Origin of the sequence: Lentzea sp. (assembly GCF_035525475.1) — a bacterium.
GTDB lineage: Bacteria > Actinomycetota > Actinomycetes > Mycobacteriales > Pseudonocardiaceae > Lentzea.
Genome location: NZ_DATLEC010000133.1, coordinates 1 through 56,726 on the forward strand (window position 1 = coordinate 1; position 56,726 = coordinate 56,726).

Annotated in this window: 56 protein-coding genes and 2 pseudogenes; 24 read left to right on the forward strand and 34 right to left on the reverse strand. The window is 70.3% G+C overall.

What is annotated here, in order from left to right; all coding sequences use genetic code 11:
• Positions 1-982 (reverse strand): CHAP domain-containing protein (locus VM306_RS22125; protein WP_325518094.1); only part of this gene is annotated, 982 nt, incomplete at its 3' end.
• Positions 983-1,443: 461 nt separating this feature from the next.
• The gene (locus VM306_RS22130) at positions 1,444-2,055 is read right to left on the reverse strand and encodes an NAD(P)-dependent oxidoreductase (RefSeq protein WP_325518096.1); all 612 of its coding nucleotides are present in this window, start codon (positions 2,053-2,055) and stop codon (positions 1,444-1,446) included.
• A gap of 106 nt (positions 2,056-2,161) precedes the next feature.
• On the opposite strand from VM306_RS22130, the gene VM306_RS22135 reads away from it, so the two are divergent.
• The 3 genes from VM306_RS22135 to VM306_RS22145 all read left to right on the forward strand — a co-directional run bounded on the left by VM306_RS22135 (position 2,162) and on the right by VM306_RS22145 (position 4,890).
• Positions 2,162-2,449, forward strand: coding sequence for a putative quinol monooxygenase (locus VM306_RS22135; RefSeq protein WP_325518099.1), 288 nt, complete (start codon positions 2,162-2,164; stop codon positions 2,447-2,449).
• A 62-nt stretch (positions 2,450-2,511) separates the two neighbouring features.
• Positions 2,512-3,120 carry a helix-turn-helix domain-containing protein gene (locus VM306_RS22140; RefSeq protein WP_325518102.1) on the forward strand — a complete coding sequence of 203 codons (609 nt, stop codon included), beginning with the start codon at positions 2,512-2,514 and terminating at the stop codon, positions 3,118-3,120.
• A gap of 189 nt (positions 3,121-3,309) precedes the next feature.
• On the forward strand, positions 3,310-4,890 hold the full coding sequence (locus VM306_RS22145; protein ID WP_325518106.1) for a translation factor GTPase family protein: 1,581 nt from the start codon (positions 3,310-3,312) through the stop codon (positions 4,888-4,890).
• Position 4,891: 1 nt separating this feature from the next.
• On the opposite strand, the gene VM306_RS22150 is transcribed toward VM306_RS22145, so the two are convergent.
• On the reverse strand, positions 4,892-5,362 hold the full coding sequence (locus VM306_RS22150; protein ID WP_325518110.1) for a YdeI/OmpD-associated family protein: 471 nt from the start codon (positions 5,360-5,362) through the stop codon (positions 4,892-4,894).
• Between the two features lie 141 nt (positions 5,363-5,503).
• Positions 5,504-5,707 (reverse strand): cold-shock protein, encoded by a 204-nt coding sequence (locus VM306_RS22155; RefSeq protein WP_319971049.1) that lies wholly within the window; start codon positions 5,705-5,707, stop codon positions 5,504-5,506.
• Between the two features lie 476 nt (positions 5,708-6,183).
• On the opposite strand from VM306_RS22155, the gene VM306_RS22160 reads away from it, so the two are divergent.
• A complete protein-coding gene (locus VM306_RS22160; protein WP_325518116.1) occupies positions 6,184-7,635 on the forward strand; it encodes an amidase in 1,452 nt (483 codons plus the stop codon).
• Here the strand turns inward: VM306_RS22160 and VM306_RS22165 are convergent.
• Positions 7,632-8,456, reverse strand: a complete 825-nt coding sequence (locus tag VM306_RS22165) for a metalloregulator ArsR/SmtB family transcription factor (protein ID WP_325518118.1) — start codon at positions 8,454-8,456, stop codon at positions 7,632-7,634. The two genes, VM306_RS22160 and VM306_RS22165, sit on opposite strands and share 4 nt — an antisense overlap.
• Before the next feature lie 99 nt (positions 8,457-8,555).
• Here VM306_RS22165 and VM306_RS22170 point away from each other — a divergent pair, with 99 nt between their 5' ends.
• The gene (locus VM306_RS22170) at positions 8,556-9,875 is read left to right on the forward strand and encodes an FAD-dependent oxidoreductase (protein ID WP_325518120.1); all 1,320 of its coding nucleotides are present in this window, start codon (positions 8,556-8,558) and stop codon (positions 9,873-9,875) included.
• The gene (locus VM306_RS22175; RefSeq protein ID WP_325518122.1) at positions 9,865-11,052 is read left to right on the forward strand and encodes an MFS transporter; all 1,188 of its coding nucleotides are present in this window, start codon (positions 9,865-9,867) and stop codon (positions 11,050-11,052) included. The genes VM306_RS22170 and VM306_RS22175 overlap by 11 nt, the downstream gene beginning before the upstream one ends.
• On the opposite strand, the gene VM306_RS22180 is transcribed toward VM306_RS22175, so the two are convergent.
• Entirely contained in the window at positions 11,049-11,450 is a 402-nt protein-coding gene (locus VM306_RS22180) for an arsenate reductase ArsC (protein WP_325518125.1), read from the reverse strand. The two genes, VM306_RS22175 and VM306_RS22180, sit on opposite strands and share 4 nt — an antisense overlap.
• Positions 11,451-11,537: 87 nt before the next feature.
• On the opposite strand from VM306_RS22180, the gene VM306_RS22185 reads away from it, so the two are divergent.
• Genes VM306_RS22185 through VM306_RS22195 form a run of 3 tightly spaced genes read left to right on the forward strand, consistent with a single transcriptional unit; the run spans position 11,538 to position 13,914 of the window.
• Positions 11,538-11,867: a metalloregulator ArsR/SmtB family transcription factor gene (locus VM306_RS22185; RefSeq protein WP_325518127.1), complete on the forward strand. Its 330-nt coding sequence runs from the start codon at positions 11,538-11,540 to the stop codon at positions 11,865-11,867.
• 24 nt (positions 11,868-11,891) lie between these two features.
• Positions 11,892-12,965 (forward strand): ACR3 family arsenite efflux transporter, encoded by a 1,074-nt coding sequence (gene arsB / locus VM306_RS22190; RefSeq protein ID WP_414672433.1) that lies wholly within the window; start codon positions 11,892-11,894, stop codon positions 12,963-12,965.
• The gene (locus VM306_RS22195) at positions 12,952-13,914 is read left to right on the forward strand and encodes an ArsO family NAD(P)H-dependent flavin-containing monooxygenase (RefSeq protein ID WP_325518129.1); all 963 of its coding nucleotides are present in this window, start codon (positions 12,952-12,954) and stop codon (positions 13,912-13,914) included. The genes arsB and VM306_RS22195 overlap by 14 nt, the downstream gene beginning before the upstream one ends.
• Here VM306_RS22195 and VM306_RS22200 read toward each other — a convergent pair.
• Both VM306_RS22200 and VM306_RS22205 read right to left on the reverse strand, forming a co-directional pair.
• Positions 13,904-14,254, reverse strand: a complete 351-nt coding sequence (locus VM306_RS22200) for a metalloregulator ArsR/SmtB family transcription factor (protein ID WP_325518131.1) — start codon at positions 14,252-14,254, stop codon at positions 13,904-13,906. The two genes, VM306_RS22195 and VM306_RS22200, sit on opposite strands and share 11 nt — an antisense overlap.
• Before the next feature lie 58 nt (positions 14,255-14,312).
• On the reverse strand, positions 14,313-15,209 hold the full coding sequence (locus tag VM306_RS22205; protein WP_325518133.1) for a virginiamycin B lyase family protein: 897 nt from the start codon (positions 15,207-15,209) through the stop codon (positions 14,313-14,315).
• 225 nt (positions 15,210-15,434) lie between these two features.
• Between VM306_RS22205 and VM306_RS22210 the strand changes: the two genes are divergently transcribed.
• The 4 genes from VM306_RS22210 to VM306_RS22225 are packed head-to-tail and all read left to right on the forward strand — an operon-like array spanning position 15,435 to position 18,938.
• Positions 15,435-16,568: an acyltransferase family protein gene (locus tag VM306_RS22210; protein WP_325518135.1), complete on the forward strand. Its 1,134-nt coding sequence runs from the start codon at positions 15,435-15,437 to the stop codon at positions 16,566-16,568.
• A gap of 53 nt (positions 16,569-16,621) precedes the next feature.
• Positions 16,622-17,968 carry a sensor histidine kinase gene (locus VM306_RS22215; protein ID WP_325518137.1) on the forward strand — a complete coding sequence of 449 codons (1,347 nt, stop codon included), beginning with the start codon at positions 16,622-16,624 and terminating at the stop codon, positions 17,966-17,968.
• Entirely contained in the window at positions 17,965-18,594 is a 630-nt protein-coding gene (locus tag VM306_RS22220) for a response regulator transcription factor (protein ID WP_325518139.1), read from the forward strand. The genes VM306_RS22215 and VM306_RS22220 overlap by 4 nt, the downstream gene beginning before the upstream one ends.
• A complete protein-coding gene (locus tag VM306_RS22225; protein WP_325518141.1) occupies positions 18,591-18,938 on the forward strand; it encodes a hypothetical protein in 348 nt (115 codons plus the stop codon). Before VM306_RS22220 ends, VM306_RS22225 begins: the two co-directional genes overlap by 4 nt.
• 10 nt (positions 18,939-18,948) lie before the next feature.
• Here VM306_RS22225 and VM306_RS22230 read toward each other — a convergent pair whose 3' ends face one another.
• On the reverse strand, positions 18,949-19,959 hold the full coding sequence (locus tag VM306_RS22230) for an aldo/keto reductase (protein WP_325518211.1): 1,011 nt from the start codon (positions 19,957-19,959) through the stop codon (positions 18,949-18,951).
• Positions 19,960-20,066: 107 nt separating this feature from the next.
• Between VM306_RS22230 and VM306_RS22235 the strand changes: the two genes are divergently transcribed.
• On the forward strand, positions 20,067-21,071 hold the full coding sequence (locus VM306_RS22235) for an AraC family transcriptional regulator (protein ID WP_325518144.1): 1,005 nt from the start codon (positions 20,067-20,069) through the stop codon (positions 21,069-21,071).
• On the opposite strand, the gene VM306_RS22240 is transcribed toward VM306_RS22235, so the two are convergent.
• From VM306_RS22240 to VM306_RS22285, 10 genes are all read right to left on the reverse strand, one after another.
• A complete protein-coding gene (locus tag VM306_RS22240) occupies positions 20,967-21,584 on the reverse strand; it encodes a DUF1345 domain-containing protein (RefSeq protein ID WP_325518146.1) in 618 nt (205 codons plus the stop codon). The two genes, VM306_RS22235 and VM306_RS22240, sit on opposite strands and share 105 nt — an antisense overlap.
• Positions 21,585-21,652: 68 nt before the next feature.
• On the reverse strand, positions 21,653-22,456 hold the full coding sequence (locus VM306_RS22245; RefSeq protein ID WP_325518148.1) for an alpha/beta hydrolase: 804 nt from the start codon (positions 22,454-22,456) through the stop codon (positions 21,653-21,655).
• Positions 22,457-22,465: 9 nt separating this feature from the next.
• Positions 22,466-23,299, reverse strand: a complete 834-nt coding sequence (locus VM306_RS22250) for an alpha/beta hydrolase (RefSeq protein ID WP_325518150.1) — start codon at positions 23,297-23,299, stop codon at positions 22,466-22,468.
• Positions 23,300-23,377: 78 nt separating this feature from the next.
• Positions 23,378-26,128, reverse strand: coding sequence for a helix-turn-helix transcriptional regulator (locus VM306_RS22255; RefSeq protein WP_325518152.1), 2,751 nt, complete (start codon positions 26,126-26,128; stop codon positions 23,378-23,380).
• Between the two features lie 396 nt (positions 26,129-26,524).
• Positions 26,525-27,763 (reverse strand): cellulose-binding protein, encoded by a 1,239-nt coding sequence (locus tag VM306_RS22260; RefSeq protein ID WP_325518154.1) that lies wholly within the window; start codon positions 27,761-27,763, stop codon positions 26,525-26,527.
• 282 nt (positions 27,764-28,045) lie between these two features.
• Entirely contained in the window at positions 28,046-28,279 is a 234-nt protein-coding gene (locus tag VM306_RS22265) for a hypothetical protein (protein ID WP_325518156.1), read from the reverse strand.
• Positions 28,280-28,428: 149 nt separating this feature from the next.
• Complete coding sequence (locus VM306_RS22270; protein WP_325518158.1) at positions 28,429-29,532, reverse strand: pectate lyase; 1,104 nt, start codon at positions 29,530-29,532, stop codon at positions 28,429-28,431.
• 39 nt (positions 29,533-29,571) lie between these two features.
• Entirely contained in the window at positions 29,572-30,792 is a 1,221-nt protein-coding gene (locus VM306_RS22275) for a right-handed parallel beta-helix repeat-containing protein (protein ID WP_325518160.1), read from the reverse strand.
• Positions 30,793-30,870: 78 nt separating this feature from the next.
• The gene (locus VM306_RS22280) at positions 30,871-32,490 is read right to left on the reverse strand and encodes a cellulose-binding domain-containing protein (RefSeq protein ID WP_325518162.1); all 1,620 of its coding nucleotides are present in this window, start codon (positions 32,488-32,490) and stop codon (positions 30,871-30,873) included.
• Between the two features lie 340 nt (positions 32,491-32,830).
• Positions 32,831-34,270: an FAD-dependent monooxygenase gene (locus VM306_RS22285; protein ID WP_325518164.1), complete on the reverse strand. Its 1,440-nt coding sequence runs from the start codon at positions 34,268-34,270 to the stop codon at positions 32,831-32,833.
• A 115-nt stretch (positions 34,271-34,385) separates the two neighbouring features.
• Here VM306_RS22285 and VM306_RS22290 point away from each other — a divergent pair, with 115 nt between their 5' ends.
• Entirely contained in the window at positions 34,386-35,351 is a 966-nt protein-coding gene (locus tag VM306_RS22290) for an Lrp/AsnC family transcriptional regulator (RefSeq protein WP_325518166.1), read from the forward strand.
• A gap of 181 nt (positions 35,352-35,532) precedes the next feature.
• Positions 35,533-35,709, forward strand: coding sequence for a hypothetical protein (locus VM306_RS22295; protein ID WP_325518168.1), 177 nt, complete (start codon positions 35,533-35,535; stop codon positions 35,707-35,709).
• A 170-nt stretch (positions 35,710-35,879) separates the two neighbouring features.
• Here VM306_RS22295 and pdxY read toward each other — a convergent pair whose 3' ends face one another.
• Positions 35,880-36,731, reverse strand: a complete 852-nt coding sequence (gene pdxY, locus VM306_RS22300; RefSeq protein ID WP_325518170.1) for a pyridoxal kinase PdxY — start codon at positions 36,729-36,731, stop codon at positions 35,880-35,882.
• Between the two features lie 607 nt (positions 36,732-37,338).
• Between pdxY and VM306_RS22305 the strand changes: the two genes are divergently transcribed.
• Complete coding sequence (locus VM306_RS22305) at positions 37,339-37,548, forward strand: DUF664 domain-containing protein (protein ID WP_325518172.1); 210 nt, start codon at positions 37,339-37,341, stop codon at positions 37,546-37,548.
• A 124-nt stretch (positions 37,549-37,672) separates the two neighbouring features.
• A complete protein-coding gene (locus tag VM306_RS22310) occupies positions 37,673-38,170 on the forward strand; it encodes a hypothetical protein (RefSeq protein ID WP_325518174.1) in 498 nt (165 codons plus the stop codon).
• Between the two features lie 518 nt (positions 38,171-38,688).
• Here the strand turns inward: VM306_RS22310 and VM306_RS22315 are convergent.
• Positions 38,689-39,074, reverse strand: a pseudogene (locus tag VM306_RS22315) (ATP-binding cassette domain-containing protein); the annotation flags it as partial.
• Positions 39,075-39,334: 260 nt separating this feature from the next.
• Between VM306_RS22315 and VM306_RS22320 the strand changes: the two are divergent.
• The 3 genes from VM306_RS22320 to VM306_RS22330 all read left to right on the forward strand — a co-directional run bounded on the left by VM306_RS22320 (position 39,335) and on the right by VM306_RS22330 (position 41,052).
• Positions 39,335-39,553 carry a hypothetical protein gene (locus tag VM306_RS22320; protein ID WP_325518175.1) on the forward strand — a complete coding sequence of 73 codons (219 nt, stop codon included), beginning with the start codon at positions 39,335-39,337 and terminating at the stop codon, positions 39,551-39,553.
• A 115-nt stretch (positions 39,554-39,668) separates the two neighbouring features.
• Positions 39,669-40,256 carry a CoA transferase gene (locus tag VM306_RS22325; RefSeq protein ID WP_325518213.1) on the forward strand — a complete coding sequence of 196 codons (588 nt, stop codon included), beginning with the start codon at positions 39,669-39,671 and terminating at the stop codon, positions 40,254-40,256.
• Positions 40,243-41,052: an enoyl-CoA hydratase/isomerase family protein gene (locus VM306_RS22330; RefSeq protein ID WP_325518177.1), complete on the forward strand. Its 810-nt coding sequence runs from the start codon at positions 40,243-40,245 to the stop codon at positions 41,050-41,052. Before VM306_RS22325 ends, VM306_RS22330 begins: the two co-directional genes overlap by 14 nt.
• 97 nt (positions 41,053-41,149) lie before the next feature.
• Here VM306_RS22330 and VM306_RS22335 read toward each other — a convergent pair whose 3' ends face one another.
• The 3 genes from VM306_RS22335 to VM306_RS22345 all read right to left on the reverse strand — a co-directional run bounded on the left by VM306_RS22335 (position 41,150) and on the right by VM306_RS22345 (position 44,628).
• On the reverse strand, positions 41,150-42,157 hold the full coding sequence (locus tag VM306_RS22335) for a LacI family DNA-binding transcriptional regulator (RefSeq protein WP_325518179.1): 1,008 nt from the start codon (positions 42,155-42,157) through the stop codon (positions 41,150-41,152).
• 71 nt (positions 42,158-42,228) lie between these two features.
• Entirely contained in the window at positions 42,229-43,668 is a 1,440-nt protein-coding gene (locus tag VM306_RS22340) for a carboxylesterase/lipase family protein (RefSeq protein ID WP_325518181.1), read from the reverse strand.
• 54 nt (positions 43,669-43,722) lie between these two features.
• Entirely contained in the window at positions 43,723-44,628 is a 906-nt protein-coding gene (locus VM306_RS22345) for an MBL fold metallo-hydrolase (protein ID WP_325518183.1), read from the reverse strand.
• A gap of 138 nt (positions 44,629-44,766) precedes the next feature.
• Here VM306_RS22345 and VM306_RS22350 point away from each other — a divergent pair.
• Positions 44,767-45,102 (forward strand): annotated as a pseudogene (locus tag VM306_RS22350) (helix-turn-helix domain-containing protein); the annotation flags it as partial.
• Positions 45,103-45,198: 96 nt separating this feature from the next.
• Here the strand turns inward: VM306_RS22350 and VM306_RS22355 are convergent.
• The gene (locus VM306_RS22355) at positions 45,199-45,645 is read right to left on the reverse strand and encodes a DUF2000 domain-containing protein (protein ID WP_325518186.1); all 447 of its coding nucleotides are present in this window, start codon (positions 45,643-45,645) and stop codon (positions 45,199-45,201) included.
• Positions 45,646-45,666: 21 nt separating this feature from the next.
• Positions 45,667-46,023 carry a hypothetical protein gene (locus VM306_RS22360; RefSeq protein WP_325518188.1) on the reverse strand — a complete coding sequence of 119 codons (357 nt, stop codon included), beginning with the start codon at positions 46,021-46,023 and terminating at the stop codon, positions 45,667-45,669.
• A 236-nt stretch (positions 46,024-46,259) separates the two neighbouring features.
• Between VM306_RS22360 and VM306_RS22365 the strand changes: the two genes are divergently transcribed.
• Positions 46,260-46,745 (forward strand): Lrp/AsnC family transcriptional regulator, encoded by a 486-nt coding sequence (locus VM306_RS22365; protein ID WP_325518190.1) that lies wholly within the window; start codon positions 46,260-46,262, stop codon positions 46,743-46,745.
• A 99-nt stretch (positions 46,746-46,844) separates the two neighbouring features.
• Here VM306_RS22365 and VM306_RS22370 read toward each other — a convergent pair whose 3' ends face one another.
• The 3 genes from VM306_RS22370 to VM306_RS22380 are packed head-to-tail and all read right to left on the reverse strand — an operon-like array spanning position 46,845 to position 50,264.
• Complete coding sequence (locus tag VM306_RS22370) at positions 46,845-48,041, reverse strand: FAD-dependent monooxygenase (protein WP_325518192.1); 1,197 nt, start codon at positions 48,039-48,041, stop codon at positions 46,845-46,847.
• A 5-nt stretch (positions 48,042-48,046) separates the two neighbouring features.
• Positions 48,047-49,264, reverse strand: a complete 1,218-nt coding sequence (locus VM306_RS22375; RefSeq protein ID WP_325518194.1) for an FAD-dependent monooxygenase — start codon at positions 49,262-49,264, stop codon at positions 48,047-48,049.
• A gap of 40 nt (positions 49,265-49,304) precedes the next feature.
• Positions 49,305-50,264: a zinc-binding alcohol dehydrogenase family protein gene (locus tag VM306_RS22380; RefSeq protein ID WP_325518196.1), complete on the reverse strand. Its 960-nt coding sequence runs from the start codon at positions 50,262-50,264 to the stop codon at positions 49,305-49,307.
• 65 nt (positions 50,265-50,329) lie between these two features.
• Between VM306_RS22380 and VM306_RS22385 the strand changes: the two genes are divergently transcribed.
• Entirely contained in the window at positions 50,330-50,968 is a 639-nt protein-coding gene (locus VM306_RS22385) for a TetR/AcrR family transcriptional regulator C-terminal domain-containing protein (protein WP_325518198.1), read from the forward strand.
• Position 50,969: 1 nt separating this feature from the next.
• Here VM306_RS22385 and VM306_RS22390 read toward each other — a convergent pair whose 3' ends face one another.
• From VM306_RS22390 to VM306_RS22410, 5 genes are all read right to left on the reverse strand, one after another.
• Positions 50,970-52,385: an MFS transporter gene (locus VM306_RS22390; protein ID WP_325518200.1), complete on the reverse strand. Its 1,416-nt coding sequence runs from the start codon at positions 52,383-52,385 to the stop codon at positions 50,970-50,972.
• Positions 52,386-52,915: 530 nt separating this feature from the next.
• Positions 52,916-54,307, reverse strand: a complete 1,392-nt coding sequence (locus VM306_RS22395; protein ID WP_325518202.1) for a DHA2 family efflux MFS transporter permease subunit — start codon at positions 54,305-54,307, stop codon at positions 52,916-52,918.
• 52 nt (positions 54,308-54,359) lie between these two features.
• Positions 54,360-54,737: a hypothetical protein gene (locus VM306_RS22400; protein ID WP_325518204.1), complete on the reverse strand. Its 378-nt coding sequence runs from the start codon at positions 54,735-54,737 to the stop codon at positions 54,360-54,362.
• An 843-nt stretch (positions 54,738-55,580) separates the two neighbouring features.
• Complete coding sequence (locus tag VM306_RS22405; protein ID WP_325518206.1) at positions 55,581-56,279, reverse strand: TetR/AcrR family transcriptional regulator C-terminal domain-containing protein; 699 nt, start codon at positions 56,277-56,279, stop codon at positions 55,581-55,583.
• Positions 56,280-56,493: 214 nt separating this feature from the next.
• On the reverse strand, positions 56,494-56,726 hold a 233-nt coding region (locus tag VM306_RS22410), incomplete at its 5' end, for a hypothetical protein (RefSeq protein ID WP_325518208.1).

Genomic DNA, 56,726 nt, shown 5'->3' on the forward strand with positions numbered 1-56,726 from the left:
TCGCCACGCCACCGGGTTGCGGGACGCTGAGTATCAGGTCGTCGCCGCCGTTGCCGTCGACGTCACCGAAGCTGAACTTTGTGGCGTTGTAGTCGAACTGGTTTCCGCTCCACCACAACTGAGGGATGCCGAAGCCGTTTCCGTTGGAGAGTGCCACGTAGACGGCGATGCCTCCGGTGCCGGCGTTGGCCGCGAAGATGTAGTCGGCGTTGCCGTCGCCGTTGACGTCGCCGACGAAGGGTGTGATGCCAGCCCATCCCACGGTGGGGTCTCGCCACCACTGTGCCGGCAACTGCCAGAAGCCCTGCCAGGTCGATACGAGCATGGTGGCGCCGCTGCCCCCGGTCGGCTCGTTGGTGACGAGGACGAGGTCGGAGGCGCCGTTGTGGTCCACGTCGCTGAGATGGCGGGCGCCGGAGCCCGGGTTGGAGTTCGGCTGGTCCTTGAAGTGGATGAAGTTGGTCGGCCACTTCGCGTCGCCGGTGGTGATGGTGCGCCAGCGGAACGGGCCTGTCGAGTAGACGTCTTCGGATACCGTGATGGAGTTGCCGTTGATCGCCTCCACGTAGGCGACGTGGCCATCCGGGCCTGTGCCGCCGGCGTTGGAGTCCCATTGGGCGATCGCACCGGCCGTCGGTGTTTGGTTGACCAGGACACCGTGTTGGGATGCGTTCCATGCCCAGTGCGAGGCATTGCCCAGCTGGTAGTTCGGCGTGGCCGCGCCGTTGATCGTCATCATGTAGGCGGCGTAGTTGGTGCAGTTGTGTCCTGCGTAGGCGCCCCAGTGGCTGGACTGGAAGTGCTGCTCGAAACCGTGCGCCGTGTAGCCGGCGTTGATGCACGTGGCGTAGGAATTGCCTGCGCACAACACGGTCACGCTGGCAGAGGCCGTGCTCATGCTCGCGAGGATGAACGTGAGTGACGTGATCAAGACGGTGCCGAACGCCAAGACTCGTCGCCGCCGTCGGATGGTGGGTTTCAAGTCGTCACCTCTTCAGGTTGCCTTGGTATGGATGGTCAGCCGCTGACTGGAGTGGCCCGGGCCCGGCGGGCTCGTTCCGCGAGATAAGCAGCCGAAACAGGTACCGCTCGTCAGCCGCACGCGTTGTGGTTCGTGTTGCCGCCGGGTTCTGTTTCGGCCCTCCCCTCAACTGACCTGTTTTTGTCCAGTCAGAAGGGTGGTCGGCGGCTCGGTTGAGATGCCGGCCACTGGGGGATGTTGGCGCACGCCGCTGAGCGCGGCGCCAGACATGCCACGGCCCGCATTCCACCGGCGCTTAGCGCGTCAGATCGTCGAGTTGGTTCCCACTCAGCCCAAGCTCTGATCGCGCAGTCAGCGGCATGACCGGATGCCTGTGTCGTGCTGACGCCGTGGCAGCGGTGGTCAGCGGCGGTGGTCAGCGGCCGGGGTACGCGCGCACCACCGCACCGAAGCCCATCCCTTCACGAAGTGATGGCCACGGCTCGGCGCAGGTAGGTGTTGTCGCGGAGTTCGGCGAGCATGAACTCCGCGATGTCGGCACGGGAAACCCTGGCAGTGAAGGAAAGCCGGAGATCGGTTCCGGTGCGGTAGTCGCCGGTGCGCGGCCCGTTGGTGAGAACTGGTGCGCGCACGACGGTCCAGTCGGAGTCGCTGCCGCGCAGGAGTGCCTCCATCCGTTCCTTGTCGCGCAGGACGGCTCGTTCGAGAAGCCAGGACACGGCGACGTACGCGGTGCGGTGACGGCTGTCCGCGACGCCGTAGTTGCTCAAGAGGATGAGACGGCGAGGACCGCGGCGGGCCGTGTGGGCCAGTACCGCGCGGATGCCCTCGGTGCAGACATCGGGACCTCGCCGTCGCCGGCCCAGGGTGCTGACGATCGCGTCGGCGCCTCGCAATGCCTCCGCGACCGCCGCGGGATCGCGCACGTCACCGCCGACGACGCGAAGCCGCGGCCGCGAACCGATCCGCGACGGGTCACGGGTGAGCGCGGTGACCTCGTGGCCGAGGCGCAGCGCGTGCTCGACGACGACGCGGCCTGTACGTCCAGTCGCGCCGAAAATGGTCAAGCGCAAGGGAGATCTCCTCGGGTATAGCTGATCGACTTATCCGGGACACGCGTGCCGTTTAGTTGCTACAGTGCTCCGGTAGCACCGACCCGTCAACCCTGGAGGCCCAGTCGTGCCCATCGTCGCCGGAACCGCCTACGTCGACCCAGACCACCGCGACACGCTCCTGGCGGGCCTCGCCCCGTCCCTGCGCCGGGTTCGAACCACGCCGGGCTGCCTGGACTACGTGGTGGCGGCCGACCCGATCGAGCCGGACCGCGTCAACATCTACGAGCGGTGGGAGTCCCAGGCGCACCTCGACGCCCACCTGGCCGGAGTCGCCCAGGCGCCGATGCCGCACGTGCGCAGCGTGCAGGTCGTGCGGTACGAGATCGGCGGTTCCAGCCGACTGCAGGGCTGAGCGGTGCGGCGTCACCGCGAGGCAGTCATCGGCCTGGCACGACACGGCTTACGATCGCCGGGATGTCACCGTCGAAACGAACCCCGGACACCACGCACGTCGACGCGGCCACGGAACCGGACAGGCCCCAGCGCGCCGACGGCCGGCGCAACCACGCGCGAGTGCTGGAAGAGGCATTCGCCGCGTTCGCGGCGCACGGTGCCGCGGTCCCGATCCGCGAGATCGCCCGCCGGGCCGGCGTCAGCACCGGCACCGTCACCCGGCACTTCCCCACCAAGGAAGCACTTTTCCGGGCGGTAGCGCTGCACCGCATCGAACACCTCGTCCGCCGCGCCGAGGACATCACCGCGCACGAGGAACCGGCAACAGCGTTCTTCACCTTCTTCGCGCTGCTGGTCCGTCAAGGCGCTGCTGATCATGCCGTCGGCGACGCCCTCACCGGCGCCGGCTTCGACCTCCAGGCCGCGGCATCCACGGCCATCCACGACTTCGACGCGGCCATGACCGGCCTGCTCGCCGCGGCACAGCAGGCCGGAGCGGTCCGCGATGACGTCGACACGGCCGACGTCAAAGCGCTCATCACCGGCTGCATCGCCCGCGACGACGACGGCGCCGCGCAGCAGCGCATGGTGGAGATCGTCTGCGACGGGCTTCGGCCTCGCCGAGCTTGACCGCCCGGAACAGCATCGCCTACCGACAACGCGATCAGCGGTAGGAGAGGACAGGACAATCTCGGTTGCGCTGCGACCGACAGCCTGATCGACTGCTCGTGACCAGTCGTCCGGACAAGGAGAGGCACATGCGCGTGGCGTCCGTGTTCACCCAGAAGGTATTCGTTGCCTATCTAGAGGACATGACGCTTGTCGCGCACCTTGAACTTGGGGATCCTGGCTCACGTCGACGCTGGTAAGACCAGCCTCACCGAGCGGTTGCTGCACACCGCCGGTGTCATCGGCGCACTCGGCAGCGTGGACGCGGGGAACACGCAGACCGACTCGCTCGCGCTCGAACGGCAGCGCGGCATCACGATCAAGTCCGCCGTCGCGTCGTTCGTCGTCGGTGACGTCGCGGTCAACCTGATCGACACACCGGGCCACCCGGACTTCATCGCCGAGGTGGAGCGGGTGCTCGACGTGCTCGACTGCGCCGTGCTGGTGGTGTCCGCGGTGGAGGGCGTGCAGGCGCAGACCCGCGTGCTCATGCGCACGTTGCGGCGCCTGGAGATCCCGACTGTCGTGTTCGTGAACAAGATGGACCGTCGTGGCGCTGACGGGGAGCGCGTGGCGCGTGACGTGGTCGAGAAGCTGGCGAGCGAGGCGCCGATCTGCTTCGGGTCCGCGATCACCGGTGACGGGGTCGACGAACTGGTCGCCGGTGTCCTGTCGTTGTCGCCGGTGGCAGACGTGGTCGACGGTCCGTTGTCCGGCACGGTCTTCAAGATCGAACGTGGCAGGGCGGGGGAGAAGATCGCGTTCGTGCGGCTGTTCTCCGGGACCGTGCGGGTGCGCGATCGGGTGAAGATCGGTGACCGCGAAGGGAAGGTCACCTCGATCGCGGTGTTCGGGGGTGGCTCGGCACCACGTCGCGCCACCGCGCGGGCAGGGCAGATCGCGAAGCTCTGGGGCCTCGACGTCCGCATCGGCGACACGATCGGCGTCGCTCACCACGACCGTGCCCGCCACTTCGCGCCACCGACGCTGGAAACCGTGGTGGAATCACATGATCGGGTGGCTCTGCATTCCGCGTTGCGGCAGCTTGCCGAGCAGGACCCGTTGATCGATCTGCGGCTCGACGGCGACGACATCGTGGTCTCTTTGTACGGCGAGGTGCAGAAGGAGGTCATCGAGGCGACGCTCGCGCTGGAGTACGGCGTCGCTGTCACGTTCCGCGAAACGAGAACGATCCGCGTGGAACGTCCCCGGGGCGTGGGTGAGGCGGTGCGGTTCCTCGGTGAGACCCCGTACGCGGCCACCATCGGGTTCCGGGTGGAACCGGGACCGGAGGAGTTCCGGCTGGAGGTGGAGCTGGGCTCGCTGCCGCTCGCCTTCTTCCGGGCCACCGAGGACGCCGTGCGCGACACGGTGCGCGCTGATCGGATTCACGACTGCACTGTCACGATGACGCACTCCGGGTACTTCTCACCGGTGAGTGCGGCGGGTGACTTCCGCGGTCTCGCGCCGATCGTGCTGCGGGAAGCGCTGCGCCGAGCTGGAACCGTGACGTGCGAACCGGTGCACCGCTTCCGGCTGGAGATCCCGGCGGACGCGCTCACCGCGGTGCTCGCCGCGCTGGGCAAGGTCGGCGCCGTTCCGCTGGAGACGACCGCGACCGTCCTCCACGGGCACGTTCCGGCGGCGCGGGTGCACGATCTGCAACGACGCCTGCCCTCATTGACCCGAGGGGAAGGGGTGCTGGAAAGCGAGTTCGACCACTACGCCTGAGTCATGTCTTGGGGCGTTGCTTGACTCCGGCGGCGAGGAGGTCGACCACTTCCGCGATCCTGGCCGCGCGCAGCTCCGGGCGGCGTGTGGTGCCGTCGATCCAGCGCAGGTAGGCGCGGCGGTAGAACTGGGCGAGGGAGTCGAAGAACGCGCCGGCCGCCGGCGTGGCGTCGAGCGCGGCCGCCATGTCCTCGGCGAGGTCCGCGCGTTGCGGGCCTTCCGGGGACAGCACGACCTCGACGCGGTCGCCGGGCGCCAGGCTGGTGTCGCGCAGCCAGGCAGGGGTGAGAACGATCCGGGGGTCGGCGTCGGAAGTCTCGATGACACCGCGAACGCGGACCTGGTCGATCATGCCGGTGATGTGGTGCCGGTCCTTGACGCCCCAGACCTGGTCGGGGTCGAACGGGACGGGCACGACCACGCGGCCGCGTCCGTCCGTGCGGGCCGTGCCGGTGAAACGGCGTGCCGTCATGGACAGCGATCGTAACGGGCGCTGAGCAGCAAGAGGGGTTCGCTCCCGCGACGCGCAACAAAGCCCGGCCGGATGGATCATCCGGCCGGGCTCTGGTGTGTTCCGCGCGTGCCGCTGAAGGCTCAGCGACGCCGATCAGAACTACGCGGGGACGATGTTCTCCGCCTGCGGGCCCTTCTGGCCCTGCGTGATGTCGAAGGACACCTTCTGGCCTTCCTGGAGCTCGCGGTAGCCCTGGGCGGCGATGTTCGAGTAGTGGGCGAAGACGTCGGCGCCGCCACCGTCCTGCTCAATGAAGCCGAAGCCCTTTTCGGCGTTGAACCACTTGACGGTTCCGGTGGCCATGGTGCACTCCAAGCATGATGTGGCGCCCGCACTGTGCGGGGCCGGGTAGTGATCCGTCATGATTCCAAGGCGCTGAACAGCACGGCGCCCGCGACCTGTGGTCACGGGCGAACGGGGAACCTCGAAGCCATGACGGATGACACTACCGTACACCAACGGATCTTGGCCCGCATCATGGGCCCCCCTCGTCGGCGTCCGTGGGCATCGAGGAGGACTCCGGCAACCCGCCCGCGAGCGAGAGAACATGCCCATCGGCAGACATCGGCGGCCGGTGAACAAGAATGAGACATCCGTCCTGTTGTGGCACGCGGAATTTCGTGGCTGATATGAGCGAAATTCACCCCTGATCAACGCTGTGACCTGCGTTGACTCGTCCGATAAAGCGGAACTCGTCGGTGAGGATGACCTATCGGGTCTTCCTGGTTGCGCGAACCGGAATTTCGTGGCTTCTGCAGCAGGTCAATAGCGTTGAATTCATGGAATGGAGCTATCACTCGGCTGAAGAACTCGTTGCCGCCCTGCGTGTCGGCGCGGTGACATCGGTGGACCTGACCGACGAGGCGATCGCCCGCATCGAGCGGGGCGACGAGGTGGTCAACGCGGTCTGCGTGCCGGACTTCGACCGTGCGCGGGCCGCCGCACGCCGTGCCGACCGGGCGCGGGCCCGGGGTGAGGACCGGCCGCTGCTCGGCGTCCCGGTGACGGTCAAGGAGTCGTACGACATCGCCGGGCTGCCCACGACCTGGGGCATGCCGGCGCACAGGAACCACGTGCCGGCCGAGGACGCGGTGCAGGTGTCGCGGCTCAAGGCCGCGGGCGCGGTGGTGCTCGGCAAGACCAACGTGCCGCTGGGGTTGCAGGACATCCAGACCTTCAACGAGATCTACGGCACCACCACCAACCCGTGGGACCGCGGTCGCACGGCGGGCGGGTCCTCCGGCGGGTCTGCGGCGGCGCTGGCGTCCGGGTTCGGCGCGTTGTCCATCGGGTCCGACATCGCCGGCTCGCTGCGCACCCCCGCGCACTTCTGCGGCGTCTACGCGCACAAGCCGACGCTCGGGCTGGCGGCCAGCCGCGGCATGGTCCCGCCGGGCGAGCCGGCGTTGCCGTCCGAGTTCGACCTCGCCGTCGTCGGGCCGATGGCGCGCACCGCCCGCGACCTCGCGCTCCTGCTCGACGTCATGGCCGGACCGGACCCGCTGACGCTCGGCGTGGCGCACCGCGTGGCACTGCCGCCCGCCCGGCACGAGCGGCTCCGCGACTTCCGGGTCCTGGTCCTCGACGAGCATCCGCTCATCGCGACCGGGGCCGCCGTGCGGGCGGGCGTGCACCGGGTGGCCGCCGCGCTCGCCGACGGCGGCGCCCGCGTCGAACGGCGCAGTGCGCTGCTGCCCGATCTGACCGAGGCCGCGACGCTCTACATGCAGTTGCTGATCTCGGGCTCCGTCGCGCGCTTCCCCGTCGAGATGGACGAGCAGTTGCGGAACCGCGTCGCCGGACTGAGTGCGGACGACCGCAGTCTTGACTCCGTGCGGCTGCGCGCCATGCTGTTCAGCCACCGCGACTGGATCGAGGCGCACCACCGCCGCGAGGTCCACCGCCACGGCTGGCGGCGGCTGTTCGCCGAGTTCGACGCCGTGGTGTGCCCGATCACGCCGACGCCCGCGTTCCCGCACGACCACAGCCCCGACCCGATGGAACGGCGCATCGACGTCGACGGCGTCGAGTACCCGTACTTCGACCAGCTGGTCTGGGCCGGCCTGGCCACCATGCCCGGTCTGCCCGCCACCGCCGTACCCGCCGGCCGGTCTCCCGAGGGGCTGCCGGTCGGGGTGCAGCTCATCGGTCCGATGTTCGAGGACCGCACACCGCTGCGGCTGGCCGAACTGCTCGAGCAGACGATCGGCGGGTTCCAGGCGCCGGTCTAGGCGGCCCGGCGTTCGAGGAAGACGGTGTCGCGCCACACGCCGTGGTGTCGCGCGATGCGTTCGCGGACGCCGAGGGTGCGGAAGCCCGCCGCGTGGTGCAGGGCGAGGCTCGCGCGGTTCTCGGGGAAGATCGAGGTCTGCAACGTCCACAGGCCCGCGGCGTCGGCGGCCGTGACCAGCTTGTGCAGCAGAGCTTTGCCGACCCCTCGGCCGCGGAGGTCGGCTCCGACGTAGACGGAGTGCTCGGCCACGCCCGCGTAGCAGTCCCTTGTGGACACCGGGGTGGCCGCCGCCCAGCCCGCCACCACGCCGCCGGTCTCGGCGACCCAGCGGTGCTCGCGCAACCACTTGGCGTCGAGCGCTCTGCGTTGGGGCACCTCGGTTTCGAACGTCGCGTCGCCGGTGGCGATGCCTTCGGCGTAGATGCGGCGCACGGCGGTCCAGTCGTCGTCACGCATCGCGCGGACGGTCACGTCGGCCGGGAGGTTCTCCTGGCGGCACGGGCGGGGCGCGAGCACGCCCATGACGATGTCGGCCGCATGGGGCAGACCTGTGCAGCACGACGGGTTCACGGTGACGTGGGTGGCGGTGCCCTCCTTGTGCATCCGAAGGAAGCCGACCTCGGCCAGCTTGCGCACGTGGTGCGAGCAGGTGGACTGGCTGATGCCGACCAGGTCGGTCAGCTCGCCCACGGTCATCGAGCGGCCCGCGGTCGCCACGGCGTGCAGCAGCCGCACTCGGGTCGGCTCTGCCAGGCACGCGAACCAGTCCGCGTAGGTCGCGGCGTCCTCGGCGGGCAGCACGGCCGCTGTCGTCGTCATGCGGTGAAGTATCGACGCAGATCGATGGTTGCGTCAATCGATCCCGGTCGATACAGTCCGACGGGTTGATTCGAAATCCGTCGATACAAGGGGTGTGCCGTGAGTGAGTTCCCAGTCGTCGTGGTGGGTGCCGGGCCCGCGGGGTTGTCCGCGGCGGCGCACCTGGTCGAACGGGGCGAGCACGTGCTCGTGCTGGAAGCGGGTGACCGCGCCGGTTCCGCTGTGTCGCAGTGGAACCACGTCCGGCTGTTCTCGCGGTGGAGCGAGCTCGTCGACCCGGCCGCCGGACGCCTGCTCGGTCAGGCCGGCTGGGCGCGTCCAGCCGGTGACGCCTATCCGACCGGCGGGGAGTGGGCGGAGTTGTACCTGCGACCGCTGGCGGAGGTGCTGGGCGACCGGGTCCGCTTCGGTTCGCGCGTGGTGGGAGTGGCACGGCGCGGCCGGGACCGCGTCGTGGACGCGGGCCGCGAAGACGAGCCGCTGACCGTCCACGTGCGGACCACGAACGGGGAAGAGCGGATCACGGCGCGTGCGGTGATCGACGCTTCCGGCACGTGGGGCTCACCGAACCCGCTGGGTGGAGACGGGCTTCCCGCGGCGGGCGAGCGAGCGGCGGCCGAGAGGATCACCTACCGCGTGCCCGACCTCGCGGCCGAACGGGCTCGCTACGCGGGCAAGCGGATCGCGGTCGCCGGCAGTGGCCACTCCGCCCTCACCGCGCTGGTGGCGCTGGCCGAGCTCGCCGAGCGGGAGCCCGGCACGAAGATCGTGTGGCTGTTGCGGCGCGGCGCGGTCGGCAACGCGTTCGGCGGGGGCGAAGCCGACCAGCTCCCGGCGCGCGGCGCGTTGGGCCTGCGGGCGAGGAAGGCCGCCGAAGCCGGTCACGTCGAGACCGCCACCGGGTTCCGCACGGCGGCGGTCGAGCGCGCGGCGGACGGCAGCCTGACGCTGGAGTCGTTCGACGGCGACCGGGTCGAGCGCATCGACGAGGTCGTGGTGCTGACCGGGTTCCGGCCGGACCTGTCGTGGTTGTCGGAGGTCCGGCTCGACCTGGACCCTGTGCTGCAGGCCCCCTCGAAGCTCGCTCCGCTGATCGACCCGAACGTGCACTCGTGCGGCACCGTCTACCCCCATGGTGAAAACGAGCTGCGGCACCCCGAGCCGGGTGTTTATCTGGTCGGCATGAAGAGCTACGGCCGTGCGCCGACGTTCCTGTCGCTGACGGGCTACGAGCAGGCGCGGTCCATCGTGGCCGCGCTCGCCGGTGACCACGAGGCGGCCGGGCGCGTCGAGCTCGTGCTGCCCGAGACCGGGGTGTGCGGTGGCGCCGGCGTGTTCGACGCTCCCGAGGAGCAGAAGAACACCGGCGGCTGTTGCGGCGCACCGGAGACGATCGGCCTCGCGCCCAGTGCCCGCTGACACGACGGCGCGGCCCGGCATCGACGCCGGGCCGCGCCGCGTGCTGATCGTCCTGTGCGCCACCGAGATCATCAGCTGGGGAGTGCTCTACTACGCCTTCCCGGTGCTGCTGCCGACCATCAGCGCGCGGACCGGGTGGTCGCTCGCGGCGATCACGGCCGGGTTCTCCGCGAGCCAGGTCGTCGCGGGCCTGGTGGGCATCCCGGTCGGAAGGCTGCTCGACCGCCACGGACCGCGCGCCATCATGACCACCGGCTCGATCGTCGCCGTGCTCGCGCTCGTCGCGTTGGCGACGGCGGAGGAGCTGGTGTGGTTCACGGCGGCGTGGTTGCTGGCCGGCGTGGCGATGGCCGGGATCTTCTACGCACCCGCGTTCGCGGCGCTGACCCGCTGGTACGGGGCGCGCCGGGTGTCCGCGCTGACCGCGCTGACGCTGGTCGCCGGGCTGGCCAGCACCGTGTTCGCGCCGTTGACCGCCGTGCTGAACGAGCACGTGGACTGGCGCGGCACCTACCTGATGCTCGCCGGATTCCTTGCTGTCACGACGATTCCGCTGCACCTGTGGGGTCTGCGGTTGCCGTGGCCGGCGATCGAGCACGAGACCGCGCACGCTCCGTCGGCGGTGGCGCGCAGCAGGCCGTTCCTGGTGCTCGTGGCCGCGATGAGCCTGGCCGCGCTCAGCGTGTACGCCGTCGTGATCAACCTCGTCCCGCTGCTGACCGAACGCGGCATGACGACCTCGGCCGCCGCGATCGCACTCGGGCTGGGCGGCGTCGGCCAGGTGATGGGCCGGCTCGGCTACGCCAAGCTGGTTGCGCGGACATCGGTGCGCACCCGCACCCTGCTGATCCTCCTGGTGAGCGCGGTGGTGACCGCCCTGCTGGGCGTGGTGCCCGGCCCGGCACCGCTGCTGATCGCGGGCTCCGTGCTCGCCGGCGTCACGCGGGGGATCTTCACGCTGGTGCAGGCGACCGCGATCACCGACCGGTGGGGAGCGGTCCACTACGGACAGCTCAACGGCCTGCTCACCGCACCGGTCATGCTCACGGCCGCGATCGCGCCGTGGGCGGGCAGCGCGCTGGCGGCGTGGCTGGGCGGCTATCCGGCGGTGTTCGTGGTGCTGGGGGCGATCGGGGTGCTGGCGGCCGCGCTGTCGACCGCCGGCGTGCCGCGCTAGCCGAGCAGCTCCGCGACCAGACCTCGCACCCGGCGGTCGATGTCGTCGCGGATCGGGCGCACGGCGTCGATGCCCTGGCCCGCGGGGTCGTCGAGCTGCCAGTCGAGGTAGCGCTTGCCGGGGAAGACCGGGCAGGTGTCGCCGCAGCCCATCGTGATCACCACGTCGGAGGCCTCGACGTCCTCGGTCGTGAGCTTCGACGGGACCTCGGCGGTGATGTCGAGCCCCCACTCCGCCAGCGCGGCGGCGGCCGCGGGGTTGACCTTCTCCGCGGGCTCGGACCCGGCCGAACGCACGGCGATCCGGCCCATGCCGTAGTGCTGCAGCAGCGCCGCGGCCATCTGGGAGCGGCCGGCGTTGTGCACGCAGACGAACAGCACCTCGGGCGTCTTGGGCACGGCGGTTCTCCTTGGATCGAAGTTCGTCGACGCGGATCACACCCCGTGTATCGACTTTTGTCAATCCAAGCCGCTAGGGTCGTCGTCATGACGAGCGCGGACCAGGCACTGCTCGACCCGACGACGGCCGCCCGCCTGTTCAAGGCGCTCGGCGACCCGATCCGCGTCGAACTCGTCGGTCTCGTGCGCCGGACCGAGGGCCAGGAGGCGTGCTTCTGCGACCTGGCCGACCAGTTCGACATGCCGCAGTCCTCGCTCAGCCACCACCTCAAGATCCTCGTCAACGCCGGAGTGCTCAGCCGCCAACGGCGCGGCACCTGGAGCTGGTACCGCATCGACAACGCCGCCATCGACGTGCTCGCCGCGGTGCTGGCGCCGGGAGGACCGTTGCGCGACGCCGGCACCTGTTGCGACTGACCTGACCTCGTTCAAGGGAACCTGTTGAGAACCAACGAAAACGCGGCACCTGACGTGCTGCACCGACTGTCCTTCCTGGACAGGTTCTTGCCGGTGTGGATCGGCGTGGCCATGGTCGCCGGTCTGGTGCTCGGCCGGTTCGTCCCTGGCCTGCAAGGCGTGCTGGACGCGGTGAAGATCGGCGAGGTGTCGCTGCCGATCGCGCTCGGCCTGCTGCTGATGATGTACCCGGTGCTGGCGAAGGTGCGCTACGACAGACTCGGCACCGTCACCCGCGACCGCCGCACCATGCTGCTCTCACTGGTGCTGAACTGGGTCCTCGGCCCGGCGCTGATGTTCGCCCTGGCGTGGATCTTCCTGGCGGACCTGCCCGAGTACCGCACCGGTCTGATCATCGTCGGCCTCGCCCGCTGCATCGCCATGGTGATCATCTGGAACGACCTCGCCTGCGGCGACCGCGAGGCCGCCGCGGTGCTCGTCGCGCTGAACTCGGTGTTCCAGGTCGTCATGTTCGGTGTGCTCGGCTGGTTCTACCTCGACCTTCTGCCCGGTTGGCTCGGCCTCGGCACCGCGTCGGTGGACTTCTCGGCGTGGGAGATCGCGAAGTCCGTGCTGATCTTCCTCGGCATCCCGCTGCTGGCCGGGTACCTGAGCCGCAAGCTGGGGGAGCGGTCGCGCGGCCGCGACTGGTACGAGTCGGAGTTCCTGCCGCGCGTCGGCCCGATCGCGTTGTACGGCCTGCTGTTCACGATCGTCATCCTGTTCGCGCTGCAGGGCGGGACCATCACGAACCGTCCGCTCGACGTCGTCAGGATCGCGCTGCCGCTGCTGGTGTACTTCGCGATCATGTGGGCCGGTTCCTACGCGCTGGGCAAGGCGTCCGGGCTTTCCTACGAGCGGACGACGACGCTGGCGTTCACCGCGGCGGGCAACAACTTCGAGCTCGCCATCGCCGTCGCGATCGGCGTGTTCGGCGTGACCTCAGGGCAGGCCCTGGCCGGCGTCGTCGGCCCGCTGATCGAGGTGCCGGTGCTCGTCGCGCTCGTCTACGTCAGCCTCAGGCTCCGGCGTCGTTGGGTGGCTCGTGCTCAGCTCTGACGTCGTGGTGATCGGCGGTGGTCAGTCAGGACTGGCCGCCGCCTTCTACCTGCGCCGCGCGGGCATGGACCACGTGGTGCTCGACGCGCGGCCCGTGCCGGGCGGGGCGTGGCCGCACACGTGGGACTCGCTGCGCCTGTTCTCCGTCGCCCGCCACAGCTCGCTGCCCGGCTGGCCCATGCCGTCCTTTCCGGACGGATACCCGACCGCGCGGCACGTCGTCGACTACCTCACCGCCTACGAGAAGCGCTACGACATCCCCGTCCACCGGCCCGTCCAGGTCACCTCGGTGACCCGCGACGGTGACCGCCTGCTGGTGCGCACCGACTCCGGAACGTGGTCGGCTCGGCACGTCATCAGCGCGACGGGTACGTGGTGGCGGCCCTTCCGGCCGTTGATGGACCTGCCCGGCCGTCAGCTGCACACCGTCGACTACCGCGAGCCGCTCGAGTTCGCCGGGCGCAAGGTCGTGGTGGTTGGCGGCGGCAACTCCGGCGCCCAGATCGCCGCCGACCTCGCCCCGCACACCGAACTGACCTGGATGACCCGCCGCCCGCCGCGCTACATGCCCGACGAGATCGACGGCAAAGCACTGTTCGACATCGCCACCCGCCGTGGCAGCGTGGCCGAGCTCGGCGACATCGTGGCGGTGCCGCCCGTCCGAGAAGCCCGCGACACCGGACTTCTCGTGGCCACCCCGATGGACGCTGAAGCCTTGTCCGGCGCGGAGATCGTGGTGTGGTGCACCGGGTTCCGGCCCGCCCTGAGCCACCTGGCTCCGTTGCGGCTGCGCGGCACCGAAGGCCGCGTCGCCGTCGAGGGCACGACCGCCGCGGGGGAGCGGCGTCTGCACCTGCTCGGCTACGGCGGCTGGACCGGCCCGGCGTCCGCGACCCTCATCGGGGTCGGGCCGACCGCGAAGGCGACGGTCGCGAAGATCAGGCCATGACCGGGCGGCGGCTCACACCGTTCAGAGCCGCGGCCATCCGGTCGGTCGTCTCCGGGCGCAGCCAGTAGTAGACCCACGTGCCGCGGCGCTCGCAGTCGACCAGACCCGCCTGGCGCAACAGCTTGAGGTGGTGCGAGATCGTGGGCTGGGACAGCTCGAAAGCCGGTGTCAGCTCGCAGACGCAGACCCCGGCGCCGGGTCCCGAGGCGATCATCGACAGCAGCCGCAGGCGCACCGGGTCACCGAGCGCCTTGAACATCGCCGACAGCTCGGCCACCTGCTCCGCGGCCAGCGGGTCCTCCGGCAGCGGTGCGCAGCAGCCCGCCTCTTGCTTCGACATCTTTCAATGTTGAACGCGCTCCGGGATTCGCGCAACATCCGCGACCCGGGAGCGCGGGTCACGGTGCCAGGCGGGCGATCGACCCGATTTCCAGGGCGACCCACACAGCGCCGTCGGGGCCGAGGGTGATGCCGTGGGGTTCCGAGTCCGGGCGCGGCAGGGCGCAGGTCTCGACCTCTCCCTCCTGGCTGATCCGGCCGATGCGGCCGGAGCCCCACTCGGTGAACCAGCAGGACCCGTCCCGGTCCGCGGTGATGGCGTGTGGCCGTGCGGTCCGGTCGGGCAACGGGAACTCGGTGATCCGGCCGTCCGCGGTGACGCGCCCGATCTGGCCCGCGGCGATCTCCGCGAACCACAGCGCGCCGTCACCGCCGCGGGTGATGCCGACCGGTCCCGCGCCGGCGGTGGGCAGCGGGTGCGTGGTGATGTCCCCCTCGACGGTGATCCGGCCGATGGCGTTCGCCTGGTTCATCGTGAACCACAACGCGCCGTCCGGGCCGTCGGTGATCATCGAGGGGAAGCTCCCCTTCGCGGGGAGGTCGAACTCCGTGACCGTTCCGTCGACGGTGAGGCGGCCGACCTTGCCGGCGTTCATCTCGGTGAACCAGAGCGCCCCGTCCGGTCCCGCCGTGATGCCGAACGGCCCCGCCTCGGGCGTGGGGACGTCGAAACCCGTGACCGCGCCGTCGGTCGTGATGCGGCCGATCCGATGCCCCAGCGACTCGGTGAACCACAACGCGCCGTCCGGGCCGGTCGTCAGGAGCGACGGCCGGCCGGAGGACGGGTCGAGCCGGTACGAGACGTGCTCGCCGTCCGGCGCCATCCGTCCGATCAGGCCGTGGTGCACCTGCGTGAACCACACCGCGCCATCGGGCCCCGCGGTGATCCCGTACGGCCCCGAGCCCGGCTCGCCGGCCGGGTACTCCGTGATCGGCACAGCCAGGTTTCCCGCCACGACCCCACTCCTCGACCAGCTACGGTGAATGATCTTGGTTCAAGCGTACGTCCTGTCCCGCATCCTCCGATCGGAGGATGGAGGGGGTCTACCGCGTCCGCGGTGATCCCCGACCGCGTGGTCGATCCGGCGCGTCTTCGCAAGCGGCAGGCTTTCGATCATGACCATCATCGAGGTACACGGCCTCGTCAAGCGCTACGGCGACCACACCGCGGTGAACGCCCTGTGACAACACAACTCGGCGTCGTCAGCACTTCCCGCCCGGCGCGCATCTTCCACATCGACAACCTCCGCGTCTTCCTGACCTTCCTGGTGGTCGCGCACCACTCCGCGGCCCCCTACGGCAATCTCCCGCTCTGGCCCAACTGGCGACAGCCTGCTTCGGCGTCCGCGGCGTTGCCGTTGGACCTGCTGATCCTGGTCGACCAGACGTTCTTCATGGGGCTCTTCTTCCTGCTGTCCGGATTCTTCGCACCCGCCGGGGTGGATCGGAGAGGGCCGGGCAAGTTCGCGGTCGAGCGCCTCAAACGGGTCGGGATTCCTTTCCTCGCGTTCGTCGTGCTGCTACGGCCGCTCTTCGTCTTGCCGACCTACCTCGACCTGCCGTCGGCGACCCGGCCGTCTTTCGCGGTCTACTACTTCACCTCCTGGTTGATCGGGCCCGCCTGGTTCCTCGAAGTGCTGTTGATCTTCTGTCTCGCGTATGCGTTGTTACGGCACCTGCGCACGACCGCGGAGCCCGTGCGGTCACGACCGTTGCGGCGGCGGGATCTGCTCGCTTTCGTGCTCGTCCTCGCGGCGGCCACCTACGCGTGGCGGATTTTCGTCCCGTTCGGCAGCTATGAACCGGTGCTCGCGCTGCCCAGCCCGGCCTACATGCCCCAGTACGTGCTGTTCTTCGCCGCCGGTGTCGCGGCCTACCGTCGGCGCTGGCTCATGTCGCTCCCGCGGAGATCGGGCTGGTTCGGTGTGCTTCTCGTGGTGGTGTCGTCCGTGCCGATGGCACTGGGCGGCTACCGCGGTCTCGCGGCTTCCGGCGACCTGACCGTTGTCAGCCCTGTCCACCTGGCTCTCGCGCTGTGGGAGTCGCTGTTCGCGGTCGGCGTCATCCTCGTCCTGCTCCGCGTGTTCGAACGCTTCGTCGCCGGTTCGTCGCCACTCAGCCGCTACCTCGCCGACAATGCCTTCGCCGTCTACCTCGTGCACGCGCCGGTCATCGTCGGAGTCGTGGCGGTGTTGCACCCACTGGACGCGGCTCCCGTGCCGAAGTTCCTGCTGACCCTGGTGCTCGCCGCGGCCGGGAGCTGGGCGATCTCGGGCGCTCTGCGCCGTATACGCGCCGTGCGGGCAGTGGTGTAGTGCGACCTCGGGTTACGGCCGGCATCACGTGCGATCATGGCTGGACAGCGCACGTGGTGCTGGTGTGGGCGATCGTGGCCGGGGGTCCGGCCGCGAGGTACTTCCGCTGGGAGCGGGTCGTGGGTGTCGAGGCCGAGTTGCGCGAGGAGTTCGACCGCTGGGAGCGCAAGGAGACCGCGGTCCTGAAGGTGTTCCCGTACCCGCTGCTGGCGATCAGCGTCGTGTTGACCCTGCTGCAGTCGCTCTGGAACGCGCCGGTGCACCTGCCAGGAGTGCTGGGGCTCTCCGCTCTGCTCACCGCGTGGGTCATGTGGTTCCACACGTTCCACCGGGAGTGGCACGGCAATGCCCCGCTGATGGCTCTGTACTACGCGGGGCTCGTGGCGTTGACCGGCTGCCTGGTGCTGCTCACGCCCTGGTTCGGCTTCTTCGCCTTCGTCGGGTACGTGCACGCCTTCCAGTACCTGAAGGGCCGGTGGCGCTACGTCGGCGTGGTCGCCACGTCCGCGGTCTCGGCGGTCTCCTACGTGGGAGGGGCGGCCAACATCACGGTCGATGACTGGTGGAAGTGGCCCGCTGTCACCGCGTTCACCACGGTGATGGCCACGGCGGCCTTCTACGCCGACGTGATGTCCGACCGGCGCAACCACCGGCAGAAGCGGGCGCTGGTCGAGCTGCACAAGGCCAACACCGAGCTGGAGACCGCGCTGGCGGAGAACGCGAACCTGCACACCCAGCTGCTGGTGCAGGCCCGCGAGGCCGGCGTGCTCGACGAGCGGCACCGGATGGCGCGGGAGATCCACGACACCCTCGCCCAGGGCTTGGCCGGCATCCTCACCCAGCTCCAGGCCGCCGAGCAGGCGTCGGACGAACCGGCGGTGTCGCGCCGGCACGTGGCGAACGCGATGAGCCTGGCCCGCGAGAGCCTCACCGAGGCCCGCCGCACGGTGCACGCGGTGGGACCGTCCGCATTGGCGGAAGCACGCCTCCCTGACGCGATCGGCGACGTGGCCAGGCGCTGGTCGGAGGTGAACCGCGTCGAGGCGGTGCTGACCACGACCGGCGACGCCCGGCCGATGCACACCGACGTCGAGGTGGCACTGCTGCGCACCGCGCAGGAGGCCCTCGCCAACGTCGCCAAGCACGCACGAGCCCGCCGGGTCGCCCTGACCCTGTCGTACATGGAGGACCTGGTGACACTCGACGTCCTGGACGACGGAGCAGGTTTCCTGCCGGACGCGAAGCGCGCCGGCGGTTCCGCGGACGGGGGCTTCGGGCTCGCCGGCATGCGGCAGCGGGCACAGCTCCTCGCGGGACGCCTGGACGTCGAGTCCGAGCCGGGAGGCGGCACCGCGATCACGGTGACGGTGCCCGCGATCCCCGCCGGGAGCGAGAGTTGATCTCACTGCTGATCATCGACGACCACCCGGTGGTGCGGGACGGCCTGCGCGGCATGTTCGGCGCCGACCCGCGCTTCGAGGTGGTCGGCGAAGCCGGTGACGGCGCCGAAGCGGTCGCGGCGGGGGACCGCCTGCGCCCCGACGTGATCCTCATGGACCTGCGGATGCCCGGGACCGACGGGGTGGCCGCCATCAGGGAGCTGGCGAAGCGCGGCGTGCCGTCACGGGTCCTGGTGCTCACCACCTACGACACGGACAGCCACGTGCTGCCCGCCATCGAAGCCGGCGCCACCGGCTACCTCCTCAAGGAGGCGCCTCGCGACGAGCTGGTCCGCGCGGTCGAGGCCGCGGCACGCGGGCAGGCGGTGCTCTCACCCGCCGTCGCCACCAGGCTCCTGGGCCAGGTGCGCAAACCGGTCCCGGCACCCCTGTCCCGGCGCGAACAGGAGGTGCTGGAACTGATCGCCCAGGGCTCGACGAACCGCGAGGCGGCGAAGCGGCTGTTCATCAGCGAGACGACGGTCAAGACGCACCTGCTGCACGTGTACGCGAAGCTGGGCGTCAACGACCGGGCAGCCGCCGTGGCCGCCGCGTTCTCCCGCGGCTACCTGACGCCAAGCGAATGATCGCGCTGGCCGTGCTCAACGGCATCATCGCCCTGGTGTCCACCGGGTTCGCGATCGTGGCGGCGGTCCGGCCGTCGTCCCTGAGCCACGAGACGACACCGACCGCGGGCGAGCGCTTCTACGCGTGGATGTACGCGATCAGGGGAGTGCCGCTGGGACTTCTCGTCTGCGTGGTGCCGTTCGTCGCGACCGGCCTGGTCAGCGCACTGGTGCTGATCACCGCCGCGGTCGTGCAGATCGGGGACGCCGCCATCGGCGCCCATCGGCGCGAGGTCCGCATGACCGTGGCTCCTGCCCTCGCCGGGGTCATCCACGTGATCACCGCGATCGCGGTGATCAACTGACGAGCATTTCTCACACCTGGGCGAATCGGCTCTTCGCGACCCGGTCGGGCTCCGACCACATCCGGTGGGGATATCCCAGCTGCGGCGCGCTCACCTCGTCCAGCTGGTCGAGCTGACGCGGTGAGAGGTCCAGCTCGGCGGCCGCGAGGTTGGACGTGAGCTGGTCCACGCTCCTCGGCCCGATGATGGGAATGATCCCCTTCGACATCGACCACCTGATCGCCACCCGCTCCGGAGTCGTGCCGAGATCCCTGGCGATGCTCTCGGCGGTGTCCAGGACACCGGTCTTGGCGGGGTCGTCCTCCGTGTGGAGGAACTGGCTGATCGAGCTCTGCGCACGACCTGTGGCGCCCTGCCGGTACTTGCCCGTCAGAAGACCACCGCCGAGAGGCGAGAACCCGAGGACGCCCAGTCCGAAGGCCTCTGCCATCGGCAGCAACTCCCGTTCGGCGGCGCGCTGGACGAGGCTGTACTCGACCTGGATCGCCACGGGAGGGGCCCAGCCCCGCTGCTGCGCCAGGGTGACTCCCGTTGCCACACGCCATGCGGGGAAACTGGAGAGGCCGGCGTAAAGAATCTTGCCGGCGCGCGTCAGGTCGTCGAAGGCCCGCAGTATTTCTTCGATCGGTGTGGATTCGTCGGCCACGTGGGCCCAGAACACGTCCACCCGGTCGGTGCCCAGCCGGCGCAAGCTCTGCTCCAGGGACTGGACCATCGCTTTTCTGCTGTTCCCCGTCATCTGGAGGCCGCTGCTCGCGGAAGTCCCCATGGTGTACTTCGTCGCCAGGACCACGTCCTCGCGATCCGAGGAGATGATGTCCGAGAGGAACTCCTCGGCGTCTCCCGACTGGTAGTTGGAAGCGGTGTCGATGAAGTTCCCTCCCGCTTCCCTGTACGTGTCGTACATCGCCTGAGCCTCGGGCGCCTCCGCTCCGTGCCCCCAGCCCGTGCCGAAATTGCCTGTCCCCAGCGACAGTTCTGATACTCGCAGTCCCGATCGTCCGAGGAATCGGTATCGCATGCGGTTTTTCACTCCCAGCGTCCATCCGGCACGAGGAGGCTCCTCGCACCGGGCAGCTCCCGCCGCCAGACATGATCGTTCCCCTCGCCGGGCGTACAGTCCATAACGTGGAGTCCAGCGATGTTTACCGATCGTCCAGCTTCGAGGTCGCTCTCGACGCACGGGACCCCTTCCGGGACGCCCTGGCGCTGGCGCGGCCCCGGACCGTCGTTCCCGTCCCGCTCCGCGCTACGGCGCCGTGGAGAGCCCATTTCTCCCCTTTCCCGCACGTCAAGCTCGGCGTGGTGGTGGAAGGCGAGTGCTGGCTGAGCGTCGACGGACTGGAACCTCTCTTCCTGAGCACGGGCGATTTCTACCTCCTCGGAAACCCACCCCCCTATGTCCTCGGAAGCTCGGTCGGAGGGGCCGGCCCCGAGATCTCTCAGGGCTCCGTCACGTACACGTGCAGCGTCGACTTCGAGTTCCAGGATTCCGATGCGTCGATCCTGTTCTCGTCGCTCCCTCCGGCCATGGTCGTCAAAGCAGACGATGCCGGCGGAAAACTGCTCTGGAACATCGCGACCCTTCTCGTCCACGAGTTCGAGGCGACCAAGGTGGGCCGGTCTCTCGTCCTCGAACATCTGGCCCAGATCCTCCTGGTGCACATGCTGAGGTCGCACGCCGGTTCATCCCACCAGCCCCTGGGATGGCTCGCGTCGGTCATCGACGACGGAATCGGGGCAGCGCTACGAGCTGTACACGCCGAACCGCACCGTCGCTGGACGCTCGAAGAACTCGCCAGAACCGCGATGATGTCGAGGTCGGCTTTCTCCGCGCACTTCAGGAGCAGGGTCGGAAGACCTCCGCTGGACTACCTCATCGAGTGGCGAATGCAGCTGGCGCGCGCCGCATTGCGCACGGAGGACTCCCTCACGGCCATAGCGGCAGCTATCGGATATCAGTCCGAAAGCGCTTTCAGCACCGCTTTCCGGCGCGTTGTCGGGATGTCACCACGGGAGTTCCGCGTCTCAGCCGCTGATCACGCCGATGGCGATGCCGAGCATCGTGGTGTTGTAGATGAACGAGAGCACGCCGTGCGCGAGGATCCGCAGCCGCATGCCGGAGGTGCGTGACTCGACGTCGGAGACCGCGAACGTGGTGCCGACGGTGAACGAGAAGTACGCGAAGTCGATGAAAGTCGGGTGCTCGGAGCCGGGGAACACCAGCAGCTTCTCGGGCAGGGCGGCGTAGTACGCCTGCGCGTAGCGGTCGGCGTAGCCGAAGTGCAGGATCGCCCACGCCAGCAGCACGGCGGGCACACCGGCGATCTTGCTGTTCAGCGCCGCCTGGGTGCCTTCCTCGGTGACCGCGATGGTCAGACCGGACGTGATCCCGGTGAAGCTGGTGAACAGGGTGAACAAGGTGCCGCTGCGGCGGCCCAGCGTGCTCTTGACCCACGCGCCCTGGTCGTCGCCCGCCCGCTTGCCGCGACTGAGGCGGATGACGCGGATCGCGAGGTAGACGACGGCGATGATGTCCCACAACGCGATCCACCTGATGTCATCCGACAGGAAGATGGGGACGCCGAGCAGGACGAGCGTGCTCTCGATGATCCGGGACAGCACGACTGACGGGCTGAAGCGCATGACTTTCCTTAGTGGGAACGGCAAGGGGGTGGCCCCGTGACTTCCGGATCACGGGGCCGGGGGAGACGTCAGCGCGCGGCGCGGAGGACGAGGTCGACGACCGCGTCCGGACGTGAGACCGCCACGGCGTGCGAGGCTTTCTCGACTGTCACGGTGGCGCGTGAGCCGGCCCGGTCGGCCATGAACCTCTGCGCCCGCACGGGAATGTTCTTGTCGGCGCCCGCCAGCAGGAACCACGAGGGGATGCTCGCCCAGGCGGGGGCGCCGGACGCCTCGTTCAGGGCGGCGTCACGGATGGGGCGCTGGGTGCTGGCCATGAGGGCGGCCTGACGCGCCGGGACGTCCGCCGCGAACTGCTGCCGGAAGAGCGGGGGCTTGATGTACAGGTCCTGCGAGCCGTCGGGCAGCGGGACCGGTGCCAGCGTCTCGCCCAGCGTGCTGCCGGGGTACTTCGCGGCGAGCTGCGCCGCGGCCTCGCCCTCGGCGGGGGCGAAGGCGGCGACGTACACCAGCGCCTTCACCTTCGGGGAACGCGACTTGACGTTGGTGATGACGGCACCGCCGTAGGAGTGGCCGACGAGCACCACGGGTCCGTCGATGGCGGCGAGACGCGTGTCGAGGGCCTCGGCGTCGGAGGCGACCCCACGCAAGGGGTTGGCGACGGCGACGGCGGTGAAGCCCCGTCGCTGCAGCCGCTCGATGACGGGGTTCCAGCTCGCACCGTCCGCGAAGGCGCCGTGGACGAGGACGATCGTGGGCTTCTGCCCGGCTGCCGGGTGGGGGGCCGCGTTCGACGTGCCGAGCAGGGCGAACCCGGCCACGGCGACGAGCACGGCCAGTAGAGCGGTGACGCGGTGCGTGAGCTTGTGCATGTCCGGTTCTCAGTCTGTGAGGAAGGCGAGCAGGGCGGCGTTGACCTCGGCCGCGTGGGTGAGCAGCAGGCCGTGCGGTGCACCGTCGATCTCGACGTAGCGGGCGTCGGGCAGGCGGCGGCGGAACTCGCGGGCCGTGGCGTCGATCGGCAGGATGCGGTCGGCGGTGCCGTGCAGGATCAGCGACGGCACGTCGATGCTCTTCACGTCGTCCCGGAAGTCCGTCAGCCACGCCGGGACGCACGCGTACGCCGCCACGGGCGCCGAGGCGATGGCGGTGACCCAGTTCGCCCGGAGCGCGGCATCGCTGAGACGGGACCCGAGCGTCTCGTCGGTGTTGAAGAAGTCGACGAAGAAGTTCTCGTACCAGGCGTAGCGGTCGGCCTCGGCCTGCTCGGCGATGCCGTCGAACACCGACTGCGGCACGCCCGCGGGGTTGTCCTCCGTCTGCAGCAGGAACGGCTGGAGCGCGCCGAGGAAGGCCGCCTTCGCCACCCGCTCCGAGCCGTAGGTGCCGAGGTAGCGGGCGACCTCGCCCGAACCCATCGAGAAGCCGACGAGGACGACGTCACGCAGGTCGAGCCGGGTCAGGACCGCGTTCAGGTCGGCGGCGAAGGTGTCGTAGTCGTAGCCCGTCATGGTCTTGCTCGACCGGCCGAAGCCCCGGCGGTCGTAGGTGATGACGCGGTAGCCGGCCTTGACGAGCGCGTCGGTCTGCTTCTCCCACGACTGCCCGTCCAGCGGGTAGCCGTGGATCAGGACGACCGGCTGGCCGGAGCCGTGGTCCTCGTAGTACAGCTCGATGCCGGTCGAGCCCTCGGTGCCGACGGTGATGGTTCCCATGGTGCCTTCCCGCCCCTCCGCCGTGTGCGGATCGGGGATGGCACGAACCTAGGGAGCGAGCAGGGCCCGCCGCGTCCGTCAGACAACGTCTTCGGCGTACGTCATCGTGCCGCGCAACACCGCGGCGAGCTCGCCGCGGGACGTCACGCCCAGCTTGGGGAACATACGCTGGAGGTGGGTGCTCACCGTCCTGGGGGAGACGTACAGCCGCTCGCCGATCTCCCGGTTGGTCAGCCCCTGCGCGGCGAGCTGGGCGACGTGCAGCTCGGTCGAGGTGAGCCGGTCGACGGCGGCCGGGTCCTGGTGGGGGGAGGACGTGCCCGCGGCGCGGAGCTCCTGGCGTGCCCGCTCCGCCCAGGCCGACGCGCCGAGCGCGTCGAAGATCTCGCGCGCGGCCTGGAGGACGGCGCGGGACTCCGCGGGCCGCCGGTGCCGCCGCAGCCACGCGCCCAGGGCGAGGTGCACCCGCGCCCGTTCGAACGGCCAGTCGACGGGAACGGCGTCGAGTGCCGCCCGGTAGAGCTGCTCGGCGTCGTCCGGAGGACTCAGCAGCGCGCGGGCGAGGCGCAGTCCGCAGAGCAGGGCGGGTGACGGGGTCAGCTCCGCCAGCGGGGCCAGCTCCCGCAGGACCTCCCGCGCCGCGTCGGCGGACTCGCTGCGCACCGCCGCCTCGACCAGTTCGGCGACCCCGTAGAAGCGCAGCCACGGGTGGAAAGCGGGGTCGGCCGGTTCGAACACGCGGCGCAGGTGCCCGAAGGCGTCGCCGTAGCGCCCCTGGCAGAGGGCCGCCTGCCCGCGGGCCATCTGCACGATGGCCAGCGCCGGGCGCGCGCCACCGGGAAGGGCGGTGCGCTCCGCCTCCGCTGCCCACGCCTCGGCCAGCGGGTCGCCGCAGACGGCGGCGACCTGTGCGCGAATGGCGTGCACCATCGCGTGCACGAGGGACTGGCCGGTCTCGCGGGCCAGCTCCGCGGCCTCCTCGGCGGCGAGGTGGGCGGCGCGCACGTCACCGAGCCGTGCGGCACTGCCCGCCTGCACGCACAGGGCCCTGGCCAGCATCGACAGACGGCCCTGTGCCCGCAGGGCGTCCAGCGACCTCGTCGCCAGGCGGCTCGCCAGGGCGGGAGCACCCACCGTCACCGCGGCGGCACCCAGGAGCTGGTCTCCCTCGGCGTCCTCGGACGACCGCTCCAGCTGACCGGTCAGGGCCTCGAGGACGGCGCGCCCGCGGTCGACCGGCGCGCAGTACGCCCGCAGGGCCACCAGGTCGGCGTTGTCCGCGTCCACGGGCATCCGGTCGGCGGCGGCGGCCACCCGCCGGCGGGCGGCAGGCCCCGGCTCTCCCCAGAAGCAGTGCAGGACCGCGCCCCACAGCATGCGCAGTCCCAGCACGGGCTCACCACCGGCGGCGATCTCGACGGCCAGCTCTGCCAGTTCGGCGGTCGCGGTGCCCTGGCCCTGCGCCGCCCCCTCGGCCAGCGCGATGCCGACCCAGGCCGCACGGCCACGATCCCTGGCCGAGAGGTCCAGCGACCGTGCCTGGTCCAGCAGGTGCGCCGCGGCGTCGCACTGGCCCGACTCCAGGGCGAGCTCGGCCGCGCGCAGCAGCCGGTCCGCACGGGCGGAGGGGTCCGCGGTCAGCTCCGCCGCTCGCCGCAGCGCGGCCGCGGCCACCGCGACACCGCCGCGCCGCAAGGCCCTGCCGGCGGTGAGGTCCAGGTCCCGCGCCGCGTGCTCGTCGGGACCTGCGGTGGCGGCGGCGCGGTGCCACGCCTGACGATCGGGCTGCCCCTCCAGCTGGGAGGCGAGAGCGGCGTGCGCGGCCTGTCGTTCCGCGGCGGTCGCCGCGTGGTGCAACGCCGAGCGGACGAGCGGGTGCCGGAAGACCATCCCCCAGGACTCCAGCAGGCCGGCGCCGACCGCCGGCCCGAGAGCGCCGACGCCGACCGCCGTCCCGAGCATCCTGGCGGCGGCGGCGAGGCACTCGTCCATCGTGCCGTCGCCGTTGAGGGCCGCGAGGAGGAGGACCGCCCGCGTGTCGGCCGGAAGTCGGGAGACCCGTGCCGTGAAGGTCCGCTCCAGCCGCTCGGTCAACGGCAGCGGACCCGGCGTGAGCGCGTACGCACCACCGACCGACCGCAGCGCCACCGGCAACTCGGTCAACGCCAGCGGGTTCCCCGCCGCCTCCACCAGCAGCCGCCGCCTGACCTGCTGCCCCAGGCCGGGGGCCACCGCGTCCAGCAGCTCACCCGACACCTCGTCCGCCAACGGGTCCAGGTGCAGCACGGACAGCCCGGCGCCACCGAGCCGGTCGTCGAGGGAGCGGGTGACGGCGACCAGCGCGAGGGGGTCGGACTCGATCCGCCGCGCGACGAACCCGAGCACGTCGAGGCTGGCCCGGTCGATCCAGTGGGCGTCCTCGACGACCACCAGCAGCGGTGCCCTCACCGCCGCGTCCGACAACAGGGTCAGCGCGGCCAGTCCGACGAGGTAGAGGTCGGGCACGGACTCGTCGGCGAGTCCGACGGCCGCGCGCAGCGCAGCACGCTGCGGTCCGGGCAGGTCGTCGATGCCGTCCCGCAACTGGTGGACCAGCTGGTGCAGACCGGCGCAGGGCACGTTCTCCTCCGACTCGACCCCCACCGCCGTGATCACCCGTGTCCCGCGGTCGGCTGCCCGCGCCGCCGCCTCGGAGACCAGCGCCGACTTGCCGATCCCGGGGGCGCCGAGGACGACCACCGCGCCACCCGAGCCGGAGGCGGCCTGCTCGACCAGTGCGGCCAGTGCGCGGCGCTCTCTCTCGCGACCCAGCAGCGCCCGTCGTTGCATGCCGCGCTCTCTCCTCCGTGGTGACCCTTCGCTGCCTCGCGGCCACGCCGAACCGGCCGGAGGACGCGTGGGCTCCAGAACTTGCGGACGTATTTGAGCACCAGCCCGAACATTCCACGGCCTTGTTGCTCGAGGAGGTGGTGCGCTTCACATCCAGGGCACGCATACGCCTCACACGCGTCGCTGAACGCATCGCTGCCTCCTGCGTCCTTCCTGCTCCGCCTGAGACAGGCCCGCTGCCACTGACCAGGGAATTGTCGCTTTCCTGTGCGTTTGTGGTGTGACGGCGGGAGACCGTGGGCGGCACGGCGGATGAACCAAGGTCTGGTCGAGGGCCGCAGGATTGCCGCTGACCGTGAGGCCCGGTGTGCGGGCACACCGGGCCTGTCGGTTCCGTCAGGAGAGGACCGGGGTCTGCCAGTCCCGCCACTCGGAGAGGTTGCCGGCCTTCTTGCTCGAGATCCGGAAGACGCCGGCCGCGCTGCCGGTCCTCAGCAGGAACTTCTGGATGTGCTGCTGCAGGGGAGTGCGCCACTCCGGCCTGGTGGCGCAGTGGGTGCCGTTCTGGACATCGGACCAGTAGGTGATGTTGCCTCTGGCGCCGAGTGCCTGGTAGACCTCTGCCGCGCCCAGGGCCGCCACGCTTCCCGACCTCGTCGCCAGCCAGTCGATGTGAGGGTTGTCCATGATGAACAGGCCGCGCGGTGCGATCATCGCCGCGACCTGGTGGGTGTCCACCGGCAACGTGGCCGGGTTGCCGGTGAAAGCGCTGAACGCGTCCCCCAGCCAGGGCTGTTCACCGTAGGCGCTGCTCAACGGTTGTGCCCCGCTCTCCCTGGCGATCGAGCGGAAGGCGGGAGCACCGCCACTGCCCGATTCGACGGGCATGGTCAGCGCGATGCGCTGGTCGAACGCACCGGTGACGAACGCGCCCTTGCCGTAGCGCGAGCACCCGGTGACGCCGACTGCGTCCGCCTTGAGGATGTTGCCCCCGGACTGTTCGATGACGTCGATCATCCGGCTGACACCCCACGCCCACGCGAGCAGCAGACCGGTGCTGCTCGTGGAACCATAGATGCTGTAGAAGGCGCCCTGTTTGTTGTTCCGCGGAGTGCCCTCTCGCCCCACCGCCAGCGGGTCGTAGCTGATGACCGCGGCACCGGAGGCCTTGATCGTGGCTGTGTCCGCCCCGAAACCGCCCAGGACGACCACGGCTGGAAAAGGCCCGGAACCGGTCGGCAGCTCGACTCCCGCGGAGAAACTCGCGCTCCTGCCGTTGTGCGTGACGTTGACCGTGATGTTGCTGCTGGAAACCGTTCCCGTGACGGTGGGCGGCTTCGCCGGCTTCTCGCCGTAGACGTACCTCTCCGCCAGTTCCTTGATCTCCGCTCGACGGCACCGCCAGTCGGTCTTGGCCGTGATGCGTGCGCCGTTCAGCTTCGTGAACGGATCGGGAAGCCTCGGATTCGTGGCAAGGGATCCGGGCAGCGTCACCGCGCAGTCACCTCCGTCGTCTTCGATCGGGCCTGCCGCCGCGGTGGAGGGAGTGGTCGCCGCTCCGATGATCATGAGCGCCGCCGCGGTCAGCACGGCAGCCCTCGAACGGATCCTGGAGCAGTTCGGTTCGACGGTCACAGAATTCCTTTCGATCAGGTTGTGCCGGCGGCGGAATTATCGAAAACTTTTCGAAAGACAATCTCAGGCGTAATCATTATCGGCCGCTGCCCTTCGATCAATCAAGGTTTTCTTTACTTCGGGGCTTGTGACAGCGAGTCGCGGAAGTCTGCGAGCGTGATCTTGGAATTCATCGAACGTGCGGGTGAGCCGCTTGTTCGACAATGGAGACAGTTCCGGCCTCGGGCTGCGGCGACGGCAACCTGTGACCACGACCGGCGGCATTGGCCAGGGGTCCGTTGGTCAAGTTGCACCGACGATCGTCACGGCCATGACCGTGCTGATCACCCGTCGAATGTCCATTCTGGATGGACGGGCGTCGGACCCGTGCCGCAGGTAGGTGCGGAGAAGGTCGGCGCGTTCACCGTCGAGTGCTTCCTCGATGGTGTGCCGGTGAGGCTCGATGGCCCCCTGACGTAGGTGCGCAGCGCGGACCGCGGCGTGCACTTCCTTGTCCCGCGCGACGAGGTCGCGCACACGTCTTCGCCACCACGCCCGACATCGGCGTGGGTGAAGTGCGAACCTCGGCAGGAGCAGCGTTCCGGCGACTCGGTCGATCAGGGGCCGCCTTCGGGGGATGTCCCGAAAACGGCCCCGTCGCAATCCTTCAGGTCCGCGAAGCCTTCCTAGCAGCTGCCGTCCGACTCCCTCAGACCCGTGCTGGCGCCCGCCGTGCGGCTCACGACGTTCGGCACGCAGCCGGCCTGGTCGAGGGTGAAGCCGTAGGGCACGGAGACGGTGGTGGTGGACTTGACGTCGGGACCGGCGGGCTTGTGGTCGCTGCTCGGGGCGGACCACGTCACGTTGTCGAAGACGTTGCCGCTGACCTGCCAGTAGCCGGTCTCGGTGGTGTAGAAGGTGCCGAGGACGTCACGGGAGTTCTTGAAGTAGTTGTTGTCCACCTTGGCCTTGGCGCCGGCCCGGGAGTTGATGCCGGACTCGTTGAGGCTCACGTAGTGGTTGTTGTACATGTGGGCGATGCCGCCCCGCAGCAAAGGCGCCCGGGAGTCGATGTTCTCGTACAGGTTGTGGTGGTACGTGATGAACCCGTTCGAGCGGTCGCTCTCACTGGACCCGACCAGCCCGCCGCGACCGGAGTTGCGCAGGGTGCTGTAGGACAGGGTCACGTACTGGGTGTTGTTCTTCATGTCGAACAGGCCGTCGTAGCCTTCCGACTCACCACCCGACGCCAGAAGGTCGACGTGGTCGACCCAGACGTTGCGGACGTTGTTCTCCATCCCGATGGCGTCGCCGCCGTTGGACGTGGGGGAGCCCGACTTCTTGACGTTCCGGATGGTCACGTTGCGGATGATGATGTTGCGGGACTCGCGGATGTGGATGCCCAGCTGGTCGAAGACGGCCCCGCCGCCGACGCCGATGATGGTGACGTTGCTGATCCGCTTGAGCTCGATCACGCCGGCGGCGGTTTCGCAGCTGTCGCCCGAGACCTTGGCGGTGTTGCCGTGGTTGATCGTGCCCGAGACCTCGATGGTGATCGGGGTGGAGGTGCTGGCCCGGCCGCACAGGGCTTGGTGGATCTGGGTTCCCGTGGTGGCCCGGACCGTGGCCCCGCCCTGGCCGCCGGTGGTGCCGCCGTTCTGGGAGGCGTAGCCGGTCGCGGTGCCGGCCGCGGCCGACGCCGGTGACATCGCCAGCACCGCGCTGGTCGAGGTCGCGACGGCCAACGCGGCCACGACCGCGGGGATCCGCCATGCGACTGATCGTTTCATTTCGTCTCCTGCGTCTTCGGAGGATGGGTGACAGCGCGGCTACAGCCGTGCGCCGAGCTGATAGTTCTTGGGCACCAGGAAGGACGAGCTGCGGATGTCGCCGCCCGTGGTGCGGGCACCGGTGATGGTGGCGTCGTCGGTGCTGGTGAGGTCGGCGTCGTTCCAGCTGGACTTGATGTCCCAGGAGTTGCCGGAGGCGGTGGACGATCCGAGCGAGACCGGTGAGGCGTTGCCGACCGCGAGGTTGCCGGTCAGCGTGGACTTGGACCGGTTGACGGTGAAGCCGTTCTTGGCGTTCTTCCAGGCGGTGTCGCGCAGGAAGGTGATCGCGCCGGGGTTGCCGTTGTCGGTGTAGCCGTGCGCGGCGTTGCGGAAGGCCATGGTGTTGACCAGCGTGTGGTTCCCGGCGGGGGCAATGGGGCTGCCGCCGCCCATCTTGAAGCCGTTGCCGTCGCCGGCGAAGCCGGGCAGGTTCCAACGGTTGTAGCCGTTGCCGTAGGCGATGGTGTCCTCGATGCGGATGGGTGAGCCGAACTCCCAGGCGTCGAAGCCGTCGTCGACGTTGTTCCACAACCGTGCGCCGCGCACCACGTTGCCGTTGCCGCTGCCTTCCTTGATGGCCAGGCCGTCGGCGCTCTCGCCGTTCTTGCGCGGATCGCGGTTGCCGTAGCTGTCCAGGTTGGAGATCAGGTTGTCCGACGAGGAGCCCTGCAACTGGAAACCCGACTCGTAGTTGTCGCGGGTCACCAGCCGCTCGTAGACGTTGTTGTCGCAGCCGTCGCAGTACCACGCGTACGGCCCGCGGATGATCTCCAGGCCGGACACGTGCCACCAGGAGGAGCCCTCCTGGTGGAAGGTGCCGCGCTGCTCGCGCGGGATGCTGCCGCCCACCGGGGTGTGGCTGGCGGGCAGCTGCTCGCCGTCCACGACCACACGCTCGCCGGGGTAGTTGGACAGCCGGATCGGCCGGCCCTGCTCCCCGCTCTTGCGGATCTGCACGGTGGTGGTGACGGTGTAGGTGCCCCCGCGCAACAGGATCGAGGTGCCCGGCTGGGCCAGGTCCACGGCCTTCTGGATCGACTTCAACGGCTGGTCGACCGTGCCGGGACCGCTGTCGTTGCCGGTGGGCGCCACGTACAGCCCGCCCGTGGCCCCGGCGCTCGTGCCGCCGGCCACCATCAACGCCGCCATCGACACCGCCGACGCGGCTGCGGTCAGGGCCGGAACCCACCGGGCCGGCCGGGTTTTGTGTCTGATCATGCGCGCATTCATGCATTGGCCTCCTTGCGGGCAGCGCCGGGACGTATTCCGGCCGTCGATCCATTTGGTTCGACGGGCTCATGGTGTGACGGGCTTGCCTCCGAAGGTGACGGTGAGGCGGCCGTCGGCGGCATGGGACCAGCCCAGCGCGCCGGAGTAGGACGCGCATCGGGATCCGTTCGTCCCCGTCCAGAACTGGTTGGACGCGTCGGAGTTGCCGACGATGCGGTCGTTGGTGCCGCTGCTGCTGCGGCACGAGGTGTTGTTGCGGAACACCGAGGACCCGCCGTCGAACGTGTAGTTGCGCTCGTCGTTGTCGATGCTGACGTTGTCGGAGATCGTCATCGTGCCGAGGTTGCGGTTGTAGGTGAAGCCGTGCTTGCCGTTGTCGTAGGCGATGTTGCGGCGGATGACGTGGTTGACGCCGATGTCCTCGCCGCCGAGCTTGTAGCCGTTGCGGTCGCCGTTGCCGGCCTGGCCGCCGTTGCTCAGCGTGCCGTTCTTGTACGCGAGCGAATCCTCGATGGTGACCGCGCCGATGGCACCGGTGTCGGTCTTGGTGTACAGGTCCCAGCCGTCGTCGATGTTGTTGTGGGACACGGCGTAGCGGAAGACGTTGCCGGGGCCGACGGTGAGCTTGGCGGCGAAGCCGTCGGCGTCCTCACCGTCGGAGTCGGCGTTGTCGTGCGACTCGGCGCTGAGGATCAGGTTGCCGGCCGGCCACCGGTCTTTCGGGGTGGTGGACAGCATGCGCGACAGTTGCAGGCCCGTGTCGCGGTTGAAGCGGGTGATCGTGCGTTCGAAGATGTTGTTGCTGCCGCCGACGAAGATGCCGTTGTCGCCGGCGCGTTCGACCACGATGCCGCGCACGTGCCAGTAGTTGCCGTTCACGGCCAGGCCGCGGTTGGCCGGGTCCTCGGCCTGGGCGGAGAAGTTCAGCACCGGGGTCTCGCCGGGCTGGGCGTACAGCTTCTTGAGTGCACCGGAGGTGCCGTTGTTGCCCTGCGGGATGGTGACGGTCTGCGAGAACGCGTAGTTCCCGCCGCGCAGGAAGATCGTCCCGCCCTGGGCGACACGGGCGATGGCGGAGGTGAGCGTGGTGGGATCGGCCTGGGTGCCGGTTGCGCTGTCGCGACCGTTGGGCGCCGCGTACAGCGTGCCTGCGGGCGGGTTCGTCGTAGTGGTGGTCGTGGTGGTGGACGTCGTCGTGGTGGTGGAGGTCGACGTCGTGGTCGACGTGGAGGGGTCGGTGGGCACGCCGGTGCAGACGACGCCGTTGAGCTTGAACGAGGTCGGGACTGGGTTGGAGCCGGTCCACGAGCCGTTGAAGCCCGGCGTCACCGACGCACCCGTGCCCAGCGACCCGTTCCAGGACGCGTTGCGCACCGTCACCGCGCTGCCCGACTGGGAGAACTCACCACCCCACAGCTGCGTGACCTGCTGACCCGCGGGGAACGTCCACTCCAGCGTCCAACTCGACGTCGCGTCACCCAGGTTGGTCACCGTCACGTCGGCGCCGAAGCCGCCCTGCCACTGGTTCGTCACGGTGTAGTTCACCCGACAGCCGGCCGCCGCCCCGGCGCTCGTGCCGCCGGCGGCCACCATCAACGCCGACACCGCCACGGCCGACGCGGCGGCGGCCACGGCCGTGCCCCGGCGGGCCTGCCTGGTCGTGTGCCTGATCATGCGCGAATTCATGCATCGCCTCCTCGAGAGCAGGGACCGGAACGCCCGGCACAATCCGTCCGCAACGCCCCCTCCGGCGAATTTAACCGGACATTTCCCGGACTTCAAAGAAAATTCACGGGTATGAACACCGGCATTCACGAGCATGAAAATTGTCGAATATCGACGATTCTTTGGAGGGGGAATCGACGTTCTGTTCGACGTGCTCACATAGGTGACTCGAGAATTCCCCAGGGGGCGGGCACTTGACCGGACCAGTGATCCACCGGACGAAACCGAATGCGGCAGACCGCACGACAGACGCGAGCTGTGCGGATGTTCGGCGACACCGGAGCCGGTCGGGCGCCGTTGATCAGCGCGGCTCACCGAACCAGTGACCGAGCGCCGGTTCGAGGGCGTCCTGGTCGCCCGCCCAGCACACGTAGCCGTCCGGCCGGATCAGCATCGGCTCGGTGCCGGTGCCCTGACCCGCGCGGTCGACCCGATCCGGCCAGAGGGCGGCGACCTCGGCGAACCTGCCGGCCGGATCGATCAGCAGGCCGCGTCCGGAGCGGAGCAGTTCGTGCGACCGGACCGGGCCCAGGTCCAGGTCCGGCGCGGGAAGTCCGACGAGCGGCTGGTCTTCTGTGCCCGGCATCGGGTAGCGGATGCCCATCCCGGACACCATGTCGTCGAGGTGGTACTGCACGTCCCGCAGCCGCGTCAGGGCCGCGAACAGGTCCTTGGCGGCCAGCAGATCCGGGTCGCCGGTGCCCTGCTGGTCCATCAGCAGGCTCTGCGCCTGGACGTTGCGCAGCACAGCGGCCGCGACCGGGTGGCGCTCGGCGTGGTAGGTGTCGAGCAGGTGCCCCGGTGCCCAGCCGTGCACCGCGGCACCGAGTTTCCACCCGAGGTTGAGCGCGTCCTGGATCCCGGTGTTCATGCCCTGCGCGCCGATCGGCAGGTGGACGTGGGCGGCGTCGCCGGCCAAGAACACCCGCCCGTGCCGGTAGCGCGTCGCCTGCCGGGCCGCGTTGGTGATGCGGCGGGCGTAGCACAGTTCGAGCAGTTCCACCTGGGAGCCGAACACGGCGCGCAACCCCTCGCGGATCTCGTCCTCCGTGACCGGGACCTCCCGCGGCACCGACCGGCCCGGCCCGCCCATCGAGACCCGGCGCAGCGGCCTGCCCTGCGGATCGGTGCCGAGCGGGAACACCAACACCCAGTGCCCGTCTTCGCTCCGGGTGTGCGTCATGGCCTGGTCGTCGCCGCTCAACCGCACGTCGGCGGCGACCACGGTCTCGGTGCCCGGCCTGCCGGGGAACTCGGCTCCCAGCAGTGACCGCACCGTGCTGTGGCCACCGTCGGCCGCGACCAGGTAGCGGGAGCGGATGACGCCGCCGTTCGCGAAGGTCGCGGTCACCCCGTCCTCGTCCTGGGTGATGCCGGTCAGCTCGTGGTCGCGGAGCACGTGGATCTCTTGTGCCGCAAGGTGTTGTTCGAGAAATCCCTCGATCGCCACCTGGGGGATGGATCGCCACGGATGGCGGTGCCTGTCCCGGGTGAGCGGGAGCGTGATACCGGCGAAGTGCGCGGTGCCTGCCGGGTAGTTCCCCGTGGCCAGCAACGGTTCCAGCAGGCCGCGCTGGTCGAAGGCCTCCTGCGTGCGGGATTGCACGCCACCCGCCTTCGACAACGCGCTGCGCTGCGCCAGCTTGTCGACCAGCACGGCCGACACCCCCGCCACCCGCAGTTCGCCGGCCAGCGTCATGCCGGTCGGACCCGCGCCGACGACGAGCACATCGGTGTCCATGGATTCTCCTTCGGTTGTGCCGATCAGGACGAGAGCAACGCTGCACCGGCCGACACAAAGGCGCCAGAAACGAGCTTGGTGGCGTCGATATCCGACACCGATTACGATTCGAGCAGTGGAATTCGACTACGACGAGCTGGATCGTCGGCTCGTGCACGCCCTGCAGGTCAACGGGCGAGCCCCGTTCAGCACGATCGCCGAGGTTCTCGGCGTGTCGGATCGCACCATCGCCCGCCGGTACGCCCGGTTGCGGGCGGCGGGGGCGGTGCGGGTGCTCGGCGGGGTCGACCCGACCGCACTGGGCGCGGTGCTGTGGTTCCTGCGGGTGCGGTGCGCGCCCAGTGCGTCGGTCCCGGTCGCTGAGGCGCTGGCCCGGCGTCCCGACACGTCCTGGGTGAGCATCACCTCCGGCGGCACCGAGATCACCTGCACGGTCCGGACCGAGAGCGTGGCCGACAGCGAGGCGCTGCTGCTGGCCAAGCTTCCCCGCACCGCACGAGTGGAGGGCGTGAGCGCGCACTCCGTGCTGCACGCGTTCTACGGCGGCTCGGACAACGTGGTCGCCAAGCTCGGGTCACTGGACGAGAAGGCGATCGAACGGCTGCGCCCACCCGCGGTGCCGCGTCGGCCGGGACCGGTGCGGCTCGACGACGGGGACCGCAAGCTCCTCGCCGCGCTGGCCGCTGACGGCCGGACCGAGCTGGAGCAGCTGGCCGCGCTGACCGGCTGGTCGCCGACGACGGTCCGGCGCCGGATGACCGAGCTCCGCGAACGCGGGGTGTTGTACCTGGACATCGACATCGACGGACGCCTGTTCGGCGTCGGCCCCCGAACGCTGCTCTGGCTCTCGGTCGCCCCCGCGTACCTGGAGGAGGTCGGTACGGCGCTGGCCGGGCATCCGGAGATCGCGTTCGCTGCCGCCACGACCGGGCCGACGAACCTGTACGCGAGCGTGGTGTGCGCGGACCAGCAGGAGCTGTACCGGTACCTGACCACCCGCGTGGCCATGCTGCCCGCCATCACGCACATCGAGACGGCGCCAGTGATCAGGACCGTCAAGCGGGCCGCGAACCAGACGTAGCGACCGGGCCGCGCACACGTCAGGCGCGCTGAACCAGCCTGGCGATCGCGTCCCGGGCAAGGTGGTTCAGCACGGAGTCCGTCTCCTCGGCCGGGGGCGCCACCCGTGTGCCGTTCACCTCGTGGGTGCGCAGCCAGTTGTGGTCCGACCTGGGCCGGTCACCGTGAAGTTGGAGCGATCGATGCCCAGCACGTCGCCGCACGAGGAGAGCATCCGCTGGACCGACACGGGTTCGGCCACCACGACGGCCGAACCCGGCGCCCGGAGCGTGCGGCGGCTCGACGGCACGAGCACCTCGACGCAGTCGGGCGACACCATCACGGTCACGGAGGAACCCGTTCTCATCGAGTACGGCTGACACCCTCGTCTCCCACCGCGCGTACGCGTGACCAGCCGGGCTCGACGCTCACCTCGCTCTCCCGCGCGTCGCCGGGCTGCCCGCCACCCCGGTGCTGCCGGTTGCGTGGCTCGGCACCGACCTGCGCGGGGTGGCGGTCGTCCTGCGCGGCGATCGCGCGCGACCCGGACTCAGCGCACCTGCTCGGCCTTGAACTGCATCCGCGGCGTCGCGTAGAACTCCTGGGCCTGCACCAGCCGCAGCTCGCGCTCACCGGAGCGGTAGGTCAGGTCGATCAGGTCGAAGACGCTCGACGCGGTGCGCTCCAGCGCCAGCGCCGCGTCCTTCGTTCGCACGTAGTGGGCGGTGAACAGCGCGGCCGTGACGTCGCCGGACCCGTTCGCCTTGAACGGCAGGTGCGGGGTGCTCACGAGCCACGACCCGGCGGTGTCCACGACGAGCATCTCGATCGTGTCCTGCTCCCGGTCGGGCCGCTCGACGCTCGTGACCAGCACGGTCGACGGGCCCATCGCGCGGGCGAGGTCGGCCGACGCCAGCGTCTCCTCGACGCTCGCCGGCTCGGTGCCGGTGAGGAAGCCCAGCTCGAACTGGTTCGGGGTGATGATGTCGGCCACCGGCACGACCCGGTCGCGCAGCAGCACGGGGATCTCGGGCGCGACGAAGCACCCGGACTTGGCGTTGCCCATCACCGGGTCGCACGCGTAGAGCGCCGCCGGGTTCGCGGCCTTCACCCTGCGCACCGCGTCGATGATCACATCGGCGATGCCCGTGCCGCCCTGGTAGCCGGACAGCACGGCGTCGACCTGCGGGAACACCCCGCGTTCCTCCACCCCGAGCAGGATCTCGGCCACGTCCGGCGGCGGCAGGAGCGGACCGCGCCACGCGCCGTACCCGGTGTGGTTGGAGAAATTCACCGTGGGGATCGGGACGACCTCGATCCCCAGGCGCTGCAGCGGGAACACGGCGGCGGAGTTGCCGACGTGGCCGTGGGCGACGACCGACTGGATGGACAGAACCTTCATCCGCCCACCCTAGAACGGACACCTGACCAACGCCGAGCTCTGAGCCTGGCCGAGGCGGGGTCGCAGGCGAGATCTCGGTCTCGGTGCGAACGCGACCGCTCCGGTTCAGGCATGACTGCCGGGCCGCGGAGGTCTTCCCGAAGGGACAGGACTGGGGCTGCGGGGCAGCGTCGACATCGCGGAGATCGACCCGTGAACGTGCCGGGCCGCGCACGTGATCCCCTTGCAGGACAAGGTGACCGTGCTGTTCATCGCACCGCCATGACGAGCCCGGTGCCGGTGATGCGCGACTTTCGGGGGCACGCTGCCCGGTGGGACCGTCCATCGTGCACACTTCTCCCACCGCGTCCCTGTCGCGTCAGCAGGAGCTCGTCGCTGACGCGACGGCCACCCGGATCGCCGGGACCGAGGCCGCCGCGAGCGCCCTGCGGGAGCTCCCGGTGGTCGAAGCCGCCTGGATGATCCGGCGACTTCCTCCTCTGCCACGGCGGCACACCCTGCTGCCGGGTCAGGAACGGCTTCGTGAGGCGGGTTTCGAGCTGCCATGTCGAACCGGAGCGGTTCCGCAAGATCAAAGTGGTGTTGCCGGCCGCGTCGAGAACAATTGGTGACGCGAACTCGTCGACTGGAAGACCGGCAACGACTGGGACTGGCACTCGGCGCCCAGGACACACCGGAACAGCTCATCGCCCTCTGGCAGGACGGCCACAGGGTGAGCCTGCGCTGGATTTCATCCCACATGGTCGAGGAGTACTCCCGGCACAACGGCCATGCCGACCTGATCCGCGACGCGATCGCCAGCCGGATCGGGAAGTGAGCCACCGGCGATCGCCAATCGAGACGGAGGCCGTTGAGGAGTCGATCTCCTGACAACCTGCCGCGAATCGGTTGCGTTACCTGTTTGCACGGAAACGTTGACCGAGCGTAAGTCAGGAGAACACGTGAACAGGATCCGCAAGTCCGCAGCCATCGGCTCGGTGGTCGCCGCCGCCGCTCTGGCCGTGGTGGGAGCGCCCGCGGCGCAGGCCGGCCCCGCACCGTGGTGCACCAGCAGCGATCTGATGATCAAGGCCTACGACGTGCACCCGACGGGGTCTGCGATCAAGCGGCACGCCATCGTTTTCACCACCGCTGAGGACGTTGCCTGCACGATCGGCGGCACTCTGGGCAACGTGCGGTTCCTCGACGCCAAGGGCGCGGACATGAACGTCCCGTTGGCCAATGGCCAAGGCGAGTACCGCGAGGTGACGGTCCACGGGATGTTCGGGCCCGTCGCCTATGTGAGCTCCTGGGACAAGGGCCCGCGGGTGACCCCCGCATTCGTCGAGTTCGACCTGCCTGGCCAGAAGGGCAGCCGCGGTGACCGGGTCACCACCGCGTGGCCGTCGTGGCTCGGAGTCAACGTGGGAATTCAGAACATCGGCTGGCCGGTGAGCTGACCGCTGATCCGTGCGACCACCGCATTGGTGAGACTGAAGATCCCGGAGGTGGCGGCGTCGCCCCCCACATCGCCGTTCCCGACAGCTGTGACCGGTCGGCGAGGTGTCGCTGCCAGGTGATCGACCAGCCGGTCGTCTCGTCGACCACGGCATTGGTTCAACGGGGATGCGTGCGCCGCGTGCGCATCACATACGAGGCCTCGGCCTGGCGTGAACGGGAGGGAACGTCGTCCAGCCTCCGGCCAGGAGGATCGGGGCGGCGGTTCTTCGATGGCACCTGGCGGTCGCCGCGCACGACTCCTCGAGGAGGGCGCGCGATGAACGCCCTGTGCGGGTGTGGCCTGGCATCAGATGGTGCCAGGCCACAGTCTTCTTGTCACCCGTGCGGCGCCGGCATCGGCGATAGCCCATCATGTTGTCCGCGGCCAGTTCGTCCTGGACGTGTTCACGTGCTTGTGGACGGTGACCTCACCGCATACGAGCTCGGTGGACGGCCGGCCTTGGGCACAGCGACATCCTCCGAGTGAGAAGTTCCCGACGCGTTTCTTCGCCACCGACTGCAGCCCGGCCAGCTCGATCACCTCATCGACGCGACGGCGCGAAATGCCGTGGGTCTGGGCTTGCGCGAGCAGGTGGTCGTGGGCCGACCGGCCCGGATGCACGGACTTCGCCTCGAGCAGGACCCCGACCTCCTGCAGCGGTGCTCGGCGTAGCGGCGGCCGTTGACCGTGACCGCGCCCGCGGTCGGGGCGTCGAGCCCGACGATCATCCGCATCGTGGTCGACTTGCCCGCGCCGTTGGGACCGAGGAATCCGGTGACCGCGCCCGGGCGGACGGTGAAGTCCAAGCCGTCCACCGCGGTTTTCACCCCGTATCGCTTCGTCAGCTGGAGTGCTTCGATCATTGCTCGTCCCCTGGGATTCCAGACCGGACAGCCCGGTCCGCTCACTCTCCGCACTGGGGGCGGGGCCGCAGCGAAACGTGGTACCGGGGGAGGGGATTCGGTCCCTCCGTAGTACCGGGGTGCGACGGCGGCCCGGCCGCGACCTGCCGGTGCCGACCGGTTCGGGGACGTCTAGGTGGGACTCTCCGTACCGGTCACCAGACCGGTCTGGTGGGCGATGACGACGAGTTGCGCGCGGTCGCGTGCGTCCAGTTTGGACATTGCGCGCTGACCGGGGCCGGCTCAGCACGCCGCGAGCGCGGTCGGCGGGATCACCGTTCCGGTCGCTCGGCCGGCGGGGCAGCCACCTCGTCTTCGCCGATGGCGTCGCACCGATCCTCGAGCAGGGGCTCGCGACGTTGTGGGAGGACAGCTACCCGATCGACGGGAACCTGACGCCGGCGCCCGAGCGGGCCTTGCTCACCGGCCCGGCCGCGTAGCGCACGCCCTCACGCCGTGGCTCGTACTGCGCAGGCGCAGGTCGCCGAGGCGGGTGCCTTCACGGAAGCGGAAGCCCGGGGCCGTGCGGTTGATCCGACTTCACGCTGACGAGCACTGCTCAGCGCGGCCTTGGACCTGCAGGTCGAGCCCCTTTCCTACCACCTCAACGGGTTCCGCGGCGAGCGAAGCCCCTCCGGCGTCTCGTCGCGGTTCTACAAGGCGCCGTATGGCGTCTTCGCCACTGCCGACGGGTACCTGACGATCTCTCTCACGGGCACCGACGTGCTGGCGAAGGTGCTCGACGAGCCGTGGTTCACCGGCGTCGTCCCCGCCGACGAGTACGCGCGCCGCGAGGAGGTCAACGAGCGGGTCGCCGCACTGCTCGCCGAGCACCCGACGGCGTACTGGATCGAGCGGTTCACCGAGTTCCGGGTCTGGCACGCGCCGGTCCACGACTTCGACGACGTGGCCACCGATCCGCAGGTCCGGCACAACGAGACGATCCTGACCATCCCGCACCCGGAGGCCGGCGACGTCCGGGTGCCTGCCCACCCGATCCGCTACGGCGGGGAGCGCCCCGGGCTGCGCCGGGTGCCACCGGCACTGGGTGAACACACCCGGGAGGTGCTCGGGGAGCTCGGCTACAGCCCGGCCGCCGTCGACGCCTTGGTCGCGGGAGGTGCGTTCGGTGCCCAGTCCTGAGGGCGGGACCGCCGGGCCGGTGCTCGTCGAGCGCCGCGGCGCCGTCGCGGTCCTCACCCTGAACCGGCCGGCCAAGTACAACGCGATCGACCACGCCACCGTCGACGCGCTGACCGGCGCACTCGACGAGATCGAGGCAGACCGGAACGTGCGGGCGGCGGTGCTCACCGGTGCCGGCAAGGCATTCGCCGCGGGCGCGGACATCGCCTTCTACGCGCGGGCGGACCACGGCGAGTTCGCTGCCTTCACCGAGCGCTGCAACGCTCTGTGCGACCGGATCGCGCGGTGCCGCGTACCCGTGGTGGCGGCGGTGCGCGGCCTGGCCCTCGGCGGGGGGTTCGAGCTCGTGCTGGCGTGCGACGTGGTCGTTGCCGAGCGTGGCGCCGCGTTCGGCCTACCCGAGGTCACCCTGGGACTGCTGCCTGGCTGGGGCGGCACCCAGCGGCTGACCTGGCACGTCGGCCCCACCCGTGCCCGCTGGCTCACGATGTCCGGCGACCGCCTGGGCGCCGTGGCCGCCGAGGCGGTGGGCATCGTGACCCACCTGTGCGAGGGGGACGAGCTGGTCCCGCGGGCGCTGGAGGTCGCGGACCTGCTCGCCGAACGGGCGCCGCTGGCCGTGGCCGCGATCCGGGACGTGGTCGTCGCGGCCGTCCACGGTGGACCCGAAGGATCCGCCGGCCGGGGCTTCCGCCGCGAACGCGAGGCGCTGGGGGAGCTGTTCGCGTCCGCCGACGGCCGCGAGGGCATCACGGCCTTCGTCGAGAAGCGCACGCCGAGGTTCACCGGACGCTGATCGCGGTACGGAAGCCGGCGGGATCGGCACGACCGGTCCCGCCGGTACCACAACGAGTTCGCGGCCGCGCACGATCACCGGTCGTTCCCCGGCGGGGTCAGAGTGCGCGGGTCGACTCCCGCAGCACCAGCCGCGGCGCCGGGTCGGCCACCACGAGATCGCGCAGCGGTGTGCCGCCGAGGTGCTCGATCAGCACTCCGCACGCCGCGCGACCGAGTTCTCGCAGCGGCAGCCGCACCGTGGTCAGCGCCGGGTTCCAGGCCTGCGCGACCCAGGTGTCCAGCACGGTCACGACGGACATGTCGTCGGGTACCCGGACGCCGGCCCGGCCCAGCGCGGAAACCGCGCCGACCGCCGCGTTCACACTGGACACGACCAGGGCGGTCGGCCGCTGCGGCGCGCCCAGGATCCGGTGGGCGGCCTCCGCCCCGGCGGCCGCCTCCCAGCCCGCCCGCACCACCCACTCCGGCGCGATCGCCAGCCCGGCTTCGGCCATCGTCTCGAGGTAGCCCTGGTGCCGGCGGACCGCGGTGTCGTGGTGCGGTACGCCGGCGAGGTGGCCGATGCGCTCGTGGCCGAGCTCGACCAGGTGACGGGTCGCCAGCCGGGCGCCGGCGACGTCGTCGAGGACCACCGAGCCGGCCCGGCCCGGCAGCCGGGAGTTGATCAGCACGACGGGGACGTCGTCGCCGAGCACCTGGGCGAGGGCGGCGTCGTCGAGGTCCTCGCGACGTTGCAGCAGCACGCCGTCGACCCGGCCCTCGGCAACCAGCTCGCGCAGGCGCCCGTGCCCGGACGGCGGCGGGTCGACCTGACCGAGCAGTACCGACATGCCGGTTTCCCGGGCCCGGTCCTGCACACCCCCGAGCATGTCCGCGAAGACGGCGTTGGTGACGTCCGGGACGATCAGACCGACGGCGCCGGAGCGCCGGAAGCGCAGGGCCCGGGCCCGGTGGCTTGGTACGTACCGCAGAGCTTCGGCGGCTTCGCGGACCCGTGTGCGGGTGGCCTCGCTGACCCGGGCCCGCGAGTCGCCGGTGAGCACCCGCGACGCCACGGAGCGGGAAACCCCGGCCGCGTCGGCGACGTCCTGGAGCGTGGGCATGTCGGTGAGTCTACCGGCGCAATCGATTGCCCCGCGATCAGCAATCGATTGCGCCGGACCTGATGGATCTTTCAGCCACCGAGGGCTTCCGCCAGGGGCCGCTGCGGGTCGTACGCGGCCCAGCCAGGGTCGCCGTGGGTCGCGAAGGCGACCCAGGCGCCGTGCACGCGGGCCGCGAGCCCGGCGGGCGCCGGGTCGGGACCGAGCAGACCGGCGTCGCCGTGCAGCCACGGTTCATCGGCGATGTCGAAGACGAAGGGCAGTTCGACCGTGTGGGTGGCGCCCAGCCGCCCGTCCAGTGCCGTCGAGCGGTAGCCGAACGAGTAGGCGTGGGTGCGGCCACCGGACAGCCGGGCGTGGGCATCGGTCAGCCGCGCGGTGCCGGCCCCGAAGAGGCCTTCGCCCAGCACCGCGGAGCGCAGCTCGCCAGGGGTCGCCCCCGGCCGGGCCGCCCGGTGGGCCGCGACGACGGCGGTGGGGTCCGAGCCGACCTTCGCCGCGACGGCGAGCACGTCGTCGTCGGTGGAAGAGTCCAGCTTCCCCTGCGGTACCAGGTAGAGGTGGCCCTCCTCGGTGTTGGTGCCGATGAGCAGGCCGACCTCTCCCGCCGGCCCCTCCACCAGGGCGTCGGCCGGCTGCACGGGCAGGACCAGGGAGAACGGGCTCAGCTCGACGAGTGGGTCCGTAGCCGTCGCGGTCCGCAGGTCGATCCCCGCGAGATCCGGCAGGATCTCGAGGAACCTCTCGTCCGGGATGTCGGCGAAGGCCTCCGCTGTGGGCGGCACGCCCAGTGCCCTGGCGGCCGCCGCGGTGACCCGGTGCGCCTGCTCGGGGGTGAAGGCGCCGGTGCCGCTGCCGCTCTGGACGATCGCGCGCCGGAACAGCCCCTTGGCTTCCGGCGTCGCCAGCAGAGCTCCGGTGATGGTGGCGCCCGCGGACTGGCCGAACAGCGTGACGTTCCCGGGATCGCCACCGAACGCGGCAATCGTGTCCCGCACCCAGCCGAGCGCGGCGAGGACGTCGAGCAGCCCGCGGTTGGCGGGGGCGCCCTCCAGGTCGAGGAAGCCGGGGATGCCGACGCGGTAGTTCACCGTCACCAGCACCACGCCGTCGCGGGCGAACGACCGGCCGTCGTAGAGCGCGGCGCGGGTGGAGCCGGTGACGAACCCGCCACCGTGCACGAAGACCATGACCGGCCGCTTCCCGCTGTCGGTGCCGGGCGTGCGGACGTCGACGGTCAGGTACTCCTCGCCGCGCACCCAGCCAGGGCCGAAGTAGGGGATCATGTCGAGTCGCCCGAAGTCCCTGGCCGGCTGCGGCGCGGTCGGCGACGGTGCGGTGGCGTCCCGGACACCGGACCAGCCGGGGTGGGACGCCGGTGGCGCGAACCGGCCGGCGCCCGTGGGTGCCGCCGCGTACGGGACGGCGCGGTAGAGCTCGCCGAAGCGGTCACGAACACCGCGCACGGCGCCCGCCGGGGTCTCGACGACCGGATTTGCCTGCTGGGGCACGGGAAACGCTTCCTCTCTCGGGTTACTGAGGGGCAGGGGCCGGCCGCACCGGGCTCAGGCGATGCGGGAGAAGCCCGCCCACTCCTTGATGGCGAACTTCGACCCGTCGCGCTCGACCTCGGCGCCGCCCTGGCCGCCGAGGTGAGCGGGGAAGACCAGCGCGTTGTCCTCGGCCGCGCGGCCGAGGAGCTTGTGGCGGGTCGCCCGTGCCTCGGCCGGGTCCTCGCAGAAGCAGGAGTTGGTCTCCGGCTCCACGAGCTGCAGCGGGGTGTGCACCAGATCGCCGACGAACAGCGCGCGGTCGCCGCCCGACTCCAGGGTCAGCACGGACGACCCCGGGGTGTGGCCGGGCGCGAGATCCAGCCGTAGGTTCCGGTCGATCCGGTACGAGCCGTCCCACAGGTGGGTCAGCCCGGCCTCGTGCACCGGGGCGACGCTGTCCTCGAAGACGTTCTGGTTGCCGCGACCCAGCACCGGTTCGTGGTTGTTGGCCGGGTTCCAGAAGTCGAAGTCCTGCCGCGTCATCAGGTACTCGGCGTTCGGGAAGGTCGGCACCCAGGTCCGGCCGTCGAGGTAGGTGTTCCAGCCCACGTGGTCGATGTGCAGGTGGGTGTTGATGACGACGTCGACGTCTTCTGGCCGGACTCCGGCGGCGGCGAGGTTGTCCAGGTAGTTCGTGTTCAGCCGGTTCCAGACGGGCGCGTAGGGACGGTCCTTGTGGTTGCCGACCCCGGTGTCGACGAGGATGGTGCGGCCTTCGCTGCGCAGCAGCCAGGTCTGGATGGCCGAGCGGCATTCGCCGGTGCCGGCGTCCAGGAAGTCCGGGGCGAGCCAGCTCCGGTGCTCGTCCCAGGCGCCGTCGGGGCTGCCGGGGAAGAAGTCCGCGGGGCCCATCTCGACGGAGCCGTAGTACTCCTTGACGCGGGTGACGGTCACGTCGCCCAGCTCGATCTGATCCATGACCACTCCTCGTGAGTCGCGGGCGGTTGCCCTGACCAGGTCGAGCCTGATCGCGTCCGCGCGCGCCAACCAGCCCCGCCTTGTCCTACCCCTGGCAGGGTGTGGCTGGGCGCTGCCGCCGGCGCGGATAGTGGAGTGATGGACGGACCAGGCCCGCTCGGAGACTTCCGGCAGGCACGGCGGGCCGGGCTGCGCCCGGAAGACGTGGGGCTCCACGACCTCGGGCCGCGCCGGCGGGTGGCGGGACTGCGCCGGGAGGAGCTGGCGCAGCTGGCGGGGGTCAGCGTGTCCTACTACACCCGGCTCGAACAGGGCCTGTCCCGTGGCGCGTCGGCGGAGGTGCTCGAGGCGATCGCCCGCGCCCTGCTGCTCGACGACCACGAGCGGGACCACCTGGAACGCCTCGCCTGGGCTTCCCGCCGAGGACGGGATCCGACGCGGGCGGGAAGACCGCGTCAGCACGACGGTGCTCGATCTGACCGTCCGGCCGCCCGCACCTTCGCGCGATTCGTCTCGGAGCACGCGAACGAATGGCGCGGGAAGTGACCACGGGGCTGGGCGCCCGTTGCCTCAGGCCAGCAGGGGAAGCCGCTTGGTCAGCTTGGTGACCTGGTTGCGCGGGCCCGCGACGATCATGCCGACGAGGTCGGAGTCGGACTCGGTGGTGGCGGCGAGGTCGGCCAGGAACGCCTCGTAGGTGCGGGCGCGGCGGGCTGTTTCGGTCAGGCACAGCACGGTCAGCTGCTCCCGCTCGCCGGCGAGCCGGTGGAGGCGGGTCAGTTCGGCGGCGTCGGTGGTCAGGATCGGTACCGGAGTGGTGACGATGCCGTGGTAGCGGGTGCCGGTGGCGTCGACCGCCTCGGGGCCCAGCGGAAGCCCCAGCCGGGCGCCGATGCTGGCCCCGAGGACGGTCGCCGCGTTGACCGCCTGGTTGGCGGGTAGCCCGTCCCGCACGACGAGCACGACTTTGAGCGGCGGGTCGGGCGGCGGCTGAGGGGTGTCGGGCGCGATGGTCATGATGCGTGGTGCTCCGCGATCTCAGGCCGTTGCCGGCTGGTGGTGGGTGACGAGTGCGTGTGCGGCCCGCAGCGGGGTGATCCCGTGGATCCGGAGCCGGTCGACCTTGGCGCCGATGGCGTCGATGCGGGCGTCGGTTTCCGGTTCGTCGCAGGCCGGCTCTTCGCGGCCACCGGCGTGGACCCCGCGGGCGGTGGCCGCGCTTAAGTTGCCGCTGCCGCCGAGCGCTTCGGGACGGCAGAACGCCCACCCCGGGGTGAGGCGGTGGATCACCGCCGTGTCCTGCTGGGTGGTACCGATGTCGGGCCCGGTGCGATAGCGCCCGCCCAGCCCGCATTTGAGCGTCATCGCGCGGGAGAGCCGCAACGCGTCGGCCACGCCGTCGCCAACGGATCGGTACGCCTTGATCCGGCACCCCCGATCGCCGGACCGCGTGTCGTGGAGTGCACTGCCACGACGATCGGGATGCCGCTGCGGGCCCCGCGGACCACGTGCGGTTCCTCGTGCTCGATACCCACGCGGTCGAGGGTGGACACGAGATCTGTTCGACTCATGCCGCCAGTTTCTACGATAGAGCGGAACCGCACGCCCTGATACTGATATATGTTCGAAAAATGATTGAAAATCCGAACCTTGATCGGGTCGACCGGCAGCTGGTGCGTGCCCTGCAGCAGGACGCGCGCATCCCGATGCGCGAACTCGCCGAGATGGTGGGCGTGGCGGCCTCCACCTGTTCCGAACGCATCCGCCGGTTGCGCTCACGCGGCCTGATCACCGGTTTCCACGCCGACGTCGACCTCGCGTCACTGGGCCGGCCGGTGCAAGCGATGATCTTCGCCCAGATCCGCCCGCTGACCAGGGCCCTGATCAGCAAGTTCCACGACGAGGCGTTGGCCATGCCCGAGGTCATGGCCGTGTTCGTCCTCGCGGGCGGCGACGACTTCCTGCTGCACGTGAGCGTCGGTGACGTGACCCACCTGCACAGCTTCCTCGTCGACAAGCTCAGCAGCCGCAAGGAGGTCGTGCAGTTCCGCAGTTCGGTGATCTTCTCCCACGGCCAGAAGCGCGCCCTGGAAGACCTGACACCTTCCGCGCGGTAGGCCGGCTCCAGTCCGTCGCGCCGGCTTCCACGGCGGACACCACCGAAGATCCCCAGGGCGCCGAGCCGGCCGAAGGTCAGGCTGCCGTGCGCGACGTTCTCACCGCGACGTGCCGGACAGCGCCTGGGCTCGCTGACCGCCCGCCTCCGTCGCCGGCCGACGTCCGCGGATCCTGCGGACCAGACCGAGGAGGACCGAACGCAGCACCGCGGCCCGACGGCTGGACGGGACGAACATCTGCTGCTTGAGCCGCGCGGTGCGCTGGTGCTTGGTGATGAACGGACGCAGCCCGGCCTCCCAGGCGTCCAGGGCGGCGGCGAGGTCGTCGGGGTGCTCCCGCAGGGCCGCGCTCAGTGCGGCGCCGCCGCGAAGCGAGGACGTGGCGCCCATGCCCGAGTAGAGGTTCATGCACCACGCCGCATCCCCCACCAGCACGACCCGCCCCGTGCTCCACCGCGGCATCCGCACCTGGTGCACCGAGTCGAACAGGTGGTCAGGGGCCTCTTCCAGGGAGTCCAGGACGTGCCGCACCACGGGGTCGTCCATTCCGGAGAAGACCTCGCGCAGCCGCTGGACCCGCGACCCGCTGAACTGCTCCTGGATGTCCCCGGTCCGGTAGGTCAGCAGCGCGGTGGGCGCGTGGTCGGCGAGCCCGAACACCCACACCGCCCGCTTGGCGCGCGCGATGATGATGCTGTCGCTCGCCTCGTAGGAGGGCACCTGCTCCTTCAACTGGAAGGCGCAGATCATCGCCTTCCAGTTCGCCAGGTGGTCCTCGTCCGGACCGAACGCGATCCGGCGCACGCTCGAGCGCATCCCGTCCGCGCCGACGACCAGGTCGAAGCTCTCGCGGTACTGCGCACCGGTGCCGGCCTTCTCGAGCAGGACCTGCACTTCGGCAGGACCATCGTTGATCGCGACCGGTGTGGTCCCGAATCGCACCTCGACGCCGGTGATGCTCTGCCACAACGCGGCCTCGATGTCGCCGCGCAGCACCGCTGCCGGCTCCCCGGGCTGATCCAGGAATCCCAGAGCCGGCCTGCGCCTGCCCCGGCGATCCACCGACCACGAGTTCCCGCCCGGTCGCCGTTCCGGGTTGCGGGTGTGCAGGTGGTCGGCGATGCCCAGGTCGACCGCGGCCTGCCGGCCCTCCGGGAACAGCCCTACGAAGTAGCCTCCGGTACGCCGCTCGGGCGCCCGTTCGATGATCACCGGCGTCCAACCGGCCCGGCGCAGCCCGATCGCCGCGGACATCCCCGCGATCCCGAGCCCGACCACCAACGCCCTCTTCCGCATGGCCGTCACCGCGCCGTGCCGGACGGGGCAACAGCCGTCGCCGCGGTGAACTCCGCTGCCAGCCGGCGGTGGACGACCCTGCGGATCAGTTCGAGAACGCCCGAAACCAGCACCTCGGCCGGGCGGCTGGACGGGACGAACCGCTGTTGCTTGACCCGTGCGGAGCGCCGCTGGCGGGTGATGTAGGGACGCAGGCCGGTCTCCCAGGCGTCCAGAGCGGCGGCGAGGTCGCCGGGGTGCTCCCGCAGGGCCGCGCCCAGTGCGGCGCCGCCGCGCAACGAGGACGAGGAGCCCATCGCCGAGTAGGTGTTCATGCACCAGGCCGCGTCCCCCACCAGCACGACCCGGCCCTTGCTCCACCGGGGCATCTTCACCTGGTGGATCGAGTCGAACACGTGCTCAGGGGCCTGCTCCAGGGAATGCAGGATGTGGCGCACCACGGGGTCGTCGTCCATCCCGGAGAAGGCCGCGCGCACCTGCTCGATCGACGGCCCGGCGAACCGGTCCGGGATGTCCTTGGTGCGGTAGGTCAGCCACGCGCAGGGCGCGTGGTCGGCGAGTCCGAACACCCACATCGCACGCTTCGGGCGCGAGACGATGATGCTGTCGCTCGCCTCGTAGGAAGGCACCTGCTCCTTCATCTGGAACGCGCAGATCATCGCCTTCCAGTTCGCCAGGTAGTCCTCGTCCGGACCGAACACCATCCGGCGCACGCTCGAACGCATCCCGTCCGCGCCGACCACGAGATCGAAGTCCTCGCGGTACTGCTTCCCGGTGCCGGCGTCCTCGAGCAGGACCCGCACCCCGCCGGCGCCTTCGGTGATCTCGACCGGAGTGGTCGCGAACCGCACCTCGACCGGGTCCCCGGTCCCGTCCCCGGTGATGCCCTGCCACAACGCGGCCTCGATGTCGCCGCGCAGCACCGCGGCCAGCCCGCTGGGCGCGTCCAGCAAGCCCAGAACCGGTTTCCGCCTGCCCCGGCGATCCACGGACCACGAGTTCCCGCCCGGTCGCCATTCCGGGTTGCGGGTGTGCAGGTGGTCGGCGATCCCCAGGTCGGCCACGGCCTGAACACCCTCCGGGAACATGAAGATGAAGTAGCCCCCCGTCCGACGCTCGGCTGCTCGTTCGACGATCACCGGCGTCCACCCCGCCCGGCGCAGCCCGATGGCCGCGGACATCCCCGCGATCCCGAGCCCCACCACCAGTGCCCTCTTCTGCATGGCTCTTCCCTTCTGCGACAACGATCGATTGGTGGACAACTCAATCCGGCACGACGACGGCCCGGCTGCGCCCGGTGTGCGCCCATGCCTCACCGACCCGGCTCAGCGGGAACGCGGTGTAGGGCACCTGCAGCGACCCGTCGGCGAAGCGGGCCATGACCTCGGGCGCCTCGGCGAGCATCTCCTCCGGGGACACCGATCCGACGCCGCTCCCGGTGATCCGGATCCGCCGACTGCGCAGCAGGTCCGCGGGCAGCGATGCCTCCAGGCCCGCGAGCGAGCCGATCTGCGTGTAGGCCGTGTCCGCTTCGGTGTCCTCGCCGCTTCGCCCCAGCACGGCGAACGCAGCCTCGGCGACAGGCCCCCACAGGTAGTCCAGCACGAGACCGGGCTGCGCCTCGGCAACAGCATCGGCCAGAGCCTTCTCCAGGTCGTCAGGCCCGTTCTGGGCCAGCGACACCGTCGTCGCCCCGGCACTGCGCAGCCGCTCCAGCGCCTCCGGATCACGCCCGGCGGCGATGACCCGCTCCGCCCCGAGAGCCAGCGCGCCCTGCACCGCCAGGCTGCCCGACATCCCGGTCGCGCCCAGCACCAGCACGGTGCCCAAGGCCCCCACCTCCTTGCGCCGCGCGGCGAGCACCATCCACCCCGACAGGCCGGGGTTCATGCCCGCGGCGATCGCGAGCGGATCCGCCCCCGCCGGAACCTCCGCCTGGAACGGAGCGATCAGCCGCTCGGCCATCGTCCCGAAGGGCGGACGCGCGTATCCGGTGTAGACCAAGCGCCCGTCGCCGGTGCGTGCGACCGCGTCGATGCCTGGCACCAGCGGATACGTCATCTGGCCGCGGCCGTAGTGCTGGCCGGTGGCCAGTCCGCGGACGATGTTGTGCAGGCCGGCTCCGACCAGGTGCAGTGGCTCGTGACCGGGCGGGACCGTCGGCTCGGGGAAGTCGGCGCAGGCGGGTGACACATCGGGGGCGGTGACTACTGCAGCACGCATCAGGCTCTCCTTAACTAAGTTCAACGCTGTGGCCAGCATGCCTGAACATTGTTAAGGTGTCAACCATGACCAAGGGCATCACCCGGGAGCGGATCGTCACGGCGGCGCTCGAATTCCTCGACGACCAGGGCATGGACGCCCTCACCGTCCGCGCGCTCGCCTCCCGGCTCGACGTCCGTGCCTCCGCCCTCTACTGGCACGTGCGCAACAAGCAGGAACTGCTCGACGAGATGGGCACCGAGGTCATGCGCCGCGTGGCCGGCGCCTTCGCCGCGGTCCCGCCGGGAGACGGGTGGCGCGACGATCTCGCCGCCTACGCCCGCGTGCTGCGCTCGGAGTACCTGCTCCACCGCGACGGGGCCCGCATCTTCAGCGGCACCCGGATCACCGACCCGAACGTGGTCCGCATGAAGGAGCCGTTGTTCGAACGCTGGACCGCGGCCGGCTGGGAGCCCGACGACGCCGACGACGCCATCGACCTGGTCACCGCCTTCGTCGTCGGCTTCGTCATCGAGGAACAGGAGAGGCGCCAGGCCGCCGGGACCGATCCGTCGCGTTACTCGATCGACCAGCGCGACGCCTGGCTCGGCGAAGGCGCGTCACTCGTCAAGCAGGCCGGGCACCTCCAGGACGAGGGCGACCAGCGGTTCGAACGGCACCTCGGCATGGCCCTCGACGGGATCGCCGCCCGGCCGGACGCGTGACTCACCGGCGCCTGCGCACCAGCACCGTCGCGAGCACCGCGGCCGCGACGAGCGCCGCGCCACCCATGAGAATGTAGAGCTGCACCCCGGTCAGGGAGTTCGCGGCGACCTCCGCGACGAGCGTGTCGGTGGCTGTCGCGTTGAGCATCATCACGCCGACGACGTTGAGCACGACCGACCCGACGCAGAGCATGACCGCTACCAGGCTGCCGATCGCACCGTGGTTTTCGGGCGGCGTCATGACGGTCGCGAGGTTGAAGCTGGAGGCGATGCCCGCGCCGGCGGCCACACCGAGCAGGGTGGCGCAGACCAGCCCGACCGGGAGCACCGAGACGCCCACGAGCATCCCGAACGTGGCCAACAGGCCCACCGCGATACCGGCGAGCAGCGTGCGCGCCGGACCGATCCGGGACGCGAGGACACCTGACACCGGACCGCCGATCATGATCCCGACCGCGGACAGCACGAACAACGCGAGCACCACGTCGCCACCGCCGAGGCCGTAGCCGAGGCCGAGCTCGGGCGGCACTTCCGCGACGAGGCTGTTCAGCTGCAGCATGCTCTGCACCGCGCCGGCCGTGAGCGCCACCGCTCCCAGAGTCAACGCCAGCGACCTGCTGTGCCCACGCAGGTCGACGATCGGCTCGGGGACCCGCAGCACGTGCCGCACCCCGGCGGCCAGCGCGATGACGCCGCCGACCAGCGCGGCCAGCAGAACAGGGTTCGTCCAGCCCACGTCCGGGGCCATGCTGATGCCACCGAGCACCGCGACCAGACCGGAACCGAGCAGCAGTGCCCCGACGAGGTCGACCGACCCGCCGGAGCGGATCGGCGGATCCGGGATGAACAGCCGCACGGTGACCGCGCAGACCACCGCGAGAGCGGTGGCGGCGACGAAGACGCTCCGGTAGCCGAACGCGTCGATCGCCGGGTTCAGCAGGAACATCATGGGAATCCCCAGTAGCGACGCGCCTGTGGTCACGAAGCCGACGGCGGCCATCCCGACCCGCGGGGTGCAGACCTGCCGGGTGATCGCCACCGTGAGCAGGACCGCTCCCATGGCCGCCCCCTGCAGGAACCGCCCGAGCACGAAGACGACGACGTTCGGCGCGACCAGGCAGACCAGCGATCCCGCAACCGTGACGAGCATGGTGGCGACGAGGATCCGGCGCTTGCCGTGGATGTCGGCGGTGCGCCCGAGCAATGGCGCCCACATCGCGCCCGCCAGCATCGCGCTCGAGTTGAGCCACGCGGCCTGGTCGGTCTGGAAGTGCCGCATCATGTCCGGCAACGCCAGCAGCGGTGCGACGATGACCACGTCGGACAACAGGTTCGCCCCGACGAGGATCATCAACCAGCCGACCAGTCGACGGCTCCACCTGTCTTCCGCGCCACCCGACGGGCGCGCTGTCGACATGTCCTGCATCATGAGTTCTCTCCAGGTAGCGGCAGCCGGGAACACCCGACCGCCTCGAGGGTTTCTTTCTCCGGTTCCGGGGAGCGCTCGGTCTGCAGCGCCACCACCCCGCGCCCGTGACGGGGCGGCGGACGCGAATCCTCGGCGCACGTGGGAGTGCACGTCCTCGAACGCCTCCGGGGCCGCGTCGAGATCATGTGCCGCGGCCGCCTCCCGGCCCGCCGCGCCCATCCGCACACGGGTCGCCGGATCGTCGAGTGGGGCGGTGAGCGCCGCGGCGAGTCCGGCCACGTCTCCTGGCCGGCACAGCAGGCGTTGCGGCCGGGGTGGACGAGGTGCGGGAGCGCAACGGCGTCGGCGGCCACCACAGGCCGCCATCGCCTCCAACGTCACCAGGCTCTGCGACTCGGCGATGCCCGGCATGCACAACCGCGCACCGCTTGGTTGGGGAGAGGTACCCCACCGCGATCTCGATCCTGGGGTGAATCGCGATCACGATGCGGTTCGGAATTCGGTGAGAGGCGCTGCGATCAGCGCGCTGTGGGTGTTCCGCCGGGCGCCGGGCCCCGGACGAGGAACGCTCCGACGATCGTGAACAACGACAGCGTGGCCGCCACCAGGAACGCCGCGTGCACGCCGCCCGCCGTCTGCTCCAGGAGCGGCACGCCTTCGGCGGCGAGCGCCGCCGAGCGCACCGACAGCACACTGACCAGCAGTGCCACCCCGGCAGCCCCGGCCAGCTGCTGGACGGTGCTGAAGATCGCGCTGCCGTAGGAGTACGACTTCGGCGGCACCGCCCCGGGGCCCGCGGCGAACAGCGGCGTGAACACGAACGCCAGTCCGGTCGACAGCAGCAGGTGGAACCCGACCACCTGCGGTAGCGAGCTCCCGGCGGTGAACAGGGTCGTGGACCACAGCGCCGCGCTGGTGGCGACCGTGCCGGGCACGAGCAGCTTCCGCGCGCCGAACCGGTCGTACAGCCGCCCGACGACTGGCCCCAGCACACCCATGATCAGCCCGCCCGGCAGGAGCAGCAGGCCCGTGGTGAGCGGCTCCAGCATCAGCACGCTCTGCAGGTAGATCGGCAGCAGGACGGACATGCCCAGCAGCGTGGCCATCGTCAGCATCATCATCACGCTCGCGACCGTGAAGGTCCGCGACCGGAACGCGCGCAGATCCAGCAGGGCGCGGTCGGTTCGCTGCAGCACCAGCTGCCGGGCGACGAACGCGACCAGGCCCCCGGCACCGACGGCGAACGCTGCCCACACCACGACCTGCGACGTGCCACCGGAGTGGCCCAGGCTGCTCAACCCGTAGACGAGGCCACCGAAGCCGAGCGCGGAGAGCACCACGGACACCATGTCGATCGGCGTCGCGGTGGTCTCCCCGACGTTCGTGATCCGCCGCAACCCCAGCACCAGCACGGCGAGCGCGATCGGCAGCACCAGCCAGAACATGTAGCGCCAGCCGAACAGGTCCAGCACGACGCCCGACACCGTGGGCCCGATCGCGGGTGCGACGGAGATGACGATCGCGATGTTGCCCATCAGGGCACCCCGGCGGGCCACCGGCACGAGCGTCAACACCGTGGTCATCAGCAGCGGCATCATGATCGCCGTGCCACCGGCCTGCACGACGCGGCCGGCGAGCAACACGCCGAAGCCCGGCGCGACCGCCGCGACCAGCGTGCCCGTGCTGAACAACACCATGGCCGTGGCGAACAGGGTGCGCGTGGGCACTCTCCTGATCAGGAACCCGGTGACCGGGATGATCACGGACATCGTGAGCAGGAAGCCCGCGGTGAGCCACTGCCCTGCGCTCGCCTCGATCTGCAGGTCGGTCATGAGCACCGGCAGCGCCACGCCCATGATCGTCTCGTTGAGGAAGACGACGAACGTGGAGACCAGCAGTATCCCGATCACGATGCGGTTGCGGGAACCGAGCTGCCCCGAGGCCCGGGGTCCGCCTTCGACGTCAGCCGTCAACTGATGCGCGCCTCGCACGATGCCGCCCTCCGCACTCCTCGAATCGATCCCAGGCAGTCCGGGACGACGGCGCGGGTCCGCTCCTGGTGCGCCCTGCCTCGCCGACGCGGTTGAGCCGGCAGACGGCGTACGGCGCGTCGAAGGTCCCGTCGCCGAACCGGGCGATCTCGGGAACCTCGGCGATCATCCGGACCTTCGAGACCGAGCCCGCACCGCTGCCGGTCAGCCGGATCCGACGGCTGCGCAGCAACGCGGCCGGCAGCGACGCCGCGGTCCCGGGGAGCGAGCCGATCCGCACGTGGTCGATGGCCGCGTCGACCCCTCCCAGCGCGGCGAAGGCGGCCTCGGCAATGGGATTCGTGCCCACGGCGACCGGGCGAGACCCGTGTGGACCAGGCGCCCGTCCTCGGTCCGGGCCACCGCGTCCGGCCCCGGGATCAGCGGATGCGCACCGTCGCTGCCGTAGTGGCCGTAGTGGCCGCCGGTGACCAGCACGGACGACGTGGTGCAGACCCGCACCCACCAGCCGCAGCGATTCCTTCCCCGGCTGCTGCTGTGGACCGGGGAGGTCCGCCCAGGCGGGGGTGGCGTCCGGGTTGCTGACTACTGCTGCACGCACCAGAGACTCCTTAACTATGTTCACCCCGTCTGGCACTCACCGTGCCTGAACTTTGTTAAGGTGTCAAGTGCGGCAAAGGACGCTCGGGCGAGGACGCCGAACACGTGGGCGACGACGGTGATGGACGACTCGAACGGGCATCTCGGCATCGTTCTGAACGGACTCGCGGGCAGCTGGCCCGCCGAAGGGCCGACGCGGAGAGAGGAACAGGTTCGGTGACCTGCACCGTGCTCGTCGCGGACGACCGCGCGATCCGCGAATCGCCGGGTCGTGCGCTGGAGCTCGGGGGATGCCGCGTCGTGGGTCGACGGCGTGCAGGAGCTGACCCGCGCCCGCCGAGACATCCTGAAACCAGGCGTCGCGGAAGCGGCGCAACGACTCCATCCGCACCCTCACGGCCTCACCCCCGAGCACCCGCCCCAAGGCCGGTCCTTTTCGGCAACAGGCAGGCGGTTCACCCGAGCGGCAGGCCGCCAGGATCATCGGCGATCTCCTGGAGCGGCGGGCTGGTTCAGGCCGCGATCGAGTTCCGCGGGCACGGTCTCGTCGCGCGGTCGTCGTCTGCGACGAGCACGGTGCGGGCCATGGCGATCAGTGCTGCAACCGGGCCGCGAGGCCGTCGAGGACGATGTCGAGGTGCCGCCCGAACCGCGTGTGGCGGTCATCGGGCAGGCGACCCGCGGCCTTGACCAGATCAGCCCCCTCACCCAGCCAGGCATCGCGTTCGGCGAGCGAGTAGCGACCCGGGGTGGTCTCCTCCGACTGCACTCGCTCCTGTTCCTCGATGACGAAGCCGACGACGAACGCGGTGACCACGTCGAGGGCGTCGTCGGCATCGGCAAGGGTGAATCCGGCCTCGATGAAGCGCGCGAGCCAAGCTTCCTTGGCCTTCACCACGTCCGGGTCGGAAAGGCGCGTGCCGCTGAAGATGCGGGCTCCGTCCCGGTAACACAGGTATTCCGTGCGCAGGGCGCGGCCGTAGTCGGCGAGGTTGGCGCGCCAGCCGGCGTCTGGCGGGACGGCCGACAGCGCATCCGTGACGCGGCGCATGACGAACGTGCTCATCTCGTCGAGCAGTTCCTGCTTGTTGCGGACGTGCCAGTACAGCGCCGGTGCCCGCACGTCCAGCCTTGCGGCGAGCGCACGGACGGTCAGTGCGTCCATGCCCTTGTCGTTGAGCAGTTCGAGCGCTGCCGCGACGATCCGTTCCTTGTTTATGCCCTTTCCCACGGTCGACACCTTAACGAAGTTCAGACATCGCCTGTCCCCAGGCGAGTTGAACTTGGTCATGGAACTGCGACGCGGTCCCTGGGTGCACGAAGGCACCGGTTGGATCAGGAAGAGGGAACACGTCATGCAGAAGCGTGCGTTGGTCGTCGGTCTGGGGTCGCGGGCCTGTCCGCGGCGGTCGGGCTGCGCCGAGCGGGGTGGACGCCGTGATCATCGAACGGGCTGCCGAGCGTCGAACCGGGGGCTGCTTCATCTCAGGCCCCATCGTGACCCGTCAGCTCTGGTCGGCCCACCACTTCTGGCCGGCCGCGCCAAGGGTGGAGATCGGGTCGTAGTAGGGGTAGCGGCGGTCGAGCGCTTCGGGGTCTTCGAGCTCGATCCCGGTGCGGTAGTTCTTGGTCCAGTAGGAGATCCCGAGCTCGCGGTCGTAATCGGCGAGCTGGTGCACCCACCGCTTCCCGACGTACGGCACGTCGCACACGATCCGCGGCGTCGCATATCCGGGCA

Excerpts from the sequence above, each read along its gene's own strand:
- VM306_RS22140 (WP_325518102.1), top strand. The coding sequence starts at position 2,512 with ATGTCACCGTCGAAACGAACCCCGGACACCACGCACGTCGACGCGGCC.
- VM306_RS22150 (WP_325518110.1), bottom strand. The coding sequence starts at position 5,362 with ATGACGGCACGCCGTTTCACCGGCACGGCCCGCACGGACGGACGCGGC.
- VM306_RS22155 (WP_319971049.1), bottom strand. The coding sequence starts at position 5,707 with ATGGCCACCGGAACCGTCAAGTGGTTCAACGCCGAAAAGGGCTTCGGC.
- VM306_RS22160 (WP_325518116.1), top strand. The coding sequence starts at position 6,184 with ATGGAATGGAGCTATCACTCGGCTGAAGAACTCGTTGCCGCCCTGCGT.
- VM306_RS22165 (WP_325518118.1), bottom strand. The coding sequence starts at position 8,456 with ATGACGACGACAGCGGCCGTGCTGCCCGCCGAGGACGCCGCGACCTAC.
- VM306_RS22185 (WP_325518127.1), top strand. The coding sequence starts at position 11,538 with ATGACGAGCGCGGACCAGGCACTGCTCGACCCGACGACGGCCGCCCGC.
- VM306_RS22200 (WP_325518131.1), bottom strand. The coding sequence starts at position 14,254 with ATGTCGAAGCAAGAGGCGGGCTGCTGCGCACCGCTGCCGGAGGACCCG.
- VM306_RS22225 (WP_325518141.1), top strand. The coding sequence starts at position 18,591 with ATGATCGCGCTGGCCGTGCTCAACGGCATCATCGCCCTGGTGTCCACC.
- VM306_RS22230 (WP_325518211.1), bottom strand. The coding sequence starts at position 19,959 with ATGCGATACCGATTCCTCGGACGATCGGGACTGCGAGTATCAGAACTG.
- VM306_RS22240 (WP_325518146.1), bottom strand. The coding sequence starts at position 21,584 with ATGCGCTTCAGCCCGTCAGTCGTGCTGTCCCGGATCATCGAGAGCACG.
- VM306_RS22245 (WP_325518148.1), bottom strand. The coding sequence starts at position 22,456 with ATGCACAAGCTCACGCACCGCGTCACCGCTCTACTGGCCGTGCTCGTC.
- VM306_RS22250 (WP_325518150.1), bottom strand. The coding sequence starts at position 23,299 with ATGGGAACCATCACCGTCGGCACCGAGGGCTCGACCGGCATCGAGCTG.
- VM306_RS22255 (WP_325518152.1), bottom strand. The coding sequence starts at position 26,128 with ATGCAACGACGGGCGCTGCTGGGTCGCGAGAGAGAGCGCCGCGCACTG.
- VM306_RS22270 (WP_325518158.1), bottom strand. The coding sequence starts at position 29,532 with ATGAAACGATCAGTCGCATGGCGGATCCCCGCGGTCGTGGCCGCGTTG.
- VM306_RS22275 (WP_325518160.1), bottom strand. The coding sequence starts at position 30,792 with ATGATCAGACACAAAACCCGGCCGGCCCGGTGGGTTCCGGCCCTGACC.
- VM306_RS22280 (WP_325518162.1), bottom strand. The coding sequence starts at position 32,490 with ATGAATTCGCGCATGATCAGGCACACGACCAGGCAGGCCCGCCGGGGC.
- VM306_RS22285 (WP_325518164.1), bottom strand. The coding sequence starts at position 34,270 with ATGGACACCGATGTGCTCGTCGTCGGCGCGGGTCCGACCGGCATGACG.
- VM306_RS22295 (WP_325518168.1), top strand. The coding sequence starts at position 35,533 with ATGCCCAGCACGTCGCCGCACGAGGAGAGCATCCGCTGGACCGACACG.
- pdxY (WP_325518170.1), bottom strand. The coding sequence starts at position 36,731 with ATGAAGGTTCTGTCCATCCAGTCGGTCGTCGCCCACGGCCACGTCGGC.
- VM306_RS22335 (WP_325518179.1), bottom strand. The coding sequence starts at position 42,157 with ATGCCCACGCTCCAGGACGTCGCCGACGCGGCCGGGGTTTCCCGCTCC.
- VM306_RS22345 (WP_325518183.1), bottom strand. The coding sequence starts at position 44,628 with ATGGATCAGATCGAGCTGGGCGACGTGACCGTCACCCGCGTCAAGGAG.
- VM306_RS22355 (WP_325518186.1), bottom strand. The coding sequence starts at position 45,645 with ATGACCATCGCGCCCGACACCCCTCAGCCGCCGCCCGACCCGCCGCTC.
- VM306_RS22365 (WP_325518190.1), top strand. The coding sequence starts at position 46,260 with ATGATTGAAAATCCGAACCTTGATCGGGTCGACCGGCAGCTGGTGCGT.
- VM306_RS22370 (WP_325518192.1), bottom strand. The coding sequence starts at position 48,041 with ATGCGGAAGAGGGCGTTGGTGGTCGGGCTCGGGATCGCGGGGATGTCC.
- VM306_RS22375 (WP_325518194.1), bottom strand. The coding sequence starts at position 49,264 with ATGCAGAAGAGGGCACTGGTGGTGGGGCTCGGGATCGCGGGGATGTCC.
- VM306_RS22380 (WP_325518196.1), bottom strand. The coding sequence starts at position 50,264 with ATGCGTGCTGCAGTAGTCACCGCCCCCGATGTGTCACCCGCCTGCGCC.
- VM306_RS22385 (WP_325518198.1), top strand. The coding sequence starts at position 50,330 with ATGACCAAGGGCATCACCCGGGAGCGGATCGTCACGGCGGCGCTCGAA.
- VM306_RS22390 (WP_325518200.1), bottom strand. The coding sequence starts at position 52,385 with ATGTCGACAGCGCGCCCGTCGGGTGGCGCGGAAGACAGGTGGAGCCGT.
- VM306_RS22405 (WP_325518206.1), bottom strand. The coding sequence starts at position 56,279 with ATGACCAAGTTCAACTCGCCTGGGGACAGGCGATGTCTGAACTTCGTT.